We start from the raw sequence: 57,260 nt of genomic DNA, 5'->3' as shown, positions 1-57,260 counted from the left end.
CGTCCCCCGACCCTGTCGGCCTTCCGCGGTGCCGCGCGGCCGTCGTGCCGATGGTCACGTTCTCGCGGACCGACAGGTCGTCGTACAGTTTGATGCCCTGGAACGTCCGGCCGAGGCCCCGGCGGCTCCGTTCGTGGGGTCGTCGGCCGTCGAGACGCTCCCCGTCGAGCACGACGCTGCCTGCCGCGTCGGCGAATCCGCTGATCGCGTCGATGAAGGTCGTCTTGCCTGCCCCGTTGAGGCCGCTGAGACCGATGATCTCGCCTTCCCGGACATCGAAGGACACGTCGTCTACGGCCGTCACCCCACCGTAGTGCACGCCGATACCCGTCGACGACAGCAGCACCTCTCCCACTTCGCGAGCGGATTCGGGTGGCGGAGAGAGGGCATCGGTGGCGCTGAGGAGTTCGGGTGGGGTCTCGTCCTGTGAGCGGCTGGTGACCTTGCCGCGCAACCAGTTGATCGCCCTGTGGACCTCGGAGATGATGCCCTCGGGGTTGGCGATGATGGTGATCACCAAGAGGACCCCGGTGATGACGTGGTAGTACTCGCCGAGGTCCACCACGCGATCGAGGAACACGAAGAGGATTCCGCCGGCACCCATGATGCCGGCGAGGACACCACCGGACACACACGTGATCCCGGCGAGATAGGACACCGCGAACATGCCGATGCCGGCGATCGCGACGTATGACGTCGGTACGACGACGGTCTGCTGGTAGGCCATCAACGAACCGCCGACCCCCGCGATGAACGCGGCGATGGCGAAGGGCACCAGCTTGGTCCGCGACACGTTGATGCCGGCTGCGGCCGCGGACCGCTCGTTGGCGCGGACAGCCAGCATCGAGGCGCCCAGGCGGCTGAACCATCTGTGCGTCTGCGGGTTGTGGCCTCACCGTCGGTGCCCGGTTCCGTGTCATGGCGTGTGTCTCGATCGCGAGCACATCCCCGGCTGGGTCGGCGATACCGCCGACGGCGCCTCAGTTCGGGTAGGCGTGGTCGAGTAGTGCGGCATACAGCGCGAGTTCGGCCGGTGTGGCGTGTTGCAGGTCGGTGTAGTGGAACCGTGGTGGGTGTGGCGGATCGTCGGGCGACCCGGGTTCGGGTTGTCCGTGTTGGTCGGGTGCCCTGCGCTGGTCGGGCTTGTCAGGTGTGGGGTGGATGTTGTTGCGGGTCTCGGTGAGGATGTGTCGGAATCGGTGGCCGATGTCGGGTTTTCGGTTGATCCGTGGGCGTCGGGGTGGTGTGCCGGGTGCGGTGTTGAGTTGCCAGGTGCAGCGCCCGGCGTCGGGTCCGCTGCCGATCATGCGGGTGGTGTAGTCGCCGGGGCGGTTGCCGATCATGTGGTGATGGCGGGTGCAGGCTGGGGCGAGGTTGTCGATGTCGGTGCCACCACCGTCACCCCAGTCGGTATGGGCGTGGTGCATCTCCACACGCGTTGCGGGCACATCGCAACCGGGGGCGGAGCAGGTGTCACCGCCGGGACGGGCGAAGGACGCCAGGCGTTGTTCCATCGACGCCAGACGTGTGCCGCGTCCGAGATACAGCGGTGCGGCGGTGGCATCGACGAAAATCGCCAGCCACGGCTCCACCCGGCCGGCCATGGAGATCAGGCCCTCGATGTCGATGAGGGTGCCATCGGCGGTGGCCGCCAGCCCGGCCGCACGCTGCAGATCTGCCAGGTCGGCTTTGACGATCAACTGGATGGGCAACCCCCGATGAGTCTTGCCGAGCAACCCGTCGTCGAACACCGCTTGCAGCAGTGCGTTGAGGGCGTCGTGGTTGAGTTGTGCCGGGGTACGCAGATCCCGTTGCGCAGCGGCTTCCAGCCGCTCGGGGTCGGCGTCCTGGATCGATCCGGTCGGTGAGTCGGGGTCGTTGGGGTTGTTCATCCCGGGGCGCGCCCACACATCCAAGAACGTCGCCAGGCGTGCGCGCAGTTCTGGGGTGAGGGTGGCGGTGAGTTTCGATGTGCCATCAGCGCGTTGCCGGTTGATCCAGAGCTTGCGGCGTCGTCTGCGGTCCTCGAGGTCAGTCAAGACCCCGTCGGGGTCGAGGTGTGCCAGCAGGCGGGCGCCGGCACGCTCGATCTCCGGTGGTGTCATCCAGGTCGCGTACTCGGCCATCGTCCGTTCGGCAGCAGCCGTCACGTCATGGGCTATTGCGGCGGGGATCTGATCGAGCACGTCCATCACCGCGTGTACGTGATCGGGGCCGACGCATCCGTCGGCGAATGCTGCAGCCAGTGTCGGGTTTTCGGGTTCGAGGGGTTGGCCGGTGAGGTCGGTGAACGTCGCGATGGCTTTCGCCTCGGCGCGGCGGCGACCAGGCCGGGTCATCCGCAGCACATCGTGCATGTAGGCCAGGATGTTGCGCCGGCCGGTCTTGCGCGGAAGGTCGCGGGTTTCGACCTCCACCACCTGCTGATCACCGGCGAACGCCAAACGGTTTCTCGCGCGCTCGGTTTCGGCGGCCACATACTCCACCTGCGCATCGGTCAACGTCGAAAGCTCAGCCCGCTGCAGCGCGGCGCAGAGCCGGTGGATCTCGTCGACGATCGCCACAGCATCACAAGGAGCGTCGACCGATGTTGTCTCGGTCATGACGACCACCCCACAGTCCGCCGATCGAATATATGTTCGATACTACCTCGTGCTGTCGGACACTCGGGGAGCTTCTCCACAGGCTGATGAAGCGAATGTGCGTATCCGGCAGTGTGATTCGCGTCCAGCGTGAATCAGAGGCGCTCTCGGGCTCTCGTTGTTCCCCGCCGGACTCCCCGTTGCGGCGCGGGTCGATGGAACGGCGCCGCCGAACGAATCCTCGGGCGGAGGGGACTCGAACGCGACTCAGAAGTCGAAGCCGCCGAAGTCCGTGCCTCCCCCATCGCCGCTGAAGCCGCCGCCGTCGAAACCTGCGTCACCGCCGAAGTCGCCGTCGCCGCCGGCATCGCCGCCACCGAATTCGTCTCCCCCGCCGCCGAAACCGCCCTCGGAGCCGTCGCCGACGCCGTTCTCGAAGGCCTGCGCGTCGTACGGCACTCCGGCCATGCCGGAGAACAGCGACGAGAACAGCAGCATCGAGCCCATGCCCCAGGCTCCGGCGACGAGTGCCGGTCGCCACCACGGTTCGGAGTACCAGCCGGCAGGAACCGGGCGCCCCGCGACCCGACCGCCCGGGAAGTAGTTCGGGGTCTTGTCGGACGGCTCGGGCGACGCCTCGACCTGTCGTCCCTCGAACTCGACCTTCCGATGCTCGGTGACGGCACCGGCGCTGCGCTGGCCCTCGAGTTCCGGGATCGGTGGGCCGGGATCCAGATTCATCGCGGTCCGTGCGGCCCGGACGTAGTACAGGCCCTCGAGTGCTGTCTGCTTGGCGAGACGTGCCTGCGCGGGCGAGTTGGCCTGCTCGATCTGCGATGACGCGGCGGTGAATCGCTCGGACGCGTCGGCCAGTGCCTGCTTCGATGCAGGGTTGTCGCCGACCAGCATGTACACCTGCCCGCCGAGACGCTCGATCGCCTGCCGTGCATCGGCCTTGGCGTCGTCGAGAGTTCGTGCGGTATTGGCCGTCGACCGCTGCTGCACGACGAACACCACGCCGACGACGATGACGACAACCGCCAGCAAGATCAGTGCATCCATGGCTTTGCTCCTTCGGTTCCCGACGCTCCGGCCGGCGAAAGCCTCCGCCCCGTCACGAATCGGACACCTCCGAGCGTACCGACGACACTCCTGCGGGTTTCGCGCTCGAATGTCACCGCGGTGTACGGGTCGATCGGCTCGACAGTGTGTGAGTCTGGGAGCAGACCACCGGAGGACGCGACGCCAACCTCGTGGAGGTCAAATGACGCAGCCCGTCCGACGCCTGTGCCTCGCTCTCGTGACCATCGCGGCGATCGCATCGGTCGCGATCGTCGCGGCCACCGCTGTCGCGGCACCGACGCGAAATCCGGTGATACTCATCCACGGCTGGACCGCGGGCGGGCTGTTGCCGCCGCAGAAGGCCACCTTCGAGCCGATGAGGCGTGCGCTCGCGGCCGACGGCCGTCCCGTCCACGTCGTCGATCTGCCCGGTGACGTCAACGTGGAGAATGCCGCTGCGATCGCCCGCGTCGTCGCACAGGCGCGCTCCGGGCAGCCGGGGCACAAGGTCGACCTGGTCGGTCACAGCATGGGCGGTCTTGCGGCCCGTCACTATCTGAAATTCCTCGGTGGCACAGCCCATGTCGAACACTATGTGTCGATGGGCACCGGCCAGTACGGCTGGCGCCCGGCATGCCTTCTCCCGCCGGGAACGGGCGACGACATGTGCCCGACGAGTCCGTTCCTGCGTGCGCTGAACCGAGGTGACGACACGCCGGGAAGCGTCGCCTACACCACGCTGAGGACGATCGACGACGACCCGCCTGCAGCCGGCGGACAACGCAACCGCCACCTCGACGGCGGGGTCTGTGTGCGTGACGGGATCGACGGAGGGCCGCATATGGACGAACCGCGCAATCCCAGGATCATCGCGATGGTGCGGCAGGCACTGAACGACGGATGTCCAGGAGAGATCGTCGACCTACCGGTGACCTGAGGGCCGCCCGGATCCCGGGGCAGCCCACCCGTCGAGGGCTTCAGTTCTCGCCCGTCCCTGCGTCGAGATGAGCCAGCGCGGCCTTCGCGCGTTCGAGTTCGCGGGTCAACTCGTCGATCTTCTGCTGGGCGGCGACTCGGGCGCTCTCGATCACGTCGTCGACGGCCGCGATCGCCGTCTCGTCACCGAGTTCCCGCATGGCACGGGCTACTCGATCAGCGGTCACCTCGGTGGCCTTGCCCTTCTTGCTGCCGTGCGACACCGTCACCGTCCATGTGCTCTCGCCTGCCGAGGTAACGGTCACGCTGACCGGCGCCTGAGTCGATTTGCCGCGCCTGGTCGACTTCGCCGGTGCGGGTTTGGGTTTCGTGCTCGTGGTGGCCGCGGCCGGAGAACGGTCCGGGGCAGTCGTCGCGGGTCGATCGGTGGGCGCCGGCTTCGTCGGCGGCTCGGAGGCAACGGCTTTCGGCGTCGCACGCGGACTCGCGGACGGTGCCGGCGCAGCGGTGGTGGCCTTCGACGCGCGGGAGCGGGTGGACGTGGACGCCGACGGTCGGTGGAGCAGGAGTTCGTCGGCCTCGAACGGCAGCTGGTCGTCGACACCTTTCGGACGCACCGTGACCGTGGTTCCGTCGACGGAGATCACACGAGCCGAGGTCCCGGCGTCGATGCCGAGCGCCGGGATCGGGTCGCGAAGGTAGACGGTGACCCGCTTGCCGGCGTCGAGCCCCGCCGACAGTGAGTGCAGGTCGTCGGAGGTGAGTCCGGCTTTCCTCTGAGCGTTCACGGGTTCCATATTCGCACATGCGTGCGATTCGCGGGGCCGTGGGCGGATGGTTGCGACCGCTCCCGACGCGGATGCTGTGGTTACGCTCGAAGTGTGGCCGCACACGACTCCTCCCCCGCCCGAACCAGCACGGCACTGGCCGGCTTCGAGAGCACCTTCGCCGACGAGCTGAGCCGGCTGACCGTCGCCTGGCAGGGGGTCGAGGCCCCTGACCCGAGACTGCTGGTGCTCAACGAACCTCTGGCAGTCGCACTCGGGCTCGACGTCGAGTCCCTGCGGTCCGACGACGGCATCGCGATCCTGGTCGGTTCGGCTGCTCCCGCCGACGCCACGCCGGTGGCGACCGCGTACTCGGGTCATCAGTTCGGCAACTACGCGCAGCTTCTCGGAGACGGGCGCGCCCTGCTCATCGGAGAACTGCGCGATCCGGCCGGGAACCGGGTCGATCTACAGCTGAAGGGCTCCGGCCCGACACCGTTCTCCCGCGGCGGCGACGGCTTCGCGGTCGTGGGACCGATGCTGCGCGAGTACCTGGTCAGCGAGGCGATGCATGCGCTCGGCATACCCACGACGCGGTCGCTCTCGGTGGTCGCCACCGGTCGAGACGTGCATCGGTCCGGCCCCGAGCCGGGAGCGGTTCTCGCCCGAGTGGCGTCGAGCCACCTGAGGGTCGGGACCTTCGAGCTCGCGGTCCGCGTCGGCGAACTGCTCCAGCCGCTCGCCGACTACGCCATCGCGAGGCACTATCCCGATCTCCTCGAGCTCCCGGTCTCCGGCGGCGGCAACAGGTACGTCAAGTTCCTCGAGGAGGTCGTGGAACGGCAGGCCGCCCTCGTCGCCCGGTGGATGCTGGTCGGCTTCGTGCACGGCGTGATGAACACCGACAACACCACGATCTCCGGCGAGACCATCGATTACGGACCGTGTGCGTTCATCGACGCGTTCGACCCCGCGGCGGTGTTCAGCTCCATCGACTCGGGCGGTCGTTACGCCTTCGGTAACCAGCCCGGCGTGCTGAAGTGGAATCTCGCCCGCTTCGCCGAGACGCTCCTGCAACTCGTCGCGCCCACGCCGGACGAGGCGGTCGCCGTGGCGACGGCCGTCCTGTCGTCGTTCGATGCGCGCTACAAGCAGCATCTGAACGCGGGACTGTCGGCGAAGGTGGGCCTCGCCGACACCTTCGTCGAGCACGACCTGATCGACGATCTCCTCGCCCTGATGGGCGAACACCGGGCGGACTGGACCGGCACCTTCCGGGCGCTCGCCGAGGACCTGCGTGGTCGCCCGGGCCCGCTTGATGAGATTCTGCCCCGCGAGCGGTCGGCCCCGTGGATCGCGCGCTGGCGGGCCGCTCTCGCCGAGCACGGCCGTGACGACGCGTCGACCGCCGACGCGATGGACCGCGTCAATCCGCTCTACATCCCGCGCAATCACCGGGTCGACGAGGCGCTGCGCGCTGCCACCGACGGGGACATGGGCCCGTTCGACGAGCTCCTGGATGTCGTCACCCATCCGTTCGACCGCAGGGTCGAGTGGGTCCGGTACACGACCCCGGCCCCCGAGGAGTTCGCGTCTTCCTTCCAGACGTTCTGCGGCACCTGAGGTCGAAAGTCCGTGCGGCCAGGGTCGGCTGAGAGATGATGGTCCCCATGCGACTGCTCACTCGAGACCGTGCGAAGACCGTCCATACCTCCACGGCGACTTCCTCCTCGGTGGTCGGTTCGGTCGCGACGACCTCGAGCGTGGCGGTCGCCAGATCGGCGGCAACCGTTCGGAGCGCCGCGGTGGCCGCATCGGCGGCGACGACGCTCAGCGCAGGGGTCAGCTCGTCGGCCGGGACCGCGGCGAGTGCGGGTGTCATGGGATCGGCCGTCACAGCCGGCAGCGCCCTCGTGGCGTCGAGTTTCGGCACTTTGCTGAGCTTCGCGGTTCTCGGTAGTGCGGGAACGGTGGCGAGCGCATTCTGCATCCGATGCGTCGGCTGCATCGGATGCTTCCGCTGCCGGAACTGCGTCGGATGTGTGGGCTGCGTCAACTGCTCGGGCCTGCGCGGAGCGGTCGGCCTGCGAAACGTGCATGCGTGACCGCGCGACCCCATCTCGTACGGCGCCTTCCACGATGACCGATCCCGACGACACCGAGGCCTCGCTGATCGCCGAGCGCGCGCGGACATCGGAACTCATCGAGTCGATGTCGGCCCGCCTGGCGTCGGTCATCGAGGCCACCGCCGACACGGCCTCCGACGACGAACACGATCCGGAGGGCACGACGCTCGCCGTCGAGCGCGGCCAGCTGGTGGCACAGCTCGAACGGTCGCGCGTGCGTCTCGAGGAGATCGACGCCGCGCTCGAGCGTCTCGGTCGCGGCGCCTACGGACGCTGCGAGACCTGTGGCGAGGAGATCGGCGCGGAACGCCTCGAGGTCCTGCCCGCCGCACGGCAATGCGTGAGATGCGCGGCGAAGAACTCGTCGCGTCGATGGTGAGGCGGACAGCCCGACAAGATTCGCCGATCCCGCACGCCAACCGCCAGATCATGCCCAGTTCTGCCGAGCGGTCCTCGGTCGGACCGGTACGCGAGTAGATACAGGAGGTGGACCCGGTCCGCCTGATCGAAAGGTATGCGCATGAAAGCCATCCAGATCGTCAAGCCGCAGAGCCCGCCGGAGTTGCGGGAGGTGGACAAGCCCGAACCCGGTCCGGGGCAGGTGCTGCTCGAGGTCACCGCCGCAGGCGCCTGCCACTCGGATGATTTCGTCCTCAATCTCCCGGCGGAGGGATTTCCCTATCCCCTTCCCATGACCCTCGGCCACGAGGGTGCCGGCGTCGTCGCAGCCGTCGGGAGCGGCGTCACCGGATTGTCGGAGGGCACGTCGGTAGCGGTGTACGGCCCGTGGGGATGCGGGACGTGCCACTTCTGTTCACGAGGCCTGGAGAACTACTGCAGTCGCGCCGCGGAACTGGGCATCGCGCCGCCCGGACTGGGGAACCCGGGAGCGATGGCCGAGTACATGCTCGTCGACGACCCGCGCCACCTCGTTCCCCTCGGCGACCTCGACCCGGTGTCGGCCGTGCCGCTCACCGACGCGGGCCTCACGCCGTATCACGCGATCAAGCCCACGTTGCCCAAGCTCGTCGGCGGCACCACCGCGGTGGTCATCGGCGTGGGCGGTCTGGGGCACGTCGGCATCCAGTTGCTCCGCCATCTGACCCCTGCGCGCATCATCGCTCTCGACGTCACCGACGAGAAGCTCGACTTCGCCCGGGAGAACGGTGCGCACGAAGTGGTGCGCAGTGACGCCGACGCGGTGACCAACGTTCGAAAGATCACCGGAAACGAGGGTGCGACAGCCGTTTTCGACTTCGTCGGCCTGCAGCCCACCCTCGACGCCGCGATGGGGATGGTCGGCACGATGGGCGACGTGGTCATCGTCGGCATCGGCGACGGTGTCGCAGCCGCGAAGGTCGGGTTCTTCACGCAGCCGTTCGAGGTGTCGGTCCGCGCACCCTACTGGGGTGCGCGCGAGGAGCTCATCGAGGTGCTCGACCTCGCTCGGGATGGGGTGCTGAAGGTTGCCGTCGAACGGTTCTCGCTCGACGACGGGCTCGAGGCGTACCGGCGGCTTGCGGCCAATGAACTGCGCGGACGCGCCGTCGTCGTGCCGGAATGAATGGTATCGGACCCTAACCTACGGTACCGTAACTTAGATGGACGTAGATCTGGCCCGGTCCGACGCGGTGTACGAGCACTACCGAGAGCATCAGCAGGATCGCTTTCGGGCGAAGCTGATGTACGGCATGCTCGCGGCCAGGATCCGCCCGGTGGTGCAGTTCGCATCCCGCGATCGCCTGGTGCGCGCGGCACGCAGCGGCAACCCCCTACTCATCGCGGCAAACCATGTCTCCGAGAGGGATCCGCTCGTGCTCGCGGCCGCCGGCTTCCGCTCCCCGATCCGGCGGCGGATCGGCCACATGCGTGTGCTGGCGAAGGACGAACTGTTCGAGGACCCCGAGCAGCGGCGCAAGATCGACACGCTCGGCGGCATACCGGTGTTCCGACCCAAGGATCACGGCGTCCGTGCCGCGGCGGCCGCCGCCGGTCAGATGTTCGGCGTCTGCGTCGACCGGATGAAGCGCGGCGACAGCATCGCCGTCTTCCCGGAGGGGACCTGTAACGACGGCGATGTCACCCGGTTGCAGAAGCTCGGCACGGGGATCGGCCACATCGCCCATCGCGCCCTGCGAGCCGGTCTGGACATCTCCCTGGTGTCCGCGGGTATCGCCTACCCCGACGACGACCGCGGACGCCCCGTCGTGGAGTTCGGCGAGCCGATCGACCTCTCCCGCTTCCGTGACGAGACGCCCGCATCCCTGACCCGGATCATCCAGGGCGACCTCCAGCACGTCGTCGACGACGTCTACCACGCGCACTGAGCCGTACCACGGCGTGCTGCGGCTGCGGAGCCGCGGGCTGCAGACGGCAGCCGGCGCGCGGCCGTCCATGAGCGAGCCTCGGGGCGGTCGTGTTTGGCCACCCGGCCGGGCGGCTACACCGGGGCATGCCAGAGCATCGACAGCCCGATGATCCGAAGGCCGGTGACGTCGACGTCCGCGACGCCCCCGAGCTCGCCGATCCCGACGATCCCCGCAAGCCCGAGTCGCCGACGGACCTGACCAAACCGTCGCTGATGTTCGTGCTCAAGAAGACGGCGCGGGAGTTCGGCCGTGATCAGTGCACCGACCTCGCCGCGGCGCTCACCTACTACTCGGTGCTCTCGCTCTTCCCCGCACTCCTCGCGCTCGTGTCGCTGCTCGGCGTCTTCGGCCAGGGCGAGAAGACGGTCGACGCGGTGATGCAGATGATCGACGAACTCGGGCCGTCGTCGGCGGTGGACACGCTCCGCGGTCCGGTCGAACAGTTGGTGGACGCGCCCAGCGCCGGTCTCGCCCTGGTCCTCGGTCTCGCCGGTGCGCTGTGGTCGGCGTCGGGGTACGTCGGAGCCTTCGGGCGTGCGATGAACCGCATGTACGGGGTCGACGAGGGCCGACCGATCTGGAAGCTGCGGCCCGCGATGCTCCTCGTCACCCTGGTGGCCCTGATCCTCGCCGCGGCCGTGGCCCTCATGCTCGCCGTCAGCGGTCCGATCGCGCAGTCCATCGGCGACACCATCGGCCTGGGGTCCACGGCGCTCGCGGTGTGGAACATCGCGCGCTGGCCGGTCGTGCTGGTGTTCGTCGTCGTGATCGTCGCCGTCCTGTACTGGGCGACGCCGAATGTGAAGCAGCCGAGGTTCCGGTGGATCAGTGCGGGTGCGGTTCTCGCGATCCTGACCTGGATTCTCGCGTCGGCGGCCTTCGCGCTGTACGTCTCCAACTTCGGCAGCTACAACAAGACGTACGGCGCGCTGGCCGGGGTCATCGTGTTCCTGCTGTGGTTGTGGCTGACCAACCTCGCCCTGCTGTTCGGAGCCGAGTTCGACGCCGAACTCGAGCGGGGGCGGCAACTCCAGGCGGGAATGGCCGCGGAAGAACACCTCCAGCTACCGCCCCGGGACACGAAGGTGTCCGACAAGAACGCGAAGAAAGACCAGAAGTTCGTCGAGCAGGGCCGCGCCCTCCGCGAGTCCCGCGGTTGACGGCCCGCCGCGGTCAGGCGAACAGGGCCACCGTCTGAGAACCTTGCAGGACAGGACGGAGGTCGCTGTCCCACAGGGTCATCGCCTGGTGTGAGTACCCGTCGCGGGTGAACGTGCTCGACGACTCGAGGAGCATCCAGTCGGTCGGCTTGGGCAATTCGTCGGTGCAGACGTGGATGGTCCAGTTCATCGTGCTGACCGGCGCCCACTCGGTGAAGGCCGCGGTGGTCGCCGGCGGCATCGCGTCGGCGAGCGCGACCAGCGCGATCGTGGGGTCGACGCCTTCGGCGCCGCGATGCCGCACCCACGCCAGGAAACGCGGTCGGCCGTCGTTCGCCAGCGGGACGGTTCCCCCGGCCCGGACCATCTCGACGTTGTCCACGAATGCCGGACGCAGCGGCGCGTCGGCGTCGGCGAACGTCGGGCACTCGTCGGGGGCCGGCACGGTCGGGGCGCCGATGTGGTCATGCTCGATCGCGCTGGGACGCGGTCGGGCGAAGATCAGCGAGGCGTGCGCGGCCACCTGTCCCCCGCTGACGGTCTCCACCGCCACGCTCGAGGCCGACCTGCCCTCGCGGAGGCGGCGTGCGGTGAAGGTCGCCGTGTCGACCACCGGCGCGCTGAGCAGGAAATGAGCCGACTTCAGGGGCGGCAGCGGATCGCCGGCGGTGTGCTGTGCGGCGACGACCGCGAGCGCCGCGGTGAGCCCGCCGTACGCGGTGCGGCCCTGCGTCCATTCACCGGGGACGACGAACTCGGCGTGCGGGTCGAAGCCCGAGACGACTTCGGCGAGTGTGGGCATGGCTGGACATCCTCACGCGACTATGACGACCGATATAACGCGTCGAACGCTACGCTATGCCGGTCTGCATAGGCAACAGTGGTGGCCCGCCCGTCACGCCGTCAGGGTCGCGGCTCCGCCCGGTCCTCGCCCTTCGACGCCCGCGATGCGGCGACGTCACGGGCGACCGCCTCGCCCAACATCTGGCCCCCACTGGTGAGCAGCGCCCGCCGCCACGGCAGGGTGCCCTCGATCTCGATCTGGATCGACATCGACAGCACTGTCCGAATCACGACGATGATGCCGAGGATCAGGGCCTCCTCGACGGACGGCTTCGAGGTGATCGTGCGGATCAGATCGGCGGCGACCAGGATCTCGAGGCCGAGGAGGATCCCCGAGCCGATCGTCGTGCGCAGCACTTGATACGCCTCGTTGCCGCCCTCTTTCCGGGACAGGACACGGGTTGCGAGCACGATCGCGATCACGAACCCGACGATCATCGCGAACGCGCCGAGCGCCTCGAACGCTATCGCGACCCCGTTGAACACCTCTTCGAAGCTCATGCTCGAAAACCCTACGCATGCGGCCTTGCGCGCAACCGCTGAAGTGGCCGGTTTGCCGGGTTAGGATTCGTCGATGGCGTCCGTCCTGATCGGCATCGTGGTGATCATCGGATGGTCTTTCGTCGCAGGGACACTGGCGCGCTTTCGCGTCTCCGGCGCGGTGCCGATGGTGATCACCGGGGTCGTCATCGGTCTGGCGACGAGCAATCCGATCGGTACGGCACTCGACACCGACATCGCCGAACCGGTCGTCGAGCTCATCCTCGCCATCCTGCTCTTCGTCGACGCCATCGAAGTGCGCGGCGGATTCTTCGCCGGTGAGCGCGGAACGTCGTTGCGGCTGTTGTTCATCGCGATGCCGCTGTCGGTGGCTGCCTGCATGCTGCTCGGGCTCGCGCTGGTGCCGTCGATGTCGGTGGGGCTCGCGCTGCTCATCGCGTGCGTGGTCATACCCATGGACCTGACGCCCACCTCCTCGCTGGTCCGGGACCGCCGCGTCCCGGAGCGGGTGCGACATCTCCTGGCGGTCGAGAGCGGCTACAACGACGGCATCGTCGCGCCGTTCTTCGTCTTCGCCCTCGCCCTCGCAGGCGACCACGCGAAGGCCGCCTCCCCCGCTGCCGCGCTCGAGGACGCGGTGCCCGCGGCATTGTGGGCGGTCCTGGCCGGAAGCCTCATCGGGTTCTTCGCGGCGAGGCTGACGAACTTCTCCGAACGCCGGGGACTCGCCACCGCCCAGTCGGTCCGCATCAGCCTGCTGTTGATCCCGATCCTCGCCTACGGCTGTTCGGTCGAGCTGGACGGAAACGGATTCGTCGCGGCGTTCGTCTGTGGGATCGCCTACAAGGCGGCACGCACGAACACGCCGGACGAGGCGCAGCTCAGCCTCGTCGACGACGTCGGGGCACTTGCCTCACTCACCATGTGGTTCGTCTTCGGGTGCACGTGTGTGCTGGTCTTCGAGCTCGGGTTCATCTGGGAGATCGTCGTGCTCGCCGTAGCCGCACTCACGGTGCTGCGGATCGTGCCCGTGTACCTGGCGCTCGTGCGTTCGGACATCGGCCGGCGCGATCGAATGCTCCTCGGGGTGTTCGGCCCCCGGGGTACGGCCTCGATCGTGTTCGGTTTGCTCGCATTCAACGATCTCGACGGCATGTTCGCGAACGTCGCCCTGTACGCGATGACGGTGACCGTGCTCGGCAGTGTCGTCCTCCACGGCATCGGCGTCGGTCTCATCGTCGAGAGACTCGGCCGCCGCGAGGCGTCGCCACCCGGCGGCTGACGTCAGGTGGGGCTCAGTCGGCCGGCTCGGGCTGCCGAGCCCGGGCGAAATGCAGGTTCTCGTCCGCGACGTCTCCGCGGAGCAGTCGGCGGTCGGTGTAGTAGCTCATCGACATCAGCCACGGCGCCTTCGGTCCCTGCTTCGGGAGCCGATCGAGCGCGCGCTGGACGTAGCCGGCGCCGAAGTCGAGCAGGGGCCGTGTCGGCATGGCCGGGTCGGCCTCCGCCCACACCGCGTCGTAACCATGAGCATCCAGGTGGCGCAGCAACTTGCAGAAGTACTCGCAGATGAGGCCGATCTTCAGCGTCCACGAGGCGTTGGTGTATCCGATCGCCAGCGCGAAGTTGGGGACGCCGGACAGCATCATCCCGCGGTACACCACGGTGTCCGGCAACGACACCGGCCTCCCGTCGACGGTCAGGTCGATGCCGCCGATGATCTTGATGTTGAGACCTGTTGCGGTGACGATGATGTCGGCCTCGAGCTCGGTTCCGCTCTCCAGTCGGATACCGGTCTCGGTGAACGTCTCGATCCGGTCGGTGACGACCGACGCCTTGCCCCCGCGGATGGCGCGGTACAGGTCGGCATCGGGCACCACGCACAGGCGCTGGTCCCACGGGTTGTAGGGCGGGTTGAAGTGGGTGTCCACCGGAAAGCCCTCGGGCAGTTGCGATTCGTTGATCTTGCGGATCACTCGTCGCGCAGGGCCCGGGAAACGCTGGCACAACTCGTACAGCACCCGTTGCTGCAGGATGTTCTTCTGTCTGGTCAGCGCGTACCCGCGCTCGTTGCCGAGCACCTTCTTGAGCGTGTTCGCGATCGCGTCCTCGCGCGGCAGCGGGATGATGTAGGTCGGCGTGCGCTGCAGCATGGTGATGTGCGCGGCGTCGTCGGCCATCGCGGGCAGGAGGGTGACCGCCGTCGCGCCGCTGCCGATGACGACGACACGCTTGTCCTTGTAGTCGAGATCGTCGGGCCAGTGCTGGGGATGCACGATCGTCCCGCGGAAGCGATCCTGCCCGGGGAAATCGGGGCTGTACCCCTCGTCGTAGTCGTAGTAGCCCGAACCGCAGAAGATCCACCGCGCGCTGATCCGAACCGGCTCGCCGGTGTCGGTGCGTTCGATGTCGACGGTCCAGCGCGCCTCGTCGGACGACCACGCCGCCGAGACCACCCGGTGCTGGTACCGGATGTGGTCGGCGAGTCCGTTCTCCTCGATGGTCTCGTTCAGGTAGTCGAGGATCCGCGGGGCGTCGGCGATCGCCTGCTTGTCCGTCCACGGCTTGAACTCGTAGCCGAACGTGTGAAGGTCGGAGTCGGACCTGATGCCCGGGTAGCGGAACAGATCCCAGGTGCCGCCGGCGGCGGCACGTGCCTCGAGGATGGCGAACGTCTTGGTCGGGTGCTCGGTCCGCAGATAGCGCGCGGCTCCGATCCCGGAGATCCCCGCCCCGATGATCAGGACGTCGACGGCGTCTGGGGTTGGTGCGGTCACCTGTTCCTCCCGGCTGGACGGCGGTGGTGCTGCCTACAGCATGCCGTAGCCCGGGGAGACCGGGTCGCCGGCCTACTTCTGTCCGTGCCAGACGGCGTCGAACGGCGCGGTCGAGGACAGGCGTCCGACGATGCCGGCGTGCGTGTACTCCTTGGCCTTGCGGACCGCGTCGACGACCTCGGCGCCCTTGGTGAGCTCCGCGGTGGTCGCGGCCGCGAACACACAGCCCGCACCGGACACGCGTTCGTCGCCGACCTTGGGCGCTCGCAGGATGGTGACGTCGGTGCCGTCGAAGAAGACGTCGATCGCCTCGTCGCCGGGGAGGCCGACGCCGCCCTTGACGACCACGTACCTCGGGCCAAGGTCGGCGATGCGCCGCGCGGCCTCGGCGAGGTCGTCGACGCTGGTCAGCTCATCCATCCCGGCCAGGGTCGCCGCCTCGAACAGGTTCGGGGTCACCACGGTGGCCAGCGGGAGGATCTCGGCGCGGAGCGCGTTGTCGGTGTCGAGTGCGGCACCGGGCTCCTGGCCCTTGCAGATCAGGACGGGGTCGACGACGACGTGGCGCCACGTCCGGGAGGACAACGCCTCGGCGACCGTCGAGATGGTCGCGGGCGTTCCGAGCATGCCGATCTTCACGACCTCGGGTTCATGCGCGACCGTGGCCGCCTCGATCTGGTCGGCGATGACGCCGGCGTCGACCGGGACGAAGCGGTGCCCCCATCCCGCCTTCGGGTCGAACGAGACGATGCAGGTGATGGTCCCGACCCCGTAGGTACCGAGCTGGGCGAAGGTGCGCAGGTCGGCCTGGATCCCGGCGCCACCGGTGGCCTCGGATCCGGCGATCACATACGACACGACTGACATTGCTCGTTCCTTTCGCGGTCCTCCACATGACCGCGTCCATTTCTACACCGTCACCGGCCGTGGCGATCGGTCAGGAGGTGCTGATGTGACCGGATCGCATGCACGTTTGTGAGGACCAGGTGCGGGTAACCGCCGCCCATGACGCCGAGGACCTCCGACACGATGCGTGCAATGGTGTACCGCGGACCGTACAAAGTGCGCGTCGAGGAGAAACCGGTGCCCCGCATCGAGCATCCCAACGACGCCATCGTGCGCGTCACGCACGCGGCGATCTGCGGCTCGGACCTGCATCTCTACCACGGGATGATGCCGGACACCCGGCCCGGCATGACCTTCGGTCATGAGTTCATCGGCGTCGTCGAGAGGGTCGGCGGGTCGGTGCGGAACCTCCGGGTCGGCGACCGGGTGATGGTCCCCTTCAACGTGTACTGCGGCACCTGCTACTTCTGTGCGAGAGGGCTGTATTCCAACTGCCACAACGTGAATCCGAACGCGACGGCAGTGGGCGGGATCTACGGATACTCGCACACCTGTGGTGGCTACGACGGCGGGCAGGCGGAGTTCGTCCGGGTTCCGTTCGCCGACGTCGGACCGAGCGTCATACCGGAGTGGATGGATCTCGAGGATGCGCTACTGCTCACCGATGCGCTCGCGACGGGATACTTCGGTGCGCAGCTGGCCGACATCCGGCCGGGCGAGACGGTCATCGTCTTCGGCGCAGGACCGGTCGGCCTCTACGCAGCACGATCGGCGTGGTTCATGGGCGCGGGACGCGTCATCGTCATCGACCATCTGGAATACCGGCTGGAGAAGGCGCGATCGTTCGCCTTCGCGGAGACCTACAACTTCGCCGAGTACGACGACATCGTCGTCCACCTGAAGAACATCACCGACAACATCGGCGCCGACCGGGTCATCGACGCCGTGGGCGCCGAGGCCGACGGGAACTTCCTCCAACACGTCACCGCGGCCAAGTTGAAGCTCCAGGGCGGGTCGCCGGTCGCCCTCAACTGGGCGATCGATTCGGTCCGGAAAGGCGGAACCGTCTCCGTGATGGGTGCGTACGGCCCGATTTTCAGCGCCGTCAGGTTCGGCGACGCCTTGAACAAGGGGCTCACGATCAACATGAACCAGTGCCCGGTCAAGCGGCAGTGGCCGCGCCTGTTCGACCACATCCGCAACGGCTATCTCAAGCCGAATGACATCGTGACGCACCGAATCCCGCTCGAGCACATCGCCGAGGGCCACCACATCTTCTCGTCCAAGCTCGATGGGTGTGTCAAACCCATCATCGTCGCCGAGGGCTAGGAGGATTCGATGCCCGCATACCCTGCAGACCGGCCGAACGACCCGGACACCTCGGCTCTCGTCGAGCGCATCCCGGGCTGGGGTGTCGACGCCGATCCCGCGGATCGGCCCGCCGTGCCGAAGGAGCTCCCGGTCGGTCCGGCGCCGGGAGTCCACTGGCAGGTGCCGGAGGAGCAGCCGGGTCGCGAAGGCCGGGAACGCTCGAATGAACACGCCTTCCTGCCGCCGGTGTTCGGGACGTCGACTCCGATGGGCGGGTTGTCCGGGATCGTGCGCCGCAGGGCGTACCGGTTCAGCGAGGCGCGCGCCGCGCACTGGTTGATCCTGCTCGCCGCCGACCGGGTGGCCGCGACCGAGGCCCATGTGCGGTCCTTCGCCGAGGGACGGCCCGACAACCCGATCACCGAGACCGGGGTGAAAGCGGAACTCACCCACCACGGGTGGTCGTCCCGCGTGGGCGCAAAGCGGGCCGACAACAATCACGCCTGGATCGACCCGATCCTGGTCGGTGGCCCGTGGGTCGCCGCCACCGTGGTCGCGGGTCTCGCGGGACGCGCAGCGGTGCGGGGCGCGAGGCGCCGATAGAGCACGTCTTCTGACCCGCGGGCTCACATCCCTCGCGTCGAACGGCGGCGGTGAGCTGGGTTTTTTCCGAATCCGCTGCCCTGGGCACCTCGATGATCGACATGGCCCGCGTCGCCCGGAACCCGAGGTTCGGGGTCAGCGCGACGGCGCCGGTCGCCTTCTGGGGCTACTCCGAGGGCGGTTTCGCCGCCGGGTCCGCGGCCGAGCTGGCCGCGTCCTATGCGCCGGAGCTGCCGGTCTTCGCCGCATTCGCCGGAGCCCCGGCACCCGATCTCGCCGATCTGGCCAGGCTCGGTGACGGCAGCCTGCTCGGCGGCGGCGTCGGATGGGTCGTCAACGGGTTCATCGCCGCCTACCCGCAGCACCGTGACGCGTTCCTCTCGGTGTTCAACCAGCTCGGTCGCAGCGTGCTGCGAGATGTCAACTCCTACTGCGTCTTCGACGTGATGCGCATGCTGCCGTTCGTGCCGACCACCTTCTACACGAAGGACGGTCGTCCCATCCGCGCCTACCTGGACAAGGAACCGTTCCGGACCGCGGTCGACGAGCAGCGGTTGGGTCGCGTCGCACCGAAGATGCCCGTCCTGGTGTCGCAGAACCGGGGCGACGACGTCGTCGACCCGCTCGGCACCGACCGCATGGTCCGCTCCTGGCGGGCGAAGGGAGCCGACGTCACGGTGGAGACCCAGCACCTCCCGCTGTTCCTGCCCGGCACCTTCTTCGGGCACGGCATCGGGATGGTCGGAGAACTCCGGGCGTTGTCCTGGCTGAACGAGAAGGCAGCCGCTCTCGGGCGGTGAACCCGCCGGCTCGCGCGGACGACCGCGCGAGCCGGTCACTCGCGAACCAGCCCGCACGACCCCGCAGGGTGCCTATAGTCGCCTCGTCGGTTGACGCCTCGGATCGGAGGATGATGGACGTTCAGGAGATCGCGGACAGGTTCGAGATCGCCGATGTGCTCTACCGCTACTCCCGTGCGGTCGACACGAAGGACTGGGATCTGTGGCGCTCGGTGTTCACCGAGGACGCGGTGGTGGACTACTCCTCCGCCCCGTTCGGCAAGGTGGGTGGCCGCGACGAGATCGCGGCGTGGCTCGAGGAGAGTTTCGCGTTCGTCACCGTCAGTCAGCATTTCATCACCAACATCGAGTACCGCTTCGACGGCGACCGGGCCGAGGTGCGTGCGATGTTCTACAACCCGATGCAGTTCGCCGGGATGACGGAGCTGAGCACCTGCGGCGGCAACTACCACCATTCGATGGTGCGGACCGAGACCGGCTGGAGGAGCAGGCGCCTGCTCGAGGAGAGCCTCTGGTTCGTCAATTCGCCGCTGCAGGCGAACAGCGACTGACCCCCTGTCCCGTCGTCACCCGGTCGTGTCCCGCAGGCAACGATCCGGTGGCGATGCAAGCGACGAGCGACGAGCGATGTTTCACGCTCCCGGCGTCTGAGGTATCCACCCCATGACGTGAGGAGTTCTGTGGACGACACCCGAACCTGCCTGGTCACCGGCGCCACCGGTTATGTCGGCGGCCGCTTGGTGCCCCGATTGCTCGACCGCGGCCACCGCGTACGCGCACTGGCCCGCACCCCGTCGAAGCTCTCCGCGGCGCCGTGGACCGACGATGCGAACGCCGAGGTCGTGAAAGGCGATCTGTCGGACCGGGATTCGCTCGTCGCCGCCTTCGAGGGCGTCGACGTGGTGTACCACCTGGTCCACTCGATGAGCACCGCCGGCGATTTCGCCGCCGAGGAGCGGCGCTCTGCCGAGAACGTCGTCGACGCCGCCACGCGTTGCGGCGTGTCCCGCATCGTGTATCTCGGCGGGCTGCATCCGGAGGGCACCGAGCTCTCCGAACACCTCGCGTCGCGGGCCGAGGTCGGCGACATCCTGATCGATTCACCGGTCGAGACGGTCGCGCTGCAGGCCGGCACCCTGATCGGCTCGGGGTCGGCCTCGTTCGAGCTGATCCGCCACCTCACCGAGCGTCTGCCCGCGATGACCACTCCGAGGTGGGTGAGCAACGAGATCCAGCCCATCGCCGTGGCGGACGCACTGCATTACCTGGTCGAGGCGGCGACCGCCGACGTACCGGGGTCGCGGACGTGGGACATCGGCGGACCGGACGTGCTCGAGTACGGCGACATGATGCAGATCTACGCCGAGGAGGCGGGTCTGCGGCGCCGGGTCATGGTGGTACTCCCCTTCCTGACCCCGTCGGTCGCGAGCCGGTGGGTTCGTCTGGTGACCCCGATCCGCGGCAACGTCGCCCGCCCACTGATCGAATCGCTCGAGTGCGACGCGGTCTGCCGCAACCGCGACGTCGACGAGATCATCCCGCCGCCGCCGGGCGGGCCGACGCCGTACCGCGAGGCGATCCGCGCGACGCTGCAGCGGATCGAATCCGGTGCGGCCCGCGCGAGCTGGAGCGACGTGACCGCACATCGGCCGGCAGCCGAGCCGATCCCGTCCGACCCCGAATGGGCGGGTGAGACGGTGTTCGAGGAGACCTCGACCACGATCGAGGCCGGCACGGTCGACGGCGTGTGGAAAAGCCTTCGCGGCCAGGGTGTTCCGGTGGTCGAGAACGATCCGGACCTGGTCCGGTTCCGGGCCCACGACGACGCGTTCGGTGTCGGTTTCGTCGACCACCGACTGCGCACTCTCGGCCCCGGGCGCGTCGAGGTGTCCACGACCACCCGCTTCTTCCCGCGCGGTCTGGCCGGACTCGCGTATTGGCAGCTCGGCCGGCCGCTCCGCGCCGTCGGGGTGCCGGCGGCGAACCCGTTCCGCTGACACGTCGCCGGCCCTGCGGCCGGCGCATCGAAGCACGGGTTAAGGTCAGCACACCCGCCGCACCGGTGGGTGCCGCCCCGCCGTGCTCGCACGCCCGGTCGGGGGTGGGCGGGAGACGAGCAGAAGGTGAGCGGTGTCGCTGTCGGGACGTATCGACGACTTCCAACGTCGCCACCCGGCGACCGGCTACCCGCTCGCGGTGATCTACAAGTTCTTCGACGACCAGGGCGCGTACCTGGCCGCGATGTGCACCTACTACGCGTTCATCTCGCTGTTCCCGCTGCTGTTGCTGTTCTCGACGATCCTGGGCATCGTGCTCGCCGACAATCCGGCGCTGCAGGAGCGGATCCTCGACTCGGCGATGAGCCAGATCCCGGTCATCGGCGCGGAGCTCGGCGAGCCGGAGAAACTCGGCGGCGGTGTCCCGACGCTGATCATCGGCGGACTGATCGCGCTCTACGGCGGGCTGGGCGTCGCGGTCGCGGTGCAAAACGCGATGAACGTCATCTGGGCGGTTCCCCGCAACGAACGGCCCGATCCGATCCTCGTCAGGCTGCGCGGCATGGTGCTGCTGTCGACCGTCGGCCTCGCGATCGTCGGGCTGACGGTGGTCAACGGCTTCGCCGCCGGCCTCGACCTGGGTGTCGCCAACCGCTGGTTCGCGATCCTCGGCTCGGTGATCCTGAACACCGGGGTGTTCACCATCGCCTTCCAGTTCGGCCCAGCGCGCGACCTGTCGATCCGCGACGTGTTCCCGGGCGCCTTCGCCGCGGCTCTGTGCTGGCAGGCGATCCAGACGTTCGGCGCGGTCTACGTCGAGCGGGTCATCGCGAATGCGAGCGCGACCAACGGCGTGTTCGCGATCGTGCTCGGCCTGCTCGCATTTCTCTACGTCACGTCGATCGTGCTGATGTTCTGCCTCGAGGCCAACGTGGTGCGCGTCGACCACCTCTACCCCCGGTCGCTGCTGACGCCGTTCACCGACAACGTCATCCTCACCAAGGGTGACGAGCGCGCCTATTCGGCGCAGGCACGCGCGCAGCGGAACAAGGGCTTCCAAGAGATCGACGTCACCTTCGACAATCCCCGGGAGAACCCGGACCAGGCCGCCGGTGGTTCAGACTCGCAGGGCTCTCCCGACCGGGCCGCTGAGAACGCCTCGGACAAGGGCTGACCGCGTCAGAGCCGCATCGAACCCGTCTCGCGGAACCGCTGGTGGAAGCTGAACGCCTCGCCGAGGATGTGCGGGGTGTGTCCGGCCCCGGGCAGCGATTCCGCGCGGGTGAAGTAGTCGTGCAGCATCGGCCGGTACTCCGGATGGGCGCACTTGTCGATGATCAGCCGGGCGCGGCGCCGCGGTGACAGGCCGCGGAGGTCTGCCAGCCCGTGCTCGGTGACCAGGACCTGAGAGTCGTGCTCGGTGTGGTCGACGTGCGGCGTCATCGGGACGATCGACGAGATCGCGCCGCCCTTGGCCGTCGACGGGCTCAGGAACATCGACACGTAGCCGTTGCGGGCGAAGTCGCCCGAGCCGCCGATGCCGTTCATGATCTTGGTGCCCATCACGTGCGTCGAGTTCACGTTGCCGTAGATGTCGGCCTCGAGCATGCCGTTCATCGCGATCACGCCGAGCCTCCGGACCACCTCGGGGTGGTTGCTGATCTCCTGCGGGCGCAACGTGATGTGGTTGCGGTAGAAGTCGATGTTGGCGTTGAGTTCCTCGATGCCGGCCTCGCTCAGCGCCAGTGCGGTCGACGACGCGTGCGCGACGGTCCCGTCCTTGATCAGCCGCAGCATGCTGTCCTGGATGACCTCGGAGTAGCAGGTCAGACCCTTGTACGAGCCGCGGTCGAGGCCGCCGAGGACGGCGTTGGCGACGTTGCCGATGCCGGCCTGAAGCGGGAGCAGGGTGTCCGCGGGCAGGCGGCCGTTGCGGACCTCGTAGTCGAAGAAGTCGAGGACGTGACCGGCGATCGCCTCGCTGACCTCGTCGGGCGGGGTCAACGCGCTGGCCTGGTCGCGATGGTTGGTCTCGACGACGGCGACGACCTTGTCCGGGTCGACGCGGAACGTCGGCTGACCGATGCGGTCCTGCACCCGGGTCAGCGGGATCGGCTTGCGGTTCGGCGGCAGCGCGGTCCCGTAGTAGACGTCGTGCATGCCCTCGACGCCCTCGGGCACCCATGAGTTGACCTCGAGGATGACCTTCTTGGCGACGTCGAGCCAGGTCTTGTTGTTGCCGATCGACGCGGACGGGACCAGCTCCCCCATCTCGGTGACCCCCGACACCTCGACGACGGCGACGTCGACCGTTCCGTAGTAACCCGTCCACACCTGCTGGGCGACGTGCGACAGATGGATGTCCACGTAGTCCATGCGGCCTTCGTTGATCTTCTTCCGGGCGGTCGCCTCGGACTGATATGGCATCCGCAGGCCGATGCCGTCGATCTCGGCGAGCGCACGCTCGGTGTCCGGAGATACCGACGCTCCCGTGAGCAGGTTGATGGTGAAGTTGGCGCCCGTGCCCCGTACCTGACGGATGCGGTCGGCGAGGGCGGGGATGATCACCTTCGGCGTACCAGCGCTCGCGAAACCGCTGATCGCGACGGTGTCGTTGGACTGGATGAACTTCACTGCGTCGGCGGCCGACATCACCTTCGACGCGTACGCGGCACTACGGATTCGTCCCGACGAGGCGGAACTGCGAACTGTGGGGGTCACCCGCTCAGGATAGGGCCCCGCCTCGATGATCAAAATCACGGATAACCGAGACATGTCTCGCGCGGCATGGTATAGGGCGGCGCGTGAGCTGGTCGATCGACCGACTTGTCGGATTTCGGCGGCCGGGTATCAGTGCACGGCGCTGAGCTCGACGAGTAGCACGCCGATCGCGATGACCGCGATCCCGGCGATCATCCGCCGCGTCAGTCGCTCGTCGAACAGGTAGTGCGCTGCGACCGCGGTCGCAGCGACCCCGGTGGCGGCCCAGATCCCGTAAGCGACGCCGAGTGGCAGGCCCAACCGGAGTCCGATCGTCAGCGCCGCGAAGGCCATGGCATATCCGACGGCGACCAGGGCGTAGAAGCTGCTGCGGCCATTCGTCGCCACCCGAAGGGCGAGCGTCGCGCTGACCTCGGACACGATCGCGAGGGCGAGGAACAGGTAACCCATCGTCACGTCGTCTCGTCGATGTCGACGGCAGCGTGTGTGCTCGATCCGGACTCGACCAGCAGCACGCCGACCATGATGCACACGATGCCGATGCCCATCAGCGGCGTGAAGGCCTCGCCGAAGATCACCGATGACAGGACGGCGGTGAGCGCCACCCCGGCCGCGGCCCAGACCCCGTAGGCGACACCGACCTTCATCCCCTGCCGCAGGACTGCGGACAGGAGGACGAAGGCGACGACGTACCCGAGGACCACCACGGCGTAGAGCGCCGGATGCGACTGCGATCCCTTCAGTGAGAGCGTCGCCGCGACCTCGGACGCGATGGCGCCGATCAGCAGGATCCAGGGCATCCGGACTTCCTTCGCGCGGTGTGGGATGACGACGGGTGGTGGCGAGAATCTACCCGAACGCGACATGGACCCGGAGCTTCCCGCCGCGGGTCCATGTTCTCGGGGTGGATCAGGCGTCGACGGTCGTCCGGTTCGCGGCCGTATCCGCTGCCGGCCAGCCGATCGTCCGGCCCAGGACCGCGTCGACGCTGATGAGGCCGGCGCCCACGACCGCGAGGAGCAGCGAGCCGGCGCCCAGCGTCAGGACGAACTCGTATCCGCCGTCGGATGCCCAGAGTCCGTTGTCGATGTGGGTGAAGAAGATCGCGCCCAGCATGTCGATGACGAACAGGGCGGCGACGATCGGGGTCAGCAGGCCGACGATCAGTGCGATGCCGCCGAGGATCTCGAGCCAGGTCACGAGGAACGCGGACACCGCGGGCAGCGGGACGTCCATGTACTCGAAGCCCGCCTTGGGGCCGGCCCAGCCGTTCTGCTGGAACTTCTGCAGGCCGTGGGCGAGGAAGACGACACCGATTGCGATGCGCGCGAGGAGGATTCCGACGCTGCGGACGATCGGGTTGGTCATGTGGAACCGCCTTCGAGTTCGGGAAGTCACTTGATGTGTCAACTGAACGTAGGCCTAATCACTTGATGAGTCAAGTAAAGCTTCAAGTATTTGGGATCGGATAGACTGCCCGCGTGCCGGATGAGCAGGAGCCGAACTGGCTCGACGACGAGGAGATGGACGCCTGGATCCAGGTGGCGATCGCACTCGCGCGGCTCCCCCACGCCCTCGACGCCCAGTTGCTCCGCGACGCCCAGCTGACCCACTTCGAATACGAAGTGCTCGCGGCACTTTCGGAGGCGCCGAAGAGGACCCTGCGGATGAGCGAGCTGGCCGAGATGTCCTACGGCTCGTTGTCCCGGCTCTCCCACGTGGTGGGTCGCCTCGAGAAGCGGAACTGGGTGCGCCGGTTCCAGTGCCCAGAGGACGGCCGATACACGAACGCCGTCCTCACCGACGAGGGCTGGGAGAAGGTCGTCGCGACCGCACCCGGTTACGTCGCCAACGTGCGTCGCCTGGTGATCGATCGGCTGACCCGCGCGCAGTTGCGACAGGTGTCGGCGATAGGCCGTCGGATCAACGATCCGGACGCCGACCCGCGCTGAGCGGCCGAGCGCTGCTCAGACGCCCCGACCCGTTTGTCGGTCCCCGTCGGCCGTCACGCGCAGCCGGTCGAGAAACGGCAGGATCGTCGGGTCGACGTCGCCGCGCATGGTGGTGCCGAACCGATACACGAGTTCCCGAACGGCGGGACCGGCGTCGAGCACGGGTCGCACGAGTCCGACACGCGCACACTCTCGGAGGGCGGGGACGAGCAGGTTCCCGGCCTGCTCTGCGGACCCGGAGGCGGCGAGGCACTCCGCGAGCAGCAGACGCCCGTTGAGCGCGGCCCGGGCGCGGCCGGTCGGGCCGATGCCCTCGCACAGCATGCGCGCCCGTCGACAGGCCTCGCCGCGGCTGTCTGCGGTGCCGCTTGCGAGGAGGGCCCGGATGGCGGCCTCCTCGATCTTCTCCGCGGTGACCCGCGCGATGCCGTCGGGGAGATCGTCCGGCATCGCCGGCGGGAACGACTCCGCCGACAGGCCTTCGACACCGCCCCCGGAACGGAGCCGTTCGGCGGTGATGTGCGCGGCCAGGCGCGGCAGATGGAGCGATTGCGCGAGCCGCTCCCCTTCGTCGAGCCGATGCCGTGCTTGATCATCGAGTCCCAGTGCATGTTTCGCCCGCGCCCCGACGACGTAGGTCGCGATGATGATTTCGACGATCCCGCCCTCCGCGCCGAGGTGATAGGTGTCGTCGAGCAGTTCGACCGCGTCGGAGACCTCCCCTCGCTCGTACAGCAACTCCCCGAGCAGCGCGCCGCTGAGCCGGGAGCCGTAGGAGCGGTCCTCGTCGGAGTCGCGGGCCAGGCTCATCGCGTGCCGGAACGAGGCCTCGGCGGTGTCGAAATCGAGCTCCTCCCGGGCGGCGACACCGGCGAGGATGTAGCCATAGATGACGCTGAACGGTCCCCTCGTACGACGGTGGTGGGGGCGCGCCCAGCTGAGCCACTGGCGGGCTTCGTCGTACTGGAATCGCTGGACCTCGCGGAACGAGGCGATGGCGGCGATCCCGCCCGGTGGTGTAACAGCGCGTGCGCCCACGCGATCGCCACCTGCAGGTCCGGCCGGCGGCGACGGGCGGTGGTCGGCAGCTTGGTCGCGAGCCCCAGCACCGTGCTCATCCTGGACTGCTCGAGCAGGTCGAAGGCCTCGTCCTCGACGAGTGTGATCGCCTGTTCCTCGTCGCCGGCCGCGAGGTGCTGGTCCACGGCGGCGCTGAGCATCCCGCGATCGGCGAACCACGTCGCGGCGCTCCGGTGGAGTGCGTCCGCCCGAGCGGGGTCCTCGCGCTCCAGTCGCTGGCGGAGGATGTCGGCGAACAGGTGGTGGAAGCGGAACCACTGCCCTTCGGCGTCGAGGCGGGTCAGGAAGAGATCCCGATCCTCGATGTCCTCGAGGATCCGCTGGCAACGACGGCGGCCGGTGAGCGCCTCGGCCAGGGACGCGCAGATGCGCTCGCTGACGGACGTGGCGAGCAGGAAGTCGAGGAGTTCGGCATCGAGACTGTCGAGCACGTTCTCGGCCAGGTAGTCCCCGAGCTCGCGATGATTGGCGGCGAACCGCCGGATGGCGGCCTGGGGATCGTCGTCGTCACGGAGAGCGAGCGAGGCGAGTTGCAGGGCGGCGACCCACCCGTCGGTGGTCTCCTCCAGTTCGGCCACGTCCGCGTCGTCGATCGGCAGGCCGGTGCCGGCCAGCAGCAGCTCACGGGATTCGTCCATGTCGAAACGCAGGGCGCGCGAGTCGATCTCGATGAGCTCGTTCCTCACACGCAGCCGGCCGAGTGGCAGGTGCATCCGGGTGCGGCTGGTGACGACGAGCTGCAGGTGCCGACAACCGCGCTCGATCATGAACAGGGCGATGTCACGGCTCGCCGGGTTGGTGATCCGGTGCCAGTCGTCGAGGACCACGCGGATGTGTTCCTGCGAGGTGTGGATCCGGTTGACCAGGGTGGTCAGGACATACCGCTCGGCACCCTCGCCGTGCTCCTCGAGAACCCGGGTGAGTTCGGTGCCGAGACCGGGTACCGCGAAGCCGATCGCGTCGACGAGATGCGACAGGAACCAGGCGGGTGTGTTGTCGTCCTCGTCTACGGCGAGCCAGGCGGTCTTGCCTTCGGTCTGCTCTACCATCTGCACGTACTGGATGGCCAGCACGGTCTTGCCGAAGCCGGCGGGACCGTGGATCAGGACGAGCCGGGCACGGGTGTCGCCGGAGAGTCGTCGTAGCAGGCGGCGTCGCGGGACCATCGCATGAGCCATCACGGGCGGCCGGTATCTGGTCGCGACCACCGGTGGACGACCGGAGCCGCTGTCGGGACCGCGGAGACGCAGATACCCGGAGGCGTCGACCGAGGTGTTCGTCGGCTGCTGCGCGATGTCGTCGGAGTCCGGCTCGATGGTGATCAGCGGAACCGGGACGTCGGCGACCGGCAGGCCCAGTTCGGCGCCGGCCGATCGCAGGGCCTCCCCGAACCCTGCTGCGGTGGGGTATCTCTCGGCACGATCGCGGCACATACCGCGGGCGATCACCCGGCAGACCGGATCTGGAATCCCCCGCTCCGCCAGATCCGGGAGGCGCTCGGTGGTGATCCGGAGTAGCTGCGCCACCAGCTCCTCTCCCTTGCGACGCCCGTACGCGGGCCGCCCGGACAGGGCGGTGAACAGGGTCGCGGCCAGGCCGTACACGTCGGCGATGACCGACGGCGGGTCGCCGCGCAACACCTCCGGCGCGGTGTAGGCGGGGGTGCCCAGCACGAGACCGCGCGTGGTGTCATCGCGGTCGGCGAGTCGGGCGATGCCGAAGTCGGTGAGCTGCGGTTGTCCGTAGTCGGTGAGGAGGATGTTCGCCGGTTTGAGGTCGCGGTGCAGGACATCGCATCGATGGGCGGTCTCCAGGGCGCCCGCCATCTTGATCCCGACGTCGAGGACCTCGGCGACATCGAGCCGGCCGCTGCGGCGGATGTGCCCGTCGAGCGACCCCCGGGCGTGGAACGGCATGACGATGTACGGGTGGCCGGTCCTGGTCACGCCGGCCTCGAGGACGTGGACGATGTTGGGGTGTCCCGACAGGCGGCCCATGGCCTGCTGTTCCCGGAGGAATCGGACCCGGTCGGTGTCGTCACGGCCGGCGCGGAGGACCTTCACCGCGACGTCGCGGTCGAGAGCGGGCTGGCGGCAGCGGTAGACCACCCCGAAGCCGCCGCGACCGGACACGCGGGCGTCGACGAAACCGGCCGAACTCAGGTCGTCGGCGATCTCCCGGGGAGGGGGATCTGCCTGCTGGGTGACGATTCGCCTGGCCATCGGGGGTCACCTACCCGACTCGCGGCGGCGTCGATCGCGGCCGGTCGCTCCGGGAGCCCGGCTGCGTCGGCGAGAGTACGACTGAGTCGGTCATGGACGTCCCCTGATGCTCGTGTCCCGAGTCTAGGCGTCGTGACGGGGCGATGGTTGCGACACCGTCAGCCGAGGCGGCCGATCGTGTCGGCGGCGGGTTCGGCCACTGCATCGCGATATCCGGTTCCCGCCCAGAGGTTGATCCCGTCCGGGTCGTCGGCGGTCGCACGCCGCAGCCCACCGGTCAGTTTGTTGACCGCCGGATACTCGGCGACCGCGGCCTCCCCGAATTCGTCGGTGAACCGATTGCGCAGCGCCCGGGCGGGGCGGCCGCTGAACGCGAGCGTCACGACCGTCTCGGTGCGTGCGGGATCGGCGAGCGCATCGGCATGGGCCGGTTTGGTGCCGGCCTCGTGGGTGCGCAGCAGGACCGTGCCCACCTGGACGGCCGTCGCACCCGACGCCCGCACGTGGTCGGCGCGGTCTCGCGTCGAGATGCCTCCCGCGGCGACCAGCGGCAGGTCGAGTCGGCCGCGAACCGCGCGGAGGAGATCGTCGAGCGGTTGCGACGGCGGGATCGCGCGCCGGTCGAACACCGAGCGGTGCCCGCCCGCATCGGGCCCCTGCACGCAGAGCCAGTCCGCGCCGGCCTCCGCGGCGAGCACCGCATCGTCGACGCCGGTCACGGTGACCCCGACACTGCATCCGTGGCGGTGCAGCTCGGCGACGGCGGGCGCGGGCGGACATCCGAAGGCGAACGACACCACCGGGATCCGCTCGTCGCACATGAGCGCGATCTTGGCATCGAAGTGATCGTCGTCGTCACCGAGTTCGTCGACGGCGGGCAGGTCGACGTCGAGTGCGGCCGCGTACCCCAGAAGCCGCTCGCGGTAGCGTGCCACCGCCGCCCGATCCACCGGGTCGGTTTCGGGGACGAAGATGTTGACGCCGAACAGCTCGGTTCCGGCGGCGCGGACCGCCGCGATGTCGGAGGCCAGCTTCTCCGGGGTCAGATAGCCGGCGGCGAGCTGACCCAGGCCCCCGGCCCCGCTCGCTGCGGACACCAGCGCCGGCGTGGTGGGTCCGCCCGCCATCGGCGCGGCGACCACCGGCACGTCGAGGTCTCGGGGATCGAACATCGCCGGCTCCGAGACGGTCACCGTGGCTCGCGGGCCACCGTCGCCCGCGACAGCCGGCTCTCGGCGACCGAGTCCATCTCCTCGAGTTCGAGGCCCTTGGTCTCCTCGACCTTCTTCCACACGTACACGAACGACGCGGCGGCGCAGAAGGCGAAGAAGCCGTAGATGATCCCGAGTCCCACCAGTTCGGTCATCTGCGGGAACAGCATCGAGATGGTGAAGTTGGCGATCCAGTTGGCCGCGGTGCAGACGCCGAGGGCGACACCGCGAATCCTGTTCGGGAACATCTCGCCGAGCATCACCCACATCACCGGGCCCCACGTCGCGGCGAACGCCACGACGAACAGGTTGGCGCCGATGAGTGCGACCACGCCCCACGATTCGGGCAACGTGACGTCGTCTCCCTCGCCGATCTGCTGGGTGAACGCGATGCAGGCCATCAGCAGTCCGATGAACATCCCGACGGAACCGGCCAGCAGCAGCTTGCGACGTCCGACGCGGTCCACGAACAGGATCGCCACGAACGTCATGCCGACGTTGATGACGGCGGTGATGACCGACGTCCGGAACGAGTCGCTCTCGGAGAAGCCGACGGACTGCCACAGCGTCGTCGAGTAGTAGAAGATCGCGTTGATGCCGACGAACTGTTGGAAGACCGCGATCCAGATGCCCACCCACACCAGCGGGTGAAGGCCGAACGAGGGGCCGGTGATGTCCTTGATCGACGTCTTGGCCTCGCGTTTGACGGTCAGCTTGATCTCTTTGACACGGTCGAGCGGGTTGGCCTCGCCGGTGACCGTCTGCAGGATGCGCGCCGCCTCCTCGTCGCGATTGCGGCCCACCAGGTATCGGGGCGACTCCGGGATCATCAGCGCGAGAAGGCCGTAGACCAGTGCCGGCACGACACCGACGAGGAACATCCACCGCCAGGCCTCGAGACCCCACCAGAGGTCCGCCGACGCGCTGCCCGCGGAGTCGGCGAGGATCGCATCGGACAGGAGGGCGGCGAAGATGCCCGTCGTGATCGCGAGCTGCTGCATCGACGCGAGCGCTCCGCGATACCGGGCCGGGGCGATCTCGGAAATGTAGGCCGGTGCGATCACCGAGGCGATGCCGATGCCGATGCCGCCGAGGACGCGCCACAGCAGCAGGTCCGGGATCGTCTGGGTGAAGCCGGTGCCGATCGAGGAGATGATGAACAGGGCCGAACCGAGCAGCATCACGCGCTTGCGGCCCCAGACGTCGGCGAGCCGACCGGCGAACCAGGCGCCGAGCGCGCAACCGAGAAGGGCGATCGCGACGGCGAAGCCCGTCATGAGTTTGCCGAGCCCGAAGCTGTTCTCGATGGAGTCGACCGCGCCGTTGACCACCGAGCTGTCGAAGCCGAACAGGAAGCCGCCCACCGCGGCGGCGACCGTGACGCCGATGACCTTCGCGGTGTGCTGTTCGGCGACCTCGCGCTCCTGGGCGTCGGTCATCGCATGACCCCGATCGCCGTGTGGTCGCAGCAGGGAACGTGGGGCATGTCCGTGACCTCGCTGTCCGGTTGCTTCCGTCGACGCCGACGGCTGTCGCGCCCAAATGTACTCGCGGGGTGACGGCGGGCGGGCGAGGTATGGGAACACCTCGATCTCGATCGGGTGTACCTGCAGGTCAGGTCTGTTCGGAGACGAGAGGCCCGGTGGCGATGAGCGGTCCGTCGGCCATGATCTCGCCCAACGGGAGCGGGCGGCCGTAGTGGAAGCCCTGCCCGTAGTCGCATCCCACCTCGGCGATGATCCCCGCCTGCTCGGCGGTTTCGATGCCCTCGGCGACGACGCGGACGCCGACCGAGTGCGCCACGCCGACGATCCCGGACAGGATCCTGCGGGCATTGGGTCCCTCCCGGAGAGCGTCGACGAAGCCCTTCGCGGTCTTCATGATCTCCACCGGCATCCGGTACAGCTCGCTGAGTGTGGAAGCGCCCGTGCCGAAGTCGTCGAGTGAGATCCGGACGCCCAGCGCGCGGATGCCTGCGAGCAGGTCGAGCAGATCCCGGTCGATCGGCGCGATCGCGCTCTCGGTGATCTCCAGGCACAACGACTCGGCGGGTCGCGGTCCGCGCGTGACCACCCGGCGGAGGCGGTCGAGGAAGTCGCCGTGGTCGAGCTCTCGACGGGAGACATTGACGCTCAGCATGACCGGGCGCAGCTCGGCGATCGCGCCGACCTCCGCCGATGCCGTCTCCAGCACGTGGGCGCCCAGCGCGTCGATCAGCGTGGATCGTTCTGCGAGAGGGATGAACTCGGTCGGCGAGATCGGGCCGAGCTCCGGGTGGTTCCACCGCAGGAGGGCCTCGAGGGCGACGAGGGCGCCGGAAGCCGTCGACACGATGGGTTGGTAATGGATCTCGAGTTGCCCGGTGTCCGAGTCGAGGGCCCGACGCAACTCTTCCTCGATCCGCTGTCTGCGCTGTAGTTGCTCCCGGTGCTGAACGCGGAAGTGCACGTACGGAACCCGCGACGCCTTGCGTGCCTCGCCGAGAGCGATGTCGGCGTCGCGCAGCAGATCGGTCGGGGTGGCGGTGTCGCCCTTGTCGAGGGTCGCGACCCCGATGCTGGCGCGGATCGTCAGCGGTTGCGCCCGGATGCTCACCGGCACAGGCTGATCGATCGCGGTACGCACGGCGTCGATCTGCCGGTCGATGTCGGATGCGGAATCCTCCGTCGAATGTTTGGCCACCAGCACGAATTCGTCACCGCCGATCCTTCCCACCGCACCCGACTCGGGTGTCACCGCGGCCAGTCGCCGGGCGACGGTGTGCAGCACCTCGTCGCCCACCGCATGGCCGAGGGAGTCGTTGACGAGTTGGAAGCTGTCGAGGTCGATGTAATAGATCGTCACGCACGCCGGGTCGCCGTCGGCGCTGAGCTCGGCGATCTGCGCGTCGAGGCGATCGAGGATGCCCGCCCGGTTGTACAGCTGCGTGAGCGGATCGTGGACCGCATCCCAGGCCAGGCGTGTTCGCTCCCGGTACCGCTCGGTGACGTCGACGAAGGACACCACCGCAATCGGGTGGGCGTCGGCATCCTCGATGAGACGGCAACTGCACGACAGCCATCGCCGGCCGGCCTGCGTGGTGATCTCGGCCGTCGCATCGGTGACCGCGGAGCGGCTCTCCAGGCACTGGGTGACCGGGGACTCCCCGTCGACGAACCGCAACGGCAGATCGGCGATCGATTCGCCGGGCGCACACCGCGGCCCGAACATCGTCTCGGCGGCCGGGTTCGCGAGCTCGATCCCGCCGTCCTCGCCGACCACGAGCACGGGTTGGATCAGGCCGCCGAGGAGAGTCCTCAGCCGGTCGAGCAATGGTGCCGGCGCCGGCTCGGCGGCGGCGGATCTGATGGCCTTGCGCGAGATGACGTCGCGCAGGATCACCAGATAGGCGGGTTCGTCGAGCCACAGGGTTCGCACCGACGTGACCTCCATCGGCCTGGGCACGCCGGCGGCGTCGAGCATCGTCATCTCCTCGGGCGATGTCGTCGCACCGGTCTCGTCGCCGATGCCGACGAGGCGCTCGATCATCCGGGGGATCTCGTCGGGGTGGACGAAATCGGTGATGGGATGGCCCAACAACTCGTGTGGGGAACTGACGCGCGCGAAGTCGAGCGCCGCGGAGTTGACGTAGACGATCTTCCCGTCCTGATGGACGGCCATGGCATCGGGACTCAGATCGAGGAGCAGACGGTACCGCTCGGCCACCGCCGCGTCTCCGGCAGGAGGCACGGACGTGACGTCTCTCTCGACGACCTCACGCCCGTCGCCCCCGCGTGTCGAATCCGGCACCGATTCCATCCCTCCCCCCGCCCCGTGCGTCGGGTGTCCATGTTCCCTCACGCGACGCGGGTGACGGCGACGAAACGCCTTCGCGGCCGAATCTCGACGCAAACACCACATCCGTCGGCCCGATTCCGCCGCTGCGTCGCACATACGGGGGAACAATCGGCACAAATCACTCGGTTCACTGCACCGATGCACGTCCCGACCTCACAATTCGAGATATGACCACTGAGCGCGACAACTCGGCCGGTTCGTCGAACGCGGACACCACGCGGGGCTCGAAAGCGCGTCACGCGTTGAGCCAGTTCCTGAACTCCCCCTTCGCGGGCATGTCGCCGTGGATCCTCATGGCTCTGCTCACCGGGCCCGGGCGCTTCGAGGAAGCCGCCGCATCGGCTTTCGCGCTGTCGCTCCTGCTGGTTATCGGCACGCACAAGCGCGGCACGAGCATCAAACTCCTCGAGGTCTTCGACGTCGTCTACTTCGGCGTCATGGCGCTGCTCGCCCTCTTCGCGTCGCAAGGCATCATCGAGTGGCTGGAGAAGTGGGGCGGCGAGATGACCAACATAGCCCTCGTCGCATTCGCCCTCGGCTCCATCCTGATCCGCCAGCCGTTCACCCTGCAGTACGCCAAGGAGGACACCCCCGAGGAGTTCTGGGACAGTCCCCTGTTCCTGCGGATCAACTACGTCATCACGTGGGCCTGGGTCATCGGCTTCGGTGTCGGCGCGGTGTCGGGGGCCTACGGCGATGCCGTGCTCGACGATGCGAACAACTTCTGGACCGGCTGGATCATCCAGATCGGCGGCCTGATCTTCGCGATCTCGTTCACCGAGTTCTACCCGGACTACGCCTCCTACCGCGCGGCGGTGCGCGGGGGCTGGCTGTCCGACGACGACAAGCCGACTTCCGTTCTGCACGTGTTCGATTGGGTGCCGATGTACGTCCTCGCGATCGGCATCGCGGGACTGGTCACCGACTCGTTGAACACGACGGCGGGGATCGTGCTGATCGTCGTCGGGATCGTCGCGATCAACATCTACCGCAAAGTCACCGCCGCGATGGACCAATGCCTCGCGCAGACGGCGCCGCCCCGGGCGTCGAGCCCTCCCCCGCCCCCGGACTCGGCGTCGAACTGAGCGCCGTCCGGTCGGTAAGGTCGGTGACATGAATCTCGACGGGGTAGGAATCTGGAGTTCGCCACTACGTTACGGAGACGCCGGGGAGGCCGCGGAGGCCGCCGCAGAGCTCGACGAGCTCGGTTTCACCGCACTCTGGATCCCCGACGTCGGCGGTCCGGTGCTCGATTCCGTGCGCAACCTGCTCGGCGCCACCAAGCAGGCGATCGTCGCCACCGGCATCCTCAACATGTGGATGCACGAACCGGCCGACGTCGCCGCGGCGCACGCGGAGTTCACCGGCGAGTACGGACCCCGGTTCCTTCTCGGCCTCGGCATCAGCCATGCGCCGCTGATCGACCAGAAGGGCCCGGGCACATACAAGAAGCCGCTGGCGACCACGCGCGCATTCCTCGACGGTCTCGACGCCGCACCCACACCCGTGCCGGCCGACAGCCGGGTGCTGGCGGCGCTGGGACCCAAGATGCTGCAGCTCGCGGCCGACCGCACCAGGGGCGCCCACCCGTACCTGGTGACGCCGGACCACACGGCGACCGCGCGCGAGACCCTCGGCGCCGGACCACTCCTCGCTCCCGAGCAGACCGCGATCTTCGCCTCCGACCGTGAGGAGGCGCGGGCGATCGGCGTCAAGTGGCTGACGGGTTATCTCGCGATGCCCAACTACGCCAACAACCTCCGGCGCCTCGGATTCACCGACGACGACCTGAGCTCGGTGAGCGACCGCCTCTTCGACGCCCTCATCGCCTGGGGCGACGAGCAGGCGATCCTCTCGCGCATCGACGAACACCGTTCGGCCGGTGCCGATCACGTGTGCGTGCAGGTCCTGCAGGCGGACTTCAAGGGCTTCCCGCGCGAGCAGTGGCGTCGCCTCGCCGCAGCACTCGGCCAGAACTGAGTCACCCGACCGATCGCGTTGCGCTCGAGCTCGCCAACCGGGCGCAAGCGCAACGCGTTCGTCGTGTCAGGGGATGTCGCGGCGTCGGAAACCGGTGACCTCGACGGCGGGCACCGCGACCGCGACCAGCCCGACCCACACCAGTCCCCCGGTTCCCGCCACAGGCAGGAGGTGGTCACCGCGTTTCCGCAGGCCGAGGCCGCCTCCAGGTATCCGGGGCGGCGGACTGCGGTGCCAGATCTCCCGACGCCCGTACACTCGGTCCACATGGCGATCGTCAACAGAGGGTTCGTGGGCCGTCGTGACCGCGAGTCCAGGCGGCTGCCGCCCGGGCAGTACACGACACTGGACTTCCCGGTCCTCTCGGCGGAGCCGACGCCGTCGATCCCGCTCGAGAAGTGGTCGCTGGCGGTCCAGTCCGCGGACCATCGCGCGAAGACGTTGTCCTGGGAGGAGTTCCGGGCACTGCCCCACGACGACGTGACCACCGACATCCACTGCGTGACCCGGTGGTCCAAGTTCGGCACGCGGTGGCGCGGGGTCTCGTTCGACACCCTGTTGTCGGTGCTGCCCTTCGAGCCGGCGCCGTACGTGATGGCGCACTGCCACGGCGGCTACACCACCAACGTCCCGCTCGCCGATCTCGTCGGTGGGCGCGGGTGGATCGCCGACACCTACGACGGGGAGCCGCTCGCCCCCGAACACGGCGGGCCGGCACGGCTCCTCGTGCCCCATCTGTACTTCTGGAAGAGCGCAAAATGGGTGCGGCGCCTTCGCTTCATGACCCAGGACACCCCGGGATTCTGGGAGGAACGCGGGTACCACATGTACGGCGATCCCTGGCGCGAGCAGCGGTACTCGTGACCGGCTGGCTGCTCACGACGGTGACCGCGGTCGCCGACATCACCCCGTCCGCTCGCACCCTCCGGCTCCGGCTGGACACCGACCTCCACGTTCTGCCGGGGCAGCACATCGACATCAGGCTCACCGCGGAGGACGGCTATTCGACGGCCCGGACCTATTCGGTGTCGGACAAGAGGGAGCCGAGGAGCATCGAGGTCACCGTCGAGCGCGTTGACGACGGCGAGGTGTCGCCCTACCTGTGCGATGTGGTGGAGGTCGGGGATCCGCTGGAGATCAGCGGACCGCACGGATGGTGGTTCACCTGGGCGTCCGGAGATGACCGTCCGGTCCAGCTGATCGGCGGCGGATCGGGTGTGGCGCCGCTGATGTCGATGATCCGCGCGCGCGAGATCGAGGCCCCGCAGACGCCGTTCTCCCTGGTGTACTCGGTTCGCACGCCCGACGACGTGTACTACCGCGACGAGCTGAGGCTTCTCACCGAGCATCGCCGGATGGACGTGCACGTGGTGCACAGCCGTGTCGCGCCCGCGGGCTCGCCACGGCCGGCGGGCCGGCTCGATGCGGCCGAACTCGCCAGACTGACACTCCCTCCGTCGTCGGAGCCCACCGTGTACATCTGCGGTCCCAACGGGTTCGTGGAGGCGTGTGCGGCCTGGATGGTCGAGGCCGGCCACCAGCAGAACCGAATCCGCCTGGAGCGCTTCGGGGACTGACGTAGCGTTGCCGTCATGACTTCCGCGTTCGATTTCACCGCCACCGACATCGACGGCAATCCGGTCTCACTCTCGGATTTCCGCGGCGATCCCCTCCTCATCGTGAACACCGCGTCGAAGTGCGGCTTCACCCCGCAATATGAGGGTCTCGAGGCGCTGCACCGCAAGTACTCCGTCCGCGGTCTCCATGTCCTGGGCTTCCCGTGCGACCAGTTCGCCCACCAGGAACCCGGCGACGCGGAGGAGATCAAGAACTTCTGCTCCCTCACCTACGACGTCACCTTTCCGATGTTCGCCAAGGTCGAGGTGAACGGCTCGAATGCCCACCCGCTGTTCGAGTGGCTGCGCGCCCAGAAGTCGGGGATCCTCGGCGGCCGGATCAAATGGAACTTCACCAAGTTCCTGGTGGACCGCGACGGCCAGGTCGTCGGGCGGTTCGCTCCCGCGACCAAGCCCGAGAAACTGACCGGGGCCATCGAGCAGGTGCTGTGACGGATCCGGGCGACACTCCGGCGTGACGCCCGGAAACCGGCGACACAGCTGAAGGGTCGCGAATCGCGCCTACACTCGGGCGCATGAGCAACGAGCAGTTCTCGGCACCCCAGTCGGAACCGGGCGGGCCCACGCCTCCGATGCCGCACACCGATCCGGCGCAGCCGTCGTCGACCCTTCCGGGGTCGACGCCTGCCGGGGGCGCTGTCACCGACACCCCACCCAAGCCGACGGCCGGCGAGCGCGCGAACGCTCTCGTCAAGAAGGTCGTCATCGGCCTCGTCATCGCCGCGTTGCTGGTGGTCACCTACTTCATCCTCGAGGCCTTCCTGCCGCGGTGGTGGGCCGGACAGATCGGGCGGCGCGTCAACGGCTCCATGGCGAGCGGGGTGTGGACCGGCCTGGTCATCGGTTTCGTCTGCACGTTCCTGCCGCTGCTCTTCTTCACCCTCTCGTTCCTGAACCGCAGTCGGCTGAGGAACATCCCGACGATTGCCTTCGCCGTGCTGGGCGTTCTCGCCGCGATCCCGAACCTCCTGACGCTGGCCGTCGTCGCCGGCGGCGGCAACGGTGCGCACGCGGGCGAACGCATCTTCGACGTCGAGGCCCCAGGATTCCGGGCGGCCTCGTTGTGGGGTGTGATCGTCGGCGTCATCGTGTTCGCCCTCGTCGGCTACTTCATCTGGCGCTATCGACGCCAGGGACGTCAGCTCGCGGCCGCCAAGAAACCCAAGAAGTAGCGGCCGTCAGGCCGCTGCTGCCGGGAGCGGCTTTCCGGACTCGGTCGGCGCCTCAGTTCGGGTAGGCGTGGTCGAGTAGCGCTGCATACAGCGCGAGTTCGGCCGGGGTGATGCGTTCTGAAGGTCGGTGTAGCGGAGCGGAGCGAATATCAGGGCTCATCCACAACGTCGCATCGAGGTGGAACGTCGAAAGTCGCTGTGCACCGGCGGGTTCGATCGAGGTCGTGCGACTCCTTGCCGCCGGGCGGGCTCACAACGAGGCCGGTCGCGACCTCCCATACGGAGATCGCGACCGGCTGACGATCAGGCGCGTCAGTGCAGGCCCGCGTCCTTGCTGCCGAAGCGCTCGCGCAACTTGGGTTTGACGACCTTGCCGCCGGCGTTGCGGGGAAGTTCGTCGATGATGACCAGGTCCTTCGGATGCTTGAACCGCGCGAGGTTCTCGTTGAGGTACGGTTCGAGCTCCTCGAGGCTCAGGTCTTCGACGCCTTCGGCCAGCACCACGACGGCGACCGGCACCTCGCCCCACTTCTCGTGGGCGCGGCCGATGATCGCCGCCTCGGCGATCTTGGGATGGCCGTACAGGACGTTCTCGACTTCGGCGCAGTAGATGTTCTCGCCGCCGGAGATGATCATGTCCTTGGCGCGGTCGACGACGTAGAGGAAGCCCTCCTCGTCCTGCCGGACCAGGTCGCCGGAGTGGAACCAGCCGCCGCGGAACGCCTCTGCGGTCTCCTCGGGCTTGTTCCAGTAGCCCTTCATCAGGTTGGGGCCACGGTAGACGATCTCCCCCACCTCGCCGGGTTTGACGTCGTTCATCAGCGGATCGACGATGCGCGCGGTCACCGCCGGCACGACCTTGCCGATCGATCCCTGCTTTCGCAGGGCGTCCTTGCCCTCGAGGATGCACGTCACCGGTGACATCTCCGTCTGTCCGAATGCGGTCATGTTGGCCGCCTCGGGGAAGGCTTCGCTCATCGCGTTGAGCACCGTGTCCGACGCCGGCGCCGCGCCCCAGCTGATGTTGCGGAGACGGAGCTTGCGGGGGCGTGCCTTCTGGGCGGCGCAGACCGCCTGCCATTGCGCGGGGACCATGAACACCGATGTGGTGCCCTCCCGTTCGAGCGTGTCGAGCATCTCGTCCGGGTCGAACGCCCCGAGCGGGTGGATGACCGCCCGGATCCCGCGATAGAAGACAGGTGCGAACGCCGCGAGTCCCGCGATGTGGAAGATCGGCGGGACCACCGAGGAGACGTCGTCGGAGTCCGCGGCGGCGGTGGTGGCCATGGTGGTGACCGCCTGCGCCTGGAAGTTCAGATGGGTCAGCATGGCGCCCTTGGGCTTTCCGGTGGTGCCCGAGGTGTACATGATGGCCGCGACGGTGTCCTCCGGGACATCGACCAGCGGCAGGTCCGCGTCGCCCGGTGCCAGCAGGCTCTCGTACTCCAGGTGGTTCGGGTTGTCGCTGCCGTCGACGACGATCAACGTCTCCAGCGCGCCGGTGGACGCGGCCACCGCGTCGGCGAGCGGCGCGAGCAGTTTCTCGGTGACGATCACCTTGGCCCCGCTGTCGGAGACCAGGTAGGCGACCTCCGCCGGGCTCATGCGGATGTTCACTGGGACGGGGATCGCCCCGATCTGCGTCGCTCCGAGGACTGCCTCGATGTATTCGGTGCGGTTGAGCAGCGCCATCAGGACGCGGTCACCGAACTGGACACCCAGCCGGTGCAGTGCGGCGCCGAAGGCGCGCGCCCGGTCGTCGAGCTGCTTCCAGGTGGTGTGCTGATCCCGGTAGGTGATGGCCACCTTGTCCGGCGTCATGAACGCGTGGCGGTGAACCTGGTTGTTCCAGTGATTACGGCGCGAGCGGTACGGCTCGGCGGTCAGATCGGTGGCGGCTTCGGTGCTGGCGGTCATCAGCGGCTCCCGTGTCAGACGTGCGTGATCGACTTCGATGTTGTCTGGATCACACCCTACGCAGACGAGCCTGGAGGGCACCGTGAATTCAGGGCAATTCGGAAACCGGATGTCTCAGATCCGGTCGGCGAACGCGACTGCGGGTCTCAGTGACGGGCGAGGCGGTCGGCTCGGACCGCTGCATCCGGCCACATCGGCGGGCACGGGGTTCCGGGGGTCGTGGCGAGCTCGAAGTGCCACCACTCGTTCATGAAGGTGCGGCACAGCCCCCAGCGGTTGCCGTTCGCCTCCAGCCAGGACGCGCCCTCGCGCGGGCCGACGTCGACGGCGTCGCCACGGACGTGCGGGGACTCTTCTGCGGGCAGGACCCAGCGTCTGGCGGCCTCCGGACTGCCGTAGGCGGCGATGGCATCACGCCAGAGTTGTCGCTGCTGCGCGTCGGACCGCTTCCCCGAGGTGATCCACAACGGAACACCCTGCGCCCGGGCCTCGTTCGACGCGCGCGAGATGCTGGCGACACGCTCGGAGTTGCCCGATGTCGGGTTCCTGTCCTGCCCCGGCTTTCTCGTCGGGCGAAAGGCGCGAGCGCGATACAACCAGACCGCGATCGGGTTTGCGTCCGACACGTTCGCACCGGTTCGGTAGACTCGACTTGTATTACTCAGTGTGACAACTGCGTGTATCAGATGGCCGGACGGCCTCGCGACGATGCCGCTGACGATGATGACCGAGGAAGGTGCCCATGACAAAGCCTGTCAACCTGGCTCCCATGATGGTGCCCACGACGACATCGTCATCGGGTGCCATCCGCTCCCCCAAGACCGCCGAGCTCGTCGCCCGGACCCTCCGCCGCATGATCGTCGACGGCCAGCTCAAGGAAGGCGACTTCCTCCCGCACGAGGCCGAGCTGATGACCCATTTCCAGGTCAGCCGCCCCACCCTGCGTGAAGCGGTGCGCGTCCTGGAGTCCGAGCGACTGGTCGAGGTCCGTCGCGGATCACGCACCGGGGCGAGAATCCGGATCCCCGGCCCCGAGATCGTCGCGCGTCCCGCCGGTCTCCTGCTCGAGTTGTCGGGGACATCGCTGAAAGAGGTCATGCAGGCGCGTGAGGTGATCGAGCCGGCCGCGGCCGAGATGCTCGCCGAGACCGGCAACGCCGAGGCCTTCGACGAGCTCCAGAAGATCATCGACGTCGATCTCGAGGAGGCCTACGAGAACGACACGCTCGCCCAGGCGTCGGTCATGTTCCACCGCCGCATGATCGAGCTGTCCGGGAACTCCGCGATGGCGATGATCGCCGGCATGCTGCACGAGATCGCCGAGCGTCACATCGCCAGCACGATCAACGAGGGCCCGATGACGCGGGCGCAGTACAACAAGCTGATCCGCTCGTATCAGAAGCTCGTCGACCTGGTGCGCGCCGGCGACGGCCCCGGGGCGGCCGCGCACTGGCAGCGGCACATGAAGAACTCGAATCAGGCGTTGCTCGCCGGGCACGAGAACACCCGCGTGCGCGACGTCATGGACTGACCTCGATCCCGAGCCCGGCAAGCGTCTCCCGTAGCTCGCGCGGACCAGTGAACTCGATCGTCGTCTTCCCCAGTGCTGCTGCGGGCGGCAGGTTCTCGGCGAAGTCGTCGATGTAGACCACTTCCGGTCCGGCGCAGTCCAGTCGACGCAACAGTTCCCGGTAGATCTCCGGATCCAGTTGCGGGAACTCGCATCCGCGGTCGTTGAGCAGTTCGCGCCGGACGCCGGTCGTCCGACGGTTGATGCGCAGTCGCGTGAGCCGGCCGCCGAAGGCGGGCCCGGCGTTCTCGTCCACCGACCCATCCCGGTCGCCCTGGGGCTGCGCCCATTCGGCGAAGCGCTCTCGTACCGGCCGGAACTCGGCACCACGATCGTCCTCCTGCCTCGTGACGGCGGGCGACCGATCCGGCTCGAGTACGAGTCGCTGTTCATGTTCCATGTCGCCAATGCCTACGAGGACGGCCACGAGACGGTGGTCGACATCGTCGCCCACGACCCCAGCGGGGGATGGGCCACCTGGAACAACTACCTCTGCAACTTCCGCGAACAACGATCTGGTGCAGGCCGCGCTCCGATACGACGCGGCGTCGATGGTGCCGTGGGTCATCCGGCGCGAGGGCCACCCGACGCTGATCGACATCGTGACCGATCGGGCGCTGGCGTTCATCGAGGATTCGCCGATCGCCGGGTATCTCGCGCCCAATCCGGCAGCCGCGGTCGAGTTCATGGTCGGTGCGGTGTGTGCCGAATTGCTGTCGCCGGCACGGTTTCTGACCCACGCCGACATCGCCAACCGCATCACCGACGCGATCTACCGGCCCGGCCCTCCCCCTTCGTAGAACCGACGGCTCAGACGCGGGCCGTGCCGAGGTAGGCAGCCTCGACGCGTCCAAGGTCCGTCGCCAGGGACGCCGCGGAGTCCTCCAGCACCACCTCGCCGTGGGCCAGGACGACGGCCCGGTCCGCCGTGTCGAGTGCGAGCCGCACATGCTGTTCGACCAGCACCACAGCCGTTCGCTGCGCATCGGCGACATCGCGCAGGACCGGCAGGATCGACTCGACGACGATCGGGGCCAGCCCCATGCTCAGTTCGTCGATGAGGAGCACCTTGGGGTTCTGCAGCAGCGCACGCGCGATGGCGAGCATCTGCTGTTCTCCGCCCGACAGGTCGCCGGCAGCAACCGAGAGGCGCTTGGTCAGCGACGGGAAGAGGTCGAGGACCCCGTCGACCGCCTCGGTGCGCGCCCTGCCGCGAAGGCGGGTGGCCAGGTGCAGGTGCTGCTTGGTGGTGAGGCGACGGAAGAGCGCACGGTCGTCGGGCACGAGGACCAATCCGGCGCGGACGGCCGCCCGGGCGTCACCGGACTTGAGGGACTGACCGGCGAGTGTCACGTCGCCGCCGAGTCTCGGCAGCAGTCCGGCCAGGGTGGTCAGCAGCGTCGTCTTGCCTGCGCCGTTCGGTCCCAGCAGGGCGAGGATCTCTCCCGGGTCGACAGTCAGGTCGAGTCCGTGGACGCAGGGGGCGCCGCGGCTGTACCCGGCGTCCACGGAACGGCATTCGAGCACGGTCACGACATCTCCTCCAGCACCCCGGATGGGTCCGACGGTTCCTGCGGTCCGACCTTTGCCGAGGTCGGCGTCCCGAGGTAGGCGCCGACCACTGCCGGTGACGTGCGGACCTCCTCGGGCGTGCCGTCGGCGATGACGGCGCCGAGGTCGAGCACGATGACCCGATCGCACAGGCTGAGGACGAGGTCCATGTCGTGGTCGACGAGGACCATCGAGACGCCGTGTGCGCGTGCGGCTCTCAGCCGATCGCCGAGCCACCGGCTCTCGGTGCTGTCGAGGCCGGCCGCCGGTTCGTCGAGCAGCGCGACCCGGGGTTGCCCGGCCAGCACGCGGGCCACCGCGACCAACTGGCGCTGTCCCTGTGAGAGATCGGCGGCGGGCGTGTCCCGCAGGTGTTCGATCTCCAGCATGCGCAGCACGTTGTGCACGTTCTCGCCCGTCTCGCCGGGTGCGCGACGGGCGGCGATGGCGAGGTTCTCGGCCACCGACAACTCGCCGTAGAGCTCGATGTGCTGGAAGGTGCGCCCGAGCCCCGCGCGGCTGCGGCGGTGCGGCGCCAGGCCGTCGAGCGTCGTGCCGTCGAGATCGACGGTGCCCTCGGCCCGGGCGAACCCGCTGATGGCGTCGATGAGCGTGGTCTTGCCTGCGCCGTTGGGGCCGATGAGACCGACGATCTCGCCTTCCCGGACGTCGAAGCCGACATCGTGGACCGCGGTGACGGCGCCGTAGCGAACGGTCACGTTGCGGACCGAGAGGATCACCGGACCCTCTGCGGCATCGGCCTTCTCGAGAGACGTCGGTGGTGCGGGTTCGTGCGTCGGCGCCGCCGGCGACGGCGCGGTTCGTCGTCCCGGCAACCGCAGGGTGTGCAGATAACCGACCAGGCCGTCGGGGTTGGTGACCACGGTGACGACCAGCAGGATGCCGCTGACGAGCATGTAGTAGTCGCCGAATGACAGGTACTTGTCGACGAGGAAGTACATGAGGCCGCCAGGTGCGATGATGCCGGCGACGATCGCACCCGAGATCGACGTCACGCCCGCGACGTAGGTGACCGCGAAGAGTCCGATCGCCGCGAACACCGCATAGGTTCCCGCGGTGGCGAGCGTCTGCTGGTAGGCGAGCAACGCGCCGCCGAGACCGGCCAGGAACGACGCGATGGCGAAGGCGACGAGCTTGGTGACGCCCACGTTGATCCCGGCGGCGGCCGCCGAGCGTTCGTTGGCGCGCACCGCCAGCATCGACGCGCCGAGTCCGCTGCGGCGCAGCATCGCGACCGCGTAGGCGACGACCGTCAGGACGACGAGGCACATGATGCCGAAGGCCAGTCGCGGATAGCCCTCGCCGGCACCGATTCCGAGGTCGAGGCCGAACAGGGACGGGGCCGCCACCGGCGCACCCTGCAGGCCGCCGTTGAGGGACGGGTTGCGGAACCAGAAGGCCTCGCAGAACACCGCGAGCGCCAGGGTCGCCACCATGAGGGGCAGGCCGCGCACCCGCAGGGCGGGCAGGCCGACGACGACGCCGATGACGGTGGCGGCGCACGCGGCCAGCAGCGGCGCGATCGGGAACGGCAGGTCGAGGTTCTCGCTGAAGCGGCTCAGCGAGTAGGCGCCGACACCGGCGAGGGTGAGCTGGGCCAGGGACACCTGCCCGGCATATCCGGTGACGACGACCTGGGACAGCGCGATGATCGCGTAGATCATCGACGCGATCACGGCCAGCCGGAGGCTTCCGGAGGTCGTGAACAGGGCGACGACCGCGACGGCGACACCGACGAGTCCGGGGACCAGCAGTCGTTCCGGACGGGGTGATCGACCGAGGTCCTGCCGCACCACCGCCCCGCGCCCGGGCAGCGGCTGGCCGCGGATGAGGAGGAACCCGATGATGAGGATCAGCGGAACCGCCTCGGCCACACCGGCGTCGGGCATCCAGTCCCAGGAGGTCTGGAGTTTGGTCGCCTCCGACTGCAGCATGCCGATGACGAGACCGGCCGCGACGGTGACCGAGATCGCGGTGAAGTTGCCGACCAGCGCCGATGCCAGCGCGGGCACGATGAACATCGTGTAGGCGACGGGATTGAGCGGGACGATCGGCGCGATGAGCACGCCGCCGAGGCCCGCGGTGGCCGAGGACAGCGCCCAGTTGGCGATCGCGACCCGGTCGGGCGAGATGCCGGTGACGAGCGCGCCCTTCTCCGACTCCGCAGCCGCTTCGGTCGCGACACCGAACCTGGTGTAGCGCAACACGAGTGCCGCGCAGATGGCCATGCCCACGATGACCGCGGCGAGCAGCAGCCGGTCGGTGGGGACCGTGCTGGTGCCGATCCTGAACGTCGTGATCTTGAAGATCGGTCCGACGCTCGGGGTGTTCTCCCCCACGCGCAGTGCGATGAGTGCCTGGATGACCAGCATGACGCCGATGGCGGCGACCGCCTTGGCGAGTGTCGGTGCGGTCCGCATGGGCCGGAAGACGATGACGTAGAGGATGACGCCGAGGATGGCGGCCACCACGACCGAGATGATCACCGCGGCGGCGACTCCCACGTCGGAGCCGAGGTCGACGGTCGTCGGGAATCCCGGGATCGGGTTGAGGAGCTCGCCCTTGCGGAGGAAGGCGTAGGTGTAGGCGGCGTAGAGCGCGACGGCGCCGGTGGCGAAGTTGACCACACCCGAGCTCTTGAAGGTCATCACCAGGGCGAGACCGAGTGCGGCGAAGACGGCCCCGTTGCCGAGGCCGAGGAGCAGGAACGCGAGATGGTCGGTCAAGGAAACTCCTCGATCGGGGGCCGCGATGTCCGCGACCCCCGATCTCCTCGGATTGTCAGTTGTTGTTGACGACGGTGGTGTTCTCGAGGCGGGCGTCGGCGTTGACGTCACTCACGAGAACGGCCTTGCTGCACAGCGAGGTCAGCGGCGGGAAGGCGGTTCCGTTGCAGGTGAAGGTGATTCCCGGTGCCGCGGGCAGCGGAAGGTCCTTGGCCTCGGACAGCGCCTTGTCGAACGCTGCGGCGTCGACGGTGCCGTCGAGTCCGGACAGCTCGCCGAGCGCGGCGACGGCCTGGTAACCCAGGTAGGCCAGGCCGCCCGGATCGGTGTCGGGCGCGTACTGCGCTATGACGCTGCGGTACAGCGTGGTGCTCGGGTCGTCGGAGTCGAGGTTCACCGTGGTGAAGGCCTTCGCTCCGTCGACCGCCTCCTTGCCGGTGGCCTCGAGGACGTTCTTGTCGAGGCAGCCCGCGATCAGGTACTTCTGCGCGTCCGGTTTGACCGTCTGCAGCGTCTTGAGCATCGAGATGCACTGGCGCTGGTCGCCGAGGATGGCAACCGCGTCCGGGTTGTCGGCGAGGCCGGCGGTGATCTGCGGGGTGAGGTCGGGGGAATTGACCGGCACGGTCACGACATTGAGGGCCACCCCTTCACGCTGGAACAAAGGCTCGCCCACACCCTTCACCGATGCCGCGGCGTCACCGGAGTCGCCGAGCATGACGGTGACCTTCTTGAGTCCGTCCTTCTTCGCGGTGGCGGCCTGGCCGGCGAGCACGGCGACGATGCCGCCGGACAGCATGTACGCCTTGGGGGTGGCCATCTCCGCCTGCGAGACCGGAGCCTGTGCGACGTAGGGGATTCCGGCGCCGGTGACGATCGGCACCATGACGGCGCCCTGCGCGCCCATCGGCGACACGACGGCGGCGACCTTTTCCTCGACCATCTGGTTGGCGCACTTGGTCGCCGAGGCGGGCTCTTCCTGCTGCTTGCAGACGACCAGATCGATCTTGTGGCCGCCGATGCCGCCACCGTTGTTGTTGAGGTACTCGACGGCGGCCTCCGCGCCCTCGCGCACCGTCGGCGTCGTGACCGCTCCGCCCTCCGGGACGATCAGGCCGAGCTTGATCGGGTCGCCGGTCGGGGCGTTGCTCGGCAGGGCGCTGGTCTCGCCGCCGCTCGAGCTGTCGGAGCTGTCGTCGGCGCAGGCGGTCAGCCCGCCGAGGGCGAGAACGCCGGCACAACCCATGACGGTGGTCGCGCGCAGTACGCGCTTGAGAGCAACTGGTGATTTCAACTGCGATCCCTTCGACGATGGGCCCGCCCCCGCCAGGCCTACGTGGTGTGCGTCACATTCGGACTCCGAGGCAAAAGTTAGACGACGATCCAGAAATCGGGGTCGAAATGCCAGAATTGCCCCATGACCGTGGGTCGGCGAGAGAAGAACAAACAGCAGACGCGGGACCGGCTGCTTTCTGCAGCACGAGAACTGCTGGCAACCCGAGGGTCCGAGGCGACGGTCGAGGAGATCGCCGAACGTGCCGAGGTGTCGCGCGCGACGTTCTTCAACTATTTCCCGAGCAAGGACGCGCTGATCGACGCGCTGTACGCCGAACTGATGGAGCTGTTCGGCGAGGTGGTCGACGCGATGCTGGACGAACGACTGAGTACGTATGACCGGGTCGTCGGCGTGTTCACCGACTTCGCCCAGACCTCCGCGGCCGACCCGGACTACATGCGGGTGGTGACCGGCGAACTCGAGCGGATGTACGCCGCGTCGGAGAGCCTCGGCGAGAACAGCCATCTCTTCACGACACAGGTGCGGCGACTCATCGAGCCCGGACTGGAACAGGGCGACCTGCGCACCGACCATCCCGTGGAGTTCCTGGCGCAGATGGTGGCCGCGATCTATCTGTCGACCATGCGGTACTGGCGAATCGACCCGGACCTGAAGATCGGCGAGATCTTCGAACGCGCAGGACGATTCGCCGCCGAGTCGATCACCGTGCACTGAGGCTCACCCGACACCCGGTCGAGGGACCGGGGTCTCCCAACGGGCCCGACGCTCCTCCTCCGTCTGCTCCCACCACGGGATGCCGCGCTCCCCCAGCGCGACCTTCGCGGCCTGGACGCCGTCGCGCGCCGCGCGTGCCCCCTTGGTGCGCTTCACCTCCCGGCGCCAGGCCATCAGGATCGACTGCAGCTCCGACCGGCGCTCGTCGGGGATGAGCGGGTCCGTCGCGCGCCACTTGCGGCCGTTGATCACGACATGGTGGCCGTCGGGGGTGTGTTCGGGTTCGGACATCGGATCAGCCGGCGAAGGTCCCGGGCTTCACTTCGGCGTCGCCGAGCGGGCGGCGCAGCGTCCAGCGGACGGTCAACGTGCTCGCGGCGATCTTCCACTTGCCGGACTCGACGATGTACTCGTCCTCGTACTCCCCTGTCATGAGTGTCTCGGTGCGGTCGAGAAGGTTCAGTTGGCGGAACTCGAGCGTCCAGCGGCCCGTCGCCACGGTCTCGGAGACGAGGGTGATGTCCGGATGATGGCCGTGGTGCATGTCGAAGACCACGTATTCGCCGTCGACCTTGTGCAGTGCGACCCGCTCGAAGATCTTCGCCATCGGTTCGGCGTCGTCGAACGTCCCCAGCGGGCCGTAGTCGATGCGGGCGCCGCGCGCGACGAAACAGTCTCGGAACCCCTTGACGTCCTTGGCATCGCAGGCGCGCCAGTAGCGGTACTTGAGTTGCTTGATCGCTCCGATGTGGGCGGCGTCGGTGTCCATGGATCCACCATAGGGAGTCGAAGACCGCCGAGACCCGGAGTCGGGCCGAGCGGCGGCCGGCCCCGCCCCCGAGGGCGCGCCGTATGGCCCTGTCGAGGCTCGAGACGAGCGCAGTAGAGTCCGGGCATGCCCACCACAGCAGTAGTCACCGGCGCCGGTCGCGGCATCGGCCTCGCTTTTGCCCGTCGTCTTGCCCAGGAGGGTCACCGTGTGATCGTCACCGACGTCGACGGTGACGCCGCTGAACGCGCGGCCGTCGAGATCGGCGGCGGCGCAGTCGGTCTGCAGCAGGATGTGCGGGACATCGCGTCACATCGCCGGGTAGCCGAGGAAGCTGCTGCTCTCGGCCGGTTGAGTGTCTGGGTGAACAACGCCGGCGTGCTCTTCGCAGGAGACGCCTGGGACTATTCCGACGAACAGATCGCGACCATCCTTGACGTCAATGTTCGAGGTGTCATGGCGGGTTCGGCCGCCGCCGTGTCGCAGATGCGCACCACGGGCGGTGGCGTCGTCCTCAACATCGCGTCCCTCTCGGCCCTCGCCCCGGTGCCCGGCCTGTCGCTGTACGCGGCGACCAAGGCCGCAGTGCTCTCGTACACGACCTCGCTGGAGGGCGACCTGCGGCATGCGGGACTGCCGATCCGGGCGCGGGCGTTGTGCCCGGACGTGGTCAACACACAGATGGTCACCTCCCGCGCGACGGATCCCGGCGCCGCCATGCTCTTCGCCGGCCCCAAGCCACTCGACGAAGAAGCCGTGGTTCGCGCCGGCATGGAGCTCATGGACAGCCGCCAGGTCTTCCGCGTGCTACCGCGGTGGCGCGGAGTCATCAGCCGCGCCGGAGATCTCACGCCCAGTGTCGGCCTCGAACTGATCGGTGCGATGCGCAAGATCGGGAGGCGGCGTCAGACGGGCACGTGAGCGCCGTTGCCACCGATGCGGTGTTGAGGCCCGTTGCGAAGTCGAAACGCACCGGTGTCATCTCGAGATCGAGGCCGGCTTCGAGCTCGACGCGCACTGAGCCTGCGGCCGTGGCGATCTGACGAAGTGCGTAGTAATTGTCCTATGGCTTGCCGACATTCCCGTCCGGAAGCCGCAGGTTGACCACGACGTCTCGGTACACGTCGAAGAAGGTCTCGATCGCAACAGCGAGCGATCGGGTCGGGTCCACGTCCCGCGGGATCCCATCGTCGGTCGTGTGCGGTATCCGAACTCCGTATACGTCGTGGTCCTGTGAGAGACCGGACGGACGGTCGCCGAGACCGTCGGTCGGCACCACTTCTACCCTCGTGCACCCCCATCTCGCGACGACACGGCTGGAAGTACGCGCCCGTTCAGGTCCAGAGACTGAAGCCTGGGCGTATGCGCACCTCTCGCAGCCGCTGATGGCGGTGATCAGCACGAGCACCGTCGCGGGGCGCTTCACAGCAGTCTCGACCGAGTACCCGGGAACGCTCCGAAGCGGTCGGTCCCGTATCCGCAGCTCGCCGCCTTGCGGAGTACTTTCCGGCGCACTTGTGGCCGCAGAGGGTCACGGCCGTTACGAGGGCCTTGCCGGTGACGCGGGAGCAGAGAGCCTCGAACGTCGGTGATTGCCCTGCCTGTGTTGGCGGTGGTTGCCGGCTCCGACGCGGAGTCGTCGTTCCGCCCCGACCCGTCGATGTCCGCTTTGCGGAGTCTCGGACGTGAGCACGCACACCCCGACCTCGCCCTTTGCGCTCGATCGAGTGAGTCGAGACACGATCAGGCCTGTTTCTCAGGCTCCGCTCAGGTCCGCGTGTTTAGCCTGGCCGTGTCCGATCCGATACCTAATCGTTACCGATACAGAAATGTTGTGCCCTTGACTTACCTGAACACCCATCACTCATCCCAGAAGCGCACCCGGAAGGCAGTCCGAGCTGTCGCGCTCGCGGCCTTCGTCGGCGCCGCTGGCCTGACGGTCGGTAGTGCAGCACAGGCATTGGCCCAGCCCGCGCCTGCGCCGGTGATCCCGGCCGACGCCCTGCCGGCGGACGTGAAGATCCCGGCCGGCGTCAACCTTCCGCCCGAACTGGACAAGTTCGCCCGCGACATCCTGCCGCCGTCGGTGTTCGACAACCCCGGCGCCCCGGGTGCACGCAAGGCCGTGAAGCCTGTCAGCGGCACCGTGACGTCGGGCTACGGCCCGCGCTGGGGCTCCAACCACAACGGCGTCGACATCGCCAACAGCATCGGCACGCCCATTTATGCCGTGACCGACGGTGTCGTGCTCGAGTCCGGCCCCGCTTCCGGCTTCGGCCAGTGGGTCCGCGTCAAGCAGGACGACGGCACCACCGGCGTCTTCGGACACGTCGACCAGAGCTTCGTGCACGCCGGACAGCGCGTGACCGCCGGCCAGAAGATCGCGACCGTCGGCAATCGCGGTGAATCCACCGGACCTCACCTGCACTACGAGGTCTGGGATGCCAACGGCAACAAGATCGACCCCCAGGTGTGGCTGAACCAGCGCGGCGTCCACCCGTGACCAGCACTCACCCCTGAGACCGACAACGGTCGAACGATCACGCCGTCAGGCCCTCCACCCCGGGGCCTGGCGGCGTGTTCTGTTGATCACCTGGTCTGCGAATACTCCTCATCCCCGGGGAAAGTGATGCATGGCGACGAGGAGCGGACGGGTCCACATGTCGCTGCCGCGCCACGACACCATCAGCACCACACCGAATGCCGCGTCGTTGCGGACGCTGCGTTCCTCGGGCGCCTTCTTGGTCCGACGTCGACCGGCTCGAAGCCACGCTCGACGAGGGTGTCGAAACCGCGGTCGACCTGCGCTCGCAGGGTCGGGTCACCGAGGTGGTCGACGTCGTTCTCGTTGCGCATGCTCCACGGCGGGCCGTCAACGAGCGAGTTGCTTCCGGTCGAACACCCGTACAACACGTCGACGCGCCACGATGAGCTCTCAGGAAAAGTTTGCGCGACATCCCATCCCGGGAAGATCACCTGGAGATGCTCGTTGACCGTCCGCCACGCCACTTCGAGCGGATCTCCACCGTGGGCTTGTTCTCGTCAGAATCCGACGAGGTCTGGCAGTGGCGCACGCGAGGATCGCGAGCACGCCCACCAGGCAGGCCAGAGGTCGCGTGATCACCAACGACGGACCCCTCGCGCGAGCCGATCGCCGGCCTGCGCGGCACCTACCGGAACGTCTTCCACGCTGTGTCATCCCCCATGGGATCCGGTGCCTCTAGGACCCGGGGTCCTGCTCCGATCGCGGGCTCGGCAGCCTCCACCCGAACGTCGCCGTCGGCGCGGCCTTGGCGTACAGCCGGGCCGGCCGACCGCCGCCGATCCTGGTCGCAGGTTTCCCGTCGGCGTCGAGCTGCGGTTCTAGAAGCGGTTTCACCCTTCGGTTGAACGAGTCCCGCATGAGTGGCCGCCCGAGGACCGCCTCGTGGAGCTGCCGCAGTTCGGACAACGTATACGGGGGGCGCAGCAGGTCGTCGGGATCCGCCTGATCCTCGTAACGTTCCCGAAGAGTGTCGGTGGCTGCTGCAATGATCTCGGCGTGGTCGTAGAGGAGCTCCTCCCCCGACGCCAGCCGTCCGGTCGGTGTCACGGGTGCGAGTTCGCCGATGACGCCGGACAACCCGACATTCGGCAGGGCCACCGCGTGCGCGATCGAGATCGTCCATCCACGGGGATCTCGGTCTGGATCACTGAAAACCGCCAGCAGGTGCGGTCGGACGTGATCGGGTGAAAGCCCCAGTTTGAGTTCGAGGACCTCGCGCACCGTCTGTTCGACGGTGTGCCTCTCCCGGATGAACCGTCCCGGCAGCGAGGCCCGCCCTTCGGCGTCGCGCTGGATCACGACATTCAGCGCACCTTCGGCGACGGTCAGGACGGCGATGTCGACGGCAACGTTCGGGCGCGGGTAGTCGGCGAGGCTCTTCGAGCGACTGGTCACGAAAACAGACTATGCGAAAGTTTGCGCAAAGTAGTAAACTCAGATTCGCGCAAAGTCACCGTCTCGGTCCGATGTCGAGGCGGGGGAAGGAATGACGATGAAACTCTCCACTGCTCTTGACGTGGACATGGTGGCCCACGAGTCCGCCGACGAGGTGACCGTGCTGCTCGAGCTGACGGCGCCGGCGGCACCCGAGACCAACCGCTCCCCCGCTGCCCTGCAGATCGTGCTCGACCGCAGCGGTTCGATGGACGGCGCTCCGCTGGAGGGCGCCAAGAAGGCGCTCGCCGGTGTCGTGGCCCAGCTCAACCCTGCCGATGTGTTCGGTGTGGTGACGTTCGACGACACCGCACAGGTCGTCGTGCCGGCCGCCCCCCTGTCCGAAAAAACCCGTGCGGTGCAGGCAATTCGGTCGATCGAGTCGGGTGGATGCACCGACCTCTCGTCGGGCTACCTGCGTGGACTCCAGGATCTTCGACGCGCCGCGGCCGCCGCCGGTATCCGCGGCGGCACCGTCCTCGTCATCAGCGACGGGCACGTCAACCGCGGGCTCACCGATATCGACCGGTTCGCCGCCGTGACTGCCAAGGCTGCATCGGACGGCATCACGACGTCGACCCTCGGCTACGGACGCGGGTACGACGAGACGCTGCTGTCGGCGATGGCGCGTTCGGGGAACGGTAATCACGTGTTCGCCGACGACCCCGATGCCGCGGGTGCAGCGATCGCCGGCGAGGTCGAGGGGCTCCTCTCGAAGTCGGTGCAGGCTGCGACGCTGATCGTGCGGTGCGTCCCGGAGGTGACGTCGCTGGCCCTGTACAACGATCTGCCCGTCAACCAGGTCGGCAACGGCGAGGTGATGATCGAACTCGGCGACTTCTATGCGGAGGAACAGCGCAAGCTGCTGTTGCGGATGAAGGTCGACGGCCTGGCCGCGCTGGGATTGGCACAGATCGCGACGCTCGAGCTGCGGTACGCAGAGACCGCTACGCTCATCGAGCACACCATGACGCTGCCGATCTCGGTGAACGTGGTGCCCGGCGATCAGGCCTCCGGTCGTGTGCCGAACCCGAAGGTGGAGTCGGAGAAGCTGTACCAGGAGGGACAGGCCGCAAAGCTCGAGGCGTCGAAGGCCTTCGAGGCCGGCGACCTGGATGTGGGTGACACACTGCTGCGGAAGTCGGCGGCGCAGCTGCGGGAGGCGGCGACGCTCGCCGCGCCCGAGGAGTTCATGGCGATCGAGCAGGAGCTTCGGGACATCGAGCAACTGAACATGCGCGCCCGGATCGAGGGTGCCGGATATGCGTCGAAGGCGACCCGGGACTCCTACCACTGGAACAACCGGAAGAGGGGTCGCCGGCGGTAGCTCGCTGGGTGCGGGGTCGCGAGTCTTGGCTCGGCGGCCCCGCACCCCTCTGCCGCCCCATGTTCTGTACTGGGGATTCGTCGCCGGTGATGCACAGTAATCGCGCTGGACTGGCGATCGTCTGCTGCCGCGCTAGTCTGTTCGGCGTGGTGGCGGCGCCATCGGGGCGCGCATGGCGTGAGGGGGACCTGTGACGATTCCGTTCTCGGACGACTCTCTGTTGCCCAGACCTGCTCCGAAGATGCCGGTGAGTCCGGACGGCGAGCAGTACACCGTTCGCTCGGAGCGCGCCGCATGGGAGAAGCGGGCGGCGGTGGTTGCGGAGGTGGCTGAGGAGTTGGTTCGCGCCAAGGCCCTCTTAGCTGGCGCAGCGCGTTCCAATAAGCTTGGCGACTGCATAGAAGGCCGAACAGTTGCTCGGACTGTTCGCTCGATGCTTGAGTCGTTCTCAGCAGATCTGACGACGCAGGCTGCGCGTACCGCTTCCCTCGCAACCCACTGTCGCTCAGTTGCCGCCGAGTTCGAAGCTGCCGATGCTGAGAGTGCCAGCGAACTTGAGGCGTAATTGGCAAGAACTCAGCACGGGGATCGCAATGGTCGCGTGCACCGCGACGACCATGACGGTCCTACCAGCATGCAGCGTAAGCGGGACGCCCACAGCAACTCCCTCTGCTGCCGCTGAGTCAGTCTCTGCGCTACAGATCCGTCAAACGGACGACGCTGGGCGACCTCTTCCGTTTAAGACCGAGTTCCCAAACCGCTGGAATAGCAACAACAGTGGCACTTCCTATGAGCCCTGTACGCAGGTACCAGGTGCTGTAGTTCAGCGCTTCGACCTGGATGAAGCATCCGTCAACGATGTGGCAGGCTCCGACTTTCAGACAGCAAGGGGTTGTCAATGGAAGTTCTCGGAGAACAGACACTCGTTTCTGTCCCAATTTGTCGGCAATCTAGACCGCCCCGACGGCGGACTGACAGCGCATAAGGAGGACTATTCGACCACAACCTGGCATCCAGATACTGAGATTGCCGGTCGCCGAGTAATCGTGGGTTCGATCGATCCGGGGGATTGTGCCGCCTACGTGCAGTCGGGTAATGCAGTCGTTGTGACGAATGTCGTTCTCATCGAACTCGAGCCGCAGCCTATGGCGGCGTGCAACGCGGCAGTGGACTTCCTGCGAGCAACTATCGGCGCGATTCCCCGCTAGCGAAGACCAAACAAGCTCCCGACATCTGGCACCTCCGACAATCACGGCACGGTACTCAGAGTCCGGACCAGTGACACATGGTTTGCCAGGATGGACACTATGACCGAACCAAGCCTCTGGATGCAGAAGGTCGCCGACGACCCACAGCACTCCCACTGGTACGTCGAACGCTTCCGCAAGCTCGAGCGTGAGGGCACCGACGTGTACGGTGAGGCTCGACTCATCGACGCTATGGCCGCGCGCGGGTCGCATATCCTAGACGCCGGCTGTGGCCCGGGACGGACCGGTGGCTATCTGCATCGCGCCGGTCACCACGTTGTCGGCGTCGACGTCGATCCCGTGCTCATCGCGGCAGCCGAAGAGGACCATCCGGGTCCGCGATGGATCGTCCAGGATCTCGCCGAACTCGATCTCCCCGCGGTCGGTATCGACGAACCATTCGATCTCATCGTATCGGCCGGCAACGTCATGGCATTCCTTGCTCCCAGTACGCGAATTTCGGTTCTGGAACGCCTTCGCACCCATCTCCGCGAGGACGGCCGGGCAGTTATCGGGTTCGGTGCCGGGCGCGGATATCCTTTCAGCGACTTCCTCAAAGACACGGCGAGGGCAGGATTCACTCCCGATGTTCTTCTCTCTACTTGGGATGTGAGACCGATTGCCGACGACTCGGATTTCCTGGTCGCTGTGCTTCGGAACTCCGACTAGGCTGGAATCGCGGTGACTAGCGCTACAAGAATTGGCCTGCATCCTCGAGAGTTCGCCCAAGATCACGAACCGTTCGACCACGACATCGTCCTCGAGACCAACGAGACATCGTGTGCGTCGTCACAGCAAACCAGACTCGCCCCGATCATTGTCGACCTGATAGGCACCTACAGCTCTGCCTCTGGCCGAAGGTCCACATCACCCGACGCCTCCCACCTGCAAGGTTGTTCGTCATTGATAGGGCCTCGGCGCTGCTTGGCGGCCAAGACCGTACCCAGGGATCGAGTTGGGGAGGAGCTCTCCTATCACTCCACGATCGTCGTAGTGGAGACCTTGGCGACGCACCCGTCGGTGTCGGAGATCATCGCTGTTTCCGGACGGGACGAAATCAGCGTGTTACAGAAGGACATTGGGCTCGGCGACAAGAGTATCCCCTACGACGAACTCTGCATGCCCGATCAACCCGCCCGAACCGACGACGTCGAGACACGCGAAACTACGTCAGCGAGATCGCGCCGCGTTTCGGGTACACGGTGTACCCGATGACACGGACCAGGCTGTCCGCGTGGCGAAGTCTCGGGCTGACATGTACTCAAGTGGCGCCGCGCGACTCCCAATTGTCCGACGTTGTCCGACGTAACAACCTCGAGCCGGGCACTCATTGCTGAACCTGACGACCGCAACCGCCAATTTGGGACGAACCGGGACTCGATGGCGATCGGCAACGCCTTTGTCAGGATCTCGTGGTGTACTCACCACCGTGCATGATTCTTTGGTCCCTGGTCTCTATGAATCGGTTCTCACACAGCGACTTCAGCATCGCATCGATGCCTCCTCCCTGGAAGCCGAGTCGACGCCTGTCGGCAAGGCCGACGTCCCCCACGTATTCGCGAAACACATCGCGACAGCGGTCGAGCGACACCTCACTGAATTCCCCGAGGACCGGCGCCTTGACGCTGCTAACGCGGTGCTTACGGCGCT

53 protein-coding genes and 2 pseudogenes (1 of these 55 running past the window's edge) are annotated in these 57,260 nt (G+C 67.8%); 28 read left to right on the top strand and 27 right to left on the bottom strand.

Translation table 11 applies throughout. The features are described from left to right. From GP2_RS17015 to GP2_RS17005, 3 genes and pseudogenes are all read right to left on the bottom strand, one after another. Positions 1–862: pseudogene (locus GP2_RS17015) on the bottom strand (branched-chain amino acid ABC transporter ATP-binding protein/permease) (its annotated part extends 395 nt beyond the left edge of the window); the annotation flags it as partial. 118 nt (positions 863–980) lie between these two features. Beyond that, positions 981–2,603 carry an HNH endonuclease signature motif containing protein gene (locus tag GP2_RS17010; protein WP_006901777.1) on the bottom strand — a complete coding sequence of 541 codons (1,623 nt, stop codon included), beginning with the start codon at positions 2,601–2,603 and terminating at the stop codon, positions 981–983. Between the two features lie 246 nt (positions 2,604–2,849). Beyond that, positions 2,850–3,644, bottom strand: a complete 795-nt coding sequence (locus tag GP2_RS17005; RefSeq protein WP_006901776.1) for a hypothetical protein — start codon at positions 3,642–3,644, stop codon at positions 2,850–2,852. A 202-nt stretch (positions 3,645–3,846) separates the two neighbouring features. Between GP2_RS17005 and GP2_RS17000 the strand changes: the two genes are divergently transcribed. Beyond that, positions 3,847–4,581 carry a lipase family alpha/beta hydrolase gene (locus GP2_RS17000; RefSeq protein ID WP_006901775.1) on the top strand — a complete coding sequence of 245 codons (735 nt, stop codon included), beginning with the start codon at positions 3,847–3,849 and terminating at the stop codon, positions 4,579–4,581. Positions 4,582–4,621: 40 nt separating this feature from the next. Here GP2_RS17000 and GP2_RS16995 read toward each other — a convergent pair whose 3' ends face one another. Beyond that, positions 4,622–5,377, bottom strand: a complete 756-nt coding sequence (locus tag GP2_RS16995; protein ID WP_006901774.1) for a DUF6319 family protein — start codon at positions 5,375–5,377, stop codon at positions 4,622–4,624. 84 nt (positions 5,378–5,461) lie between these two features. On the opposite strand from GP2_RS16995, the gene GP2_RS16990 reads away from it, so the two are divergent. The 5 genes from GP2_RS16990 (at position 5,462) to GP2_RS16965 (ending at position 11,002) form a co-directional block, all read left to right on the top strand. Next, positions 5,462–6,970 carry a protein adenylyltransferase SelO gene (locus GP2_RS16990; RefSeq protein ID WP_006901773.1) on the top strand — a complete coding sequence of 503 codons (1,509 nt, stop codon included), beginning with the start codon at positions 5,462–5,464 and terminating at the stop codon, positions 6,968–6,970. Between the two features lie 516 nt (positions 6,971–7,486). Next, the gene (locus tag GP2_RS16980) at positions 7,487–7,852 is read left to right on the top strand and encodes a TraR/DksA family transcriptional regulator (protein ID WP_006901772.1); all 366 of its coding nucleotides are present in this window, start codon (positions 7,487–7,489) and stop codon (positions 7,850–7,852) included. A 141-nt stretch (positions 7,853–7,993) separates the two neighbouring features. Beyond that, a complete protein-coding gene (locus tag GP2_RS16975) occupies positions 7,994–9,037 on the top strand; it encodes an NAD(P)-dependent alcohol dehydrogenase (protein WP_006901771.1) in 1,044 nt (347 codons plus the stop codon). A gap of 37 nt (positions 9,038–9,074) precedes the next feature. Further along, positions 9,075–9,800 carry a lysophospholipid acyltransferase family protein gene (locus GP2_RS16970; RefSeq protein ID WP_006901770.1) on the top strand — a complete coding sequence of 242 codons (726 nt, stop codon included), beginning with the start codon at positions 9,075–9,077 and terminating at the stop codon, positions 9,798–9,800. A gap of 125 nt (positions 9,801–9,925) precedes the next feature. Continuing rightward, the gene (locus tag GP2_RS16965) at positions 9,926–11,002 is read left to right on the top strand and encodes a YihY/virulence factor BrkB family protein (RefSeq protein WP_006901769.1); all 1,077 of its coding nucleotides are present in this window, start codon (positions 9,926–9,928) and stop codon (positions 11,000–11,002) included. 13 nt (positions 11,003–11,015) lie between these two features. Here the strand turns inward: GP2_RS16965 and GP2_RS16960 are convergent, their stop codons facing one another. Beyond that, on the bottom strand, positions 11,016–11,804 hold the full coding sequence (locus GP2_RS16960; protein ID WP_006901768.1) for a thioesterase family protein: 789 nt from the start codon (positions 11,802–11,804) through the stop codon (positions 11,016–11,018). A 101-nt stretch (positions 11,805–11,905) separates the two neighbouring features. Next, positions 11,906–12,346, bottom strand: a complete 441-nt coding sequence (locus GP2_RS16955) for a DUF1622 domain-containing protein (protein ID WP_006901767.1) — start codon at positions 12,344–12,346, stop codon at positions 11,906–11,908. Between the two features lie 73 nt (positions 12,347–12,419). Between GP2_RS16955 and GP2_RS16950 the strand changes: the two genes are divergently transcribed. Beyond that, positions 12,420–13,628, top strand: coding sequence for a cation:proton antiporter (locus GP2_RS16950; protein ID WP_006901766.1), 1,209 nt, complete (start codon positions 12,420–12,422; stop codon positions 13,626–13,628). 13 nt (positions 13,629–13,641) lie between these two features. On the opposite strand, the gene GP2_RS16945 is transcribed toward GP2_RS16950, so the two are convergent. Together GP2_RS16945 and GP2_RS16940 are read right to left on the bottom strand one after the other, a co-directional pair. Then, on the bottom strand, positions 13,642–15,123 hold the full coding sequence (locus tag GP2_RS16945) for a flavin-containing monooxygenase (RefSeq protein WP_006901765.1): 1,482 nt from the start codon (positions 15,121–15,123) through the stop codon (positions 13,642–13,644). A gap of 72 nt (positions 15,124–15,195) precedes the next feature. Further along, positions 15,196–15,990, bottom strand: coding sequence for a hydroxymethylpyrimidine/phosphomethylpyrimidine kinase (locus GP2_RS16940; RefSeq protein WP_006901764.1), 795 nt, complete (start codon positions 15,988–15,990; stop codon positions 15,196–15,198). Between the two features lie 162 nt (positions 15,991–16,152). Here GP2_RS16940 and GP2_RS16935 point away from each other — a divergent pair, with 162 nt between their 5' ends. The 6 genes from GP2_RS16935 to GP2_RS16910 all read left to right on the top strand — a co-directional run bounded on the left by GP2_RS16935 (position 16,153) and on the right by GP2_RS16910 (position 21,854). Continuing rightward, a complete protein-coding gene (locus tag GP2_RS16935; RefSeq protein ID WP_006901763.1) occupies positions 16,153–17,298 on the top strand; it encodes a zinc-dependent alcohol dehydrogenase in 1,146 nt (381 codons plus the stop codon). Positions 17,299–17,307: 9 nt separating this feature from the next. Continuing rightward, the gene (locus GP2_RS16930; protein ID WP_006901762.1) at positions 17,308–17,883 is read left to right on the top strand and encodes a hypothetical protein; all 576 of its coding nucleotides are present in this window, start codon (positions 17,308–17,310) and stop codon (positions 17,881–17,883) included. Positions 17,884–17,933: 50 nt separating this feature from the next. Beyond that, entirely contained in the window at positions 17,934–18,683 is a 750-nt protein-coding gene (locus GP2_RS16925) for a lipase family protein (RefSeq protein WP_006901761.1), read from the top strand. 113 nt (positions 18,684–18,796) lie between these two features. Beyond that, entirely contained in the window at positions 18,797–19,234 is a 438-nt protein-coding gene (locus GP2_RS16920) for a nuclear transport factor 2 family protein (RefSeq protein ID WP_006901760.1), read from the top strand. A gap of 129 nt (positions 19,235–19,363) precedes the next feature. Beyond that, positions 19,364–20,680, top strand: coding sequence for an NAD(P)H-binding protein (locus GP2_RS16915; RefSeq protein ID WP_006901759.1), 1,317 nt, complete (start codon positions 19,364–19,366; stop codon positions 20,678–20,680). Between the two features lie 133 nt (positions 20,681–20,813). Next, entirely contained in the window at positions 20,814–21,854 is a 1,041-nt protein-coding gene (locus tag GP2_RS16910; protein ID WP_006901758.1) for a YihY/virulence factor BrkB family protein, read from the top strand. Between the two features lie 5 nt (positions 21,855–21,859). Here GP2_RS16910 and scpC read toward each other — a convergent pair whose 3' ends face one another. From scpC to GP2_RS16890, 4 genes are all read right to left on the bottom strand, one after another. Next, positions 21,860–23,455, bottom strand: a complete 1,596-nt coding sequence (gene scpC, locus GP2_RS16905) for a succinyl-CoA:acetate CoA-transferase ScpC (RefSeq protein WP_051997251.1) — start codon at positions 23,453–23,455, stop codon at positions 21,860–21,862. Between the two features lie 75 nt (positions 23,456–23,530). Then, entirely contained in the window at positions 23,531–23,851 is a 321-nt protein-coding gene (locus tag GP2_RS16900) for a DMT family transporter (protein WP_006901756.1), read from the bottom strand. Positions 23,852–23,853: 2 nt separating this feature from the next. Next, on the bottom strand, positions 23,854–24,201 hold the full coding sequence (locus tag GP2_RS16895; protein ID WP_006901755.1) for a DMT family transporter: 348 nt from the start codon (positions 24,199–24,201) through the stop codon (positions 23,854–23,856). 109 nt (positions 24,202–24,310) lie between these two features. Next, positions 24,311–24,769 (bottom strand): DoxX family protein, encoded by a 459-nt coding sequence (locus GP2_RS16890; protein WP_006901754.1) that lies wholly within the window; start codon positions 24,767–24,769, stop codon positions 24,311–24,313. Positions 24,770–24,882: 113 nt separating this feature from the next. Here GP2_RS16890 and GP2_RS16885 point away from each other — a divergent pair, with 113 nt between their 5' ends. Further along, complete coding sequence (locus GP2_RS16885; protein ID WP_006901753.1) at positions 24,883–25,353, top strand: MarR family winged helix-turn-helix transcriptional regulator; 471 nt, start codon at positions 24,883–24,885, stop codon at positions 25,351–25,353. Positions 25,354–25,368: 15 nt separating this feature from the next. Here the strand turns inward: GP2_RS16885 and GP2_RS22275 are convergent, their stop codons facing one another. From GP2_RS22275 to GP2_RS16865, 5 genes and pseudogenes are all read right to left on the bottom strand, one after another. Then, complete coding sequence (locus GP2_RS22275; protein ID WP_255218651.1) at positions 25,369–26,391, bottom strand: tetratricopeptide repeat protein; 1,023 nt, start codon at positions 26,389–26,391, stop codon at positions 25,369–25,371. 290 nt (positions 26,392–26,681) lie between these two features. Continuing rightward, positions 26,682–28,655: pseudogene (locus GP2_RS22500) on the bottom strand (serine/threonine-protein kinase); the annotation flags it as partial. 158 nt (positions 28,656–28,813) lie between these two features. Beyond that, on the bottom strand, positions 28,814–29,827 hold the full coding sequence (locus tag GP2_RS16875) for an NAD(P)H-dependent flavin oxidoreductase (protein WP_006901750.1): 1,014 nt from the start codon (positions 29,825–29,827) through the stop codon (positions 28,814–28,816). Positions 29,828–29,844: 17 nt separating this feature from the next. Continuing rightward, positions 29,845–31,305 carry a sugar porter family MFS transporter gene (locus tag GP2_RS16870; protein ID WP_006901749.1) on the bottom strand — a complete coding sequence of 487 codons (1,461 nt, stop codon included), beginning with the start codon at positions 31,303–31,305 and terminating at the stop codon, positions 29,845–29,847. A gap of 175 nt (positions 31,306–31,480) precedes the next feature. Continuing rightward, complete coding sequence (locus tag GP2_RS16865) at positions 31,481–33,595, bottom strand: putative bifunctional diguanylate cyclase/phosphodiesterase (protein ID WP_306302390.1); 2,115 nt, start codon at positions 33,593–33,595, stop codon at positions 31,481–31,483. A 275-nt stretch (positions 33,596–33,870) separates the two neighbouring features. Here GP2_RS16865 and GP2_RS16860 point away from each other — a divergent pair, with 275 nt between their 5' ends. The 6 genes from GP2_RS16860 to GP2_RS16835 all read left to right on the top strand — a co-directional run bounded on the left by GP2_RS16860 (position 33,871) and on the right by GP2_RS16835 (position 38,492). Next, on the top strand, positions 33,871–34,788 hold the full coding sequence (locus GP2_RS16860; protein WP_006901747.1) for a hypothetical protein: 918 nt from the start codon (positions 33,871–33,873) through the stop codon (positions 34,786–34,788). A gap of 28 nt (positions 34,789–34,816) precedes the next feature. Further along, entirely contained in the window at positions 34,817–35,683 is an 867-nt protein-coding gene (locus GP2_RS16855; protein ID WP_006901746.1) for an LLM class F420-dependent oxidoreductase, read from the top strand. Between the two features lie 267 nt (positions 35,684–35,950). After that, positions 35,951–36,547 (top strand): sulfite oxidase-like oxidoreductase, encoded by a 597-nt coding sequence (locus GP2_RS16850; RefSeq protein WP_006901745.1) that lies wholly within the window; start codon positions 35,951–35,953, stop codon positions 36,545–36,547. After that, positions 36,544–37,260 (top strand): ferredoxin reductase, encoded by a 717-nt coding sequence (locus GP2_RS16845; protein ID WP_006901744.1) that lies wholly within the window; start codon positions 36,544–36,546, stop codon positions 37,258–37,260. Before GP2_RS16850 ends, GP2_RS16845 begins: the two co-directional genes overlap by 4 nt. 15 nt (positions 37,261–37,275) lie before the next feature. Beyond that, entirely contained in the window at positions 37,276–37,752 is a 477-nt protein-coding gene (locus tag GP2_RS16840; protein WP_006901743.1) for a glutathione peroxidase, read from the top strand. A gap of 83 nt (positions 37,753–37,835) precedes the next feature. Further along, on the top strand, positions 37,836–38,492 hold the full coding sequence (locus GP2_RS16835) for a hypothetical protein (protein ID WP_006901742.1): 657 nt from the start codon (positions 37,836–37,838) through the stop codon (positions 38,490–38,492). Positions 38,493–38,804: 312 nt separating this feature from the next. On the opposite strand, the gene fadD5 is transcribed toward GP2_RS16835, so the two are convergent. After that, on the bottom strand, positions 38,805–40,409 hold the full coding sequence (fadD5, locus tag GP2_RS16830) for a fatty-acid--CoA ligase FadD5 (protein ID WP_006901741.1): 1,605 nt from the start codon (positions 40,407–40,409) through the stop codon (positions 38,805–38,807). 146 nt (positions 40,410–40,555) lie between these two features. Beyond that, on the bottom strand, positions 40,556–41,035 hold the full coding sequence (locus tag GP2_RS16825) for a M15 family metallopeptidase (protein ID WP_006901740.1): 480 nt from the start codon (positions 41,033–41,035) through the stop codon (positions 40,556–40,558). A 116-nt stretch (positions 41,036–41,151) separates the two neighbouring features. On the opposite strand from GP2_RS16825, the gene GP2_RS16820 reads away from it, so the two are divergent. After that, positions 41,152–41,940 carry a FadR/GntR family transcriptional regulator gene (locus GP2_RS16820; protein ID WP_006901739.1) on the top strand — a complete coding sequence of 263 codons (789 nt, stop codon included), beginning with the start codon at positions 41,152–41,154 and terminating at the stop codon, positions 41,938–41,940. On the opposite strand, the gene GP2_RS22265 is transcribed toward GP2_RS16820, so the two are convergent. After that, a complete protein-coding gene (locus tag GP2_RS22265) occupies positions 41,930–42,379 on the bottom strand; it encodes an HAD family hydrolase (protein WP_006901738.1) in 450 nt (149 codons plus the stop codon). The two genes, GP2_RS16820 and GP2_RS22265, sit on opposite strands and share 11 nt — an antisense overlap. Between GP2_RS22265 and GP2_RS21700 the strand changes: the two genes are divergently transcribed. After that, positions 42,260–42,814 (top strand): carotenoid oxygenase family protein, encoded by a 555-nt coding sequence (locus tag GP2_RS21700; protein ID WP_247601504.1) that lies wholly within the window; start codon positions 42,260–42,262, stop codon positions 42,812–42,814. The two genes, GP2_RS22265 and GP2_RS21700, sit on opposite strands and share 120 nt — an antisense overlap. On the opposite strand, the gene GP2_RS16805 is transcribed toward GP2_RS21700, so the two are convergent. Genes GP2_RS16805 through GP2_RS16795 form a run of 3 tightly spaced genes read right to left on the bottom strand, consistent with a single transcriptional unit; the run spans position 42,790 to position 47,571 of the window. Then, complete coding sequence (locus tag GP2_RS16805) at positions 42,790–43,512, bottom strand: ABC transporter ATP-binding protein (protein ID WP_006901736.1); 723 nt, start codon at positions 43,510–43,512, stop codon at positions 42,790–42,792. The genes GP2_RS21700 and GP2_RS16805 overlap by 25 nt on opposite strands. After that, positions 43,509–46,277, bottom strand: a complete 2,769-nt coding sequence (locus GP2_RS16800) for a branched-chain amino acid ABC transporter permease/ATP-binding protein (RefSeq protein ID WP_006901735.1) — start codon at positions 46,275–46,277, stop codon at positions 43,509–43,511. The genes GP2_RS16805 and GP2_RS16800 overlap by 4 nt, the downstream gene beginning before the upstream one ends. Before the next feature lie 55 nt (positions 46,278–46,332). Next, entirely contained in the window at positions 46,333–47,571 is a 1,239-nt protein-coding gene (locus tag GP2_RS16795; RefSeq protein WP_006901734.1) for an ABC transporter substrate-binding protein, read from the bottom strand. A 123-nt stretch (positions 47,572–47,694) separates the two neighbouring features. Here GP2_RS16795 and GP2_RS16790 point away from each other — a divergent pair, with 123 nt between their 5' ends. Beyond that, on the top strand, positions 47,695–48,288 hold the full coding sequence (locus GP2_RS16790) for a TetR/AcrR family transcriptional regulator (RefSeq protein ID WP_006901733.1): 594 nt from the start codon (positions 47,695–47,697) through the stop codon (positions 48,286–48,288). 3 nt (positions 48,289–48,291) lie between these two features. Here GP2_RS16790 and GP2_RS16785 read toward each other — a convergent pair whose 3' ends face one another. Beyond that, on the bottom strand, positions 48,292–48,579 hold the full coding sequence (locus GP2_RS16785) for a hypothetical protein (RefSeq protein WP_006901732.1): 288 nt from the start codon (positions 48,577–48,579) through the stop codon (positions 48,292–48,294). Positions 48,580–48,583: 4 nt separating this feature from the next. Beyond that, positions 48,584–49,057 carry a nuclear transport factor 2 family protein gene (locus GP2_RS16780; protein ID WP_006901731.1) on the bottom strand — a complete coding sequence of 158 codons (474 nt, stop codon included), beginning with the start codon at positions 49,055–49,057 and terminating at the stop codon, positions 48,584–48,586. A gap of 126 nt (positions 49,058–49,183) precedes the next feature. Between GP2_RS16780 and GP2_RS16775 the strand changes: the two genes are divergently transcribed. Both GP2_RS16775 and GP2_RS16765 read left to right on the top strand, forming a co-directional pair. Further along, positions 49,184–49,978: an SDR family NAD(P)-dependent oxidoreductase gene (locus GP2_RS16775; protein ID WP_006901730.1), complete on the top strand. Its 795-nt coding sequence runs from the start codon at positions 49,184–49,186 to the stop codon at positions 49,976–49,978. A gap of 919 nt (positions 49,979–50,897) precedes the next feature. Next, a complete protein-coding gene (locus tag GP2_RS16765) occupies positions 50,898–51,560 on the top strand; it encodes a M23 family metallopeptidase (RefSeq protein ID WP_040527319.1) in 663 nt (220 codons plus the stop codon). A gap of 717 nt (positions 51,561–52,277) precedes the next feature. Here the strand turns inward: GP2_RS16765 and GP2_RS16755 are convergent. Then, positions 52,278–52,997, bottom strand: a complete 720-nt coding sequence (locus GP2_RS16755; protein WP_006901726.1) for an NUDIX hydrolase — start codon at positions 52,995–52,997, stop codon at positions 52,278–52,280. A 97-nt stretch (positions 52,998–53,094) separates the two neighbouring features. Here GP2_RS16755 and GP2_RS16750 point away from each other — a divergent pair, with 97 nt between their 5' ends. The 3 genes from GP2_RS16750 (at position 53,095) to GP2_RS21345 (ending at position 56,279) form a co-directional block, all read left to right on the top strand. Continuing rightward, positions 53,095–54,363 (top strand): vWA domain-containing protein, encoded by a 1,269-nt coding sequence (locus GP2_RS16750; RefSeq protein WP_006901725.1) that lies wholly within the window; start codon positions 53,095–53,097, stop codon positions 54,361–54,363. A gap of 533 nt (positions 54,364–54,896) precedes the next feature. Further along, positions 54,897–55,571 (top strand): DUF3558 family protein, encoded by a 675-nt coding sequence (locus GP2_RS21350; RefSeq protein ID WP_306302389.1) that lies wholly within the window; start codon positions 54,897–54,899, stop codon positions 55,569–55,571. Between the two features lie 99 nt (positions 55,572–55,670). Next, a complete protein-coding gene (locus GP2_RS21345) occupies positions 55,671–56,279 on the top strand; it encodes a class I SAM-dependent methyltransferase (RefSeq protein ID WP_006901722.1) in 609 nt (202 codons plus the stop codon). Positions 56,280–57,012: 733 nt separating this feature from the next. Here GP2_RS21345 and GP2_RS21965 read toward each other — a convergent pair. After that, the coding region (locus GP2_RS21965; RefSeq protein WP_040527313.1) for a hypothetical protein at positions 57,013–57,260 on the bottom strand (248 nt) is incomplete at its 5' end.

This window comes from Gordonia paraffinivorans NBRC 108238, from assembly GCF_000344155.1.
Taxonomy (GTDB): Bacteria; Actinomycetota; Actinomycetes; order Mycobacteriales; family Mycobacteriaceae; genus Gordonia; species Gordonia paraffinivorans.
Note: the sequence above shows the minus strand (reverse complement) of the source record. Positions and strands in the feature narration are given on the sequence as shown.

Coding starts and splice junctions, on each gene's coding strand:
- GP2_RS17010 (WP_006901777.1), bottom strand. CDS start 2,603: ATGACCGAGACAACATCGGTCGACGCTCCTTGTGATGCTGTGGCGATC.
- GP2_RS17005 (WP_006901776.1), bottom strand. CDS start 3,644: ATGGATGCACTGATCTTGCTGGCGGTTGTCGTCATCGTCGTCGGCGTG.
- GP2_RS17000 (WP_006901775.1), top strand. CDS start 3,847: ATGACGCAGCCCGTCCGACGCCTGTGCCTCGCTCTCGTGACCATCGCG.
- GP2_RS16995 (WP_006901774.1), bottom strand. CDS start 5,377: ATGGAACCCGTGAACGCTCAGAGGAAAGCCGGACTCACCTCCGACGAC.
- GP2_RS16980 (WP_006901772.1), top strand. CDS start 7,487: ATGACCGATCCCGACGACACCGAGGCCTCGCTGATCGCCGAGCGCGCG.
- GP2_RS16975 (WP_006901771.1), top strand. CDS start 7,994: ATGAAAGCCATCCAGATCGTCAAGCCGCAGAGCCCGCCGGAGTTGCGG.
- GP2_RS16970 (WP_006901770.1), top strand. CDS start 9,075: ATGGACGTAGATCTGGCCCGGTCCGACGCGGTGTACGAGCACTACCGA.
- GP2_RS16965 (WP_006901769.1), top strand. CDS start 9,926: ATGCCAGAGCATCGACAGCCCGATGATCCGAAGGCCGGTGACGTCGAC.
- GP2_RS16960 (WP_006901768.1), bottom strand. CDS start 11,804: ATGCCCACACTCGCCGAAGTCGTCTCGGGCTTCGACCCGCACGCCGAG.
- GP2_RS16955 (WP_006901767.1), bottom strand. CDS start 12,346: ATGAGCTTCGAAGAGGTGTTCAACGGGGTCGCGATAGCGTTCGAGGCG.
- GP2_RS16950 (WP_006901766.1), top strand. CDS start 12,420: ATGGCGTCCGTCCTGATCGGCATCGTGGTGATCATCGGATGGTCTTTC.
- GP2_RS16940 (WP_006901764.1), bottom strand. CDS start 15,990: ATGTCAGTCGTGTCGTATGTGATCGCCGGATCCGAGGCCACCGGTGGC.
- GP2_RS16935 (WP_006901763.1), top strand. CDS start 16,153: ATGCGTGCAATGGTGTACCGCGGACCGTACAAAGTGCGCGTCGAGGAG.
- GP2_RS16930 (WP_006901762.1), top strand. CDS start 17,308: ATGCCCGCATACCCTGCAGACCGGCCGAACGACCCGGACACCTCGGCT.
- GP2_RS16920 (WP_006901760.1), top strand. CDS start 18,797: ATGGACGTTCAGGAGATCGCGGACAGGTTCGAGATCGCCGATGTGCTC.
- scpC (WP_051997251.1), bottom strand. CDS start 23,455: ATGTCTCGGTTATCCGTGATTTTGATCATCGAGGCGGGGCCCTATCCT.
- GP2_RS16900 (WP_006901756.1), bottom strand. CDS start 23,851: ATGGGTTACCTGTTCCTCGCCCTCGCGATCGTGTCCGAGGTCAGCGCG.
- GP2_RS16895 (WP_006901755.1), bottom strand. CDS start 24,201: ATGCCCTGGATCCTGCTGATCGGCGCCATCGCGTCCGAGGTCGCGGCG.
- GP2_RS16890 (WP_006901754.1), bottom strand. CDS start 24,769: ATGACCAACCCGATCGTCCGCAGCGTCGGAATCCTCCTCGCGCGCATC.
- GP2_RS16875 (WP_006901750.1), bottom strand. CDS start 29,827: ATGTTCGATCCCCGAGACCTCGACGTGCCGGTGGTCGCCGCGCCGATG.
- GP2_RS16870 (WP_006901749.1), bottom strand. CDS start 31,305: ATGACCGACGCCCAGGAGCGCGAGGTCGCCGAACAGCACACCGCGAAG.
- GP2_RS16860 (WP_006901747.1), top strand. CDS start 33,871: ATGACCACTGAGCGCGACAACTCGGCCGGTTCGTCGAACGCGGACACC.
- GP2_RS16855 (WP_006901746.1), top strand. CDS start 34,817: ATGAATCTCGACGGGGTAGGAATCTGGAGTTCGCCACTACGTTACGGA.
- GP2_RS16850 (WP_006901745.1), top strand. CDS start 35,951: ATGGCGATCGTCAACAGAGGGTTCGTGGGCCGTCGTGACCGCGAGTCC.
- GP2_RS16840 (WP_006901743.1), top strand. CDS start 37,276: ATGACTTCCGCGTTCGATTTCACCGCCACCGACATCGACGGCAATCCG.
- GP2_RS16835 (WP_006901742.1), top strand. CDS start 37,836: ATGAGCAACGAGCAGTTCTCGGCACCCCAGTCGGAACCGGGCGGGCCC.
- fadD5 (WP_006901741.1), bottom strand. CDS start 40,409: ATGACCGCCAGCACCGAAGCCGCCACCGATCTGACCGCCGAGCCGTAC.
- GP2_RS16820 (WP_006901739.1), top strand. CDS start 41,152: ATGACAAAGCCTGTCAACCTGGCTCCCATGATGGTGCCCACGACGACA.
- GP2_RS22265 (WP_006901738.1), bottom strand. CDS start 42,379: ATGGAACATGAACAGCGACTCGTACTCGAGCCGGATCGGTCGCCCGCC.
- GP2_RS16790 (WP_006901733.1), top strand. CDS start 47,695: ATGACCGTGGGTCGGCGAGAGAAGAACAAACAGCAGACGCGGGACCGG.
- GP2_RS16785 (WP_006901732.1), bottom strand. CDS start 48,579: ATGTCCGAACCCGAACACACCCCCGACGGCCACCATGTCGTGATCAAC.
- GP2_RS16780 (WP_006901731.1), bottom strand. CDS start 49,057: ATGGACACCGACGCCGCCCACATCGGAGCGATCAAGCAACTCAAGTAC.
- GP2_RS16775 (WP_006901730.1), top strand. CDS start 49,184: ATGCCCACCACAGCAGTAGTCACCGGCGCCGGTCGCGGCATCGGCCTC.
- GP2_RS16750 (WP_006901725.1), top strand. CDS start 53,095: ATGAAACTCTCCACTGCTCTTGACGTGGACATGGTGGCCCACGAGTCC.
- GP2_RS21350 (WP_306302389.1), top strand. CDS start 54,897: ATGCTGAGAGTGCCAGCGAACTTGAGGCGTAATTGGCAAGAACTCAGC.
- GP2_RS21345 (WP_006901722.1), top strand. CDS start 55,671: ATGACCGAACCAAGCCTCTGGATGCAGAAGGTCGCCGACGACCCACAG.